Source organism: Luteolibacter arcticus (assembly GCF_025950235.1).
GTDB classification, from domain to species: domain Bacteria; phylum Verrucomicrobiota; class Verrucomicrobiia; order Verrucomicrobiales; family Akkermansiaceae; genus Haloferula; species Haloferula arctica.
The window spans coordinates 573,820-631,490 of record NZ_JAPDDT010000001.1 but is presented as its reverse complement, the minus strand read 5'-3'; the positions used below and the strand labels follow the sequence as shown (position 1 = coordinate 631,490).

48 protein-coding genes and 1 tRNA gene (1 of these 49 running past the window's edge) are annotated in these 57,671 nt (G+C 62.8%); 27 read left to right on the top strand and 22 right to left on the bottom strand.

Annotation, left to right across the window (positions count from 1 at the left end; all coding sequences use genetic code 11):
* Positions 1 to 26: 26 nt before the first annotated feature.
* Positions 27 to 1,028, bottom strand: a complete 1,002-nt coding sequence (gene moaA / locus OKA05_RS02585) for a GTP 3',8-cyclase MoaA (RefSeq protein WP_264485530.1) — start codon at positions 1,026 to 1,028, stop codon at positions 27 to 29.
* A gap of 95 nt (positions 1,029 to 1,123) precedes the next feature.
* Entirely contained in the window at positions 1,124 to 1,579 is a 456-nt protein-coding gene (locus tag OKA05_RS02580; RefSeq protein WP_264485529.1) for a hypothetical protein, read from the bottom strand.
* A 90-nt stretch (positions 1,580 to 1,669) separates the two neighbouring features.
* Here OKA05_RS02580 and OKA05_RS02575 point away from each other — a divergent pair, with 90 nt between their 5' ends.
* From OKA05_RS02575 to uxaC, 7 genes are all read left to right on the top strand, one after another.
* Positions 1,670 to 2,134 (top strand): hypothetical protein, encoded by a 465-nt coding sequence (locus OKA05_RS02575; protein WP_264485528.1) that lies wholly within the window; start codon positions 1,670 to 1,672, stop codon positions 2,132 to 2,134.
* 19 nt (positions 2,135 to 2,153) lie between these two features.
* Positions 2,154 to 2,510 (top strand): VOC family protein, encoded by a 357-nt coding sequence (locus tag OKA05_RS02570; protein ID WP_264485527.1) that lies wholly within the window; start codon positions 2,154 to 2,156, stop codon positions 2,508 to 2,510.
* A 38-nt stretch (positions 2,511 to 2,548) separates the two neighbouring features.
* A complete protein-coding gene (locus tag OKA05_RS02565) occupies positions 2,549 to 3,754 on the top strand; it encodes a molybdopterin molybdotransferase MoeA (protein ID WP_264485526.1) in 1,206 nt (401 codons plus the stop codon).
* A gap of 17 nt (positions 3,755 to 3,771) precedes the next feature.
* Positions 3,772 to 4,245 carry a cyclic pyranopterin monophosphate synthase MoaC gene (gene moaC, locus OKA05_RS02560; protein WP_264485525.1) on the top strand — a complete coding sequence of 158 codons (474 nt, stop codon included), beginning with the start codon at positions 3,772 to 3,774 and terminating at the stop codon, positions 4,243 to 4,245.
* A gap of 87 nt (positions 4,246 to 4,332) precedes the next feature.
* On the top strand, positions 4,333 to 5,151 hold the full coding sequence (locus tag OKA05_RS02555) for an NTP transferase domain-containing protein (RefSeq protein ID WP_264485524.1): 819 nt from the start codon (positions 4,333 to 4,335) through the stop codon (positions 5,149 to 5,151).
* Between the two features lie 3 nt (positions 5,152 to 5,154).
* Entirely contained in the window at positions 5,155 to 5,637 is a 483-nt protein-coding gene (locus OKA05_RS02550; RefSeq protein ID WP_264485523.1) for a molybdenum cofactor biosynthesis protein MoaE, read from the top strand.
* 106 nt (positions 5,638 to 5,743) lie between these two features.
* On the top strand, positions 5,744 to 7,144 hold the full coding sequence (gene uxaC, locus OKA05_RS02545; RefSeq protein WP_264485522.1) for a glucuronate isomerase: 1,401 nt from the start codon (positions 5,744 to 5,746) through the stop codon (positions 7,142 to 7,144).
* A 31-nt stretch (positions 7,145 to 7,175) separates the two neighbouring features.
* Here the strand turns inward: uxaC and OKA05_RS02540 are convergent, their stop codons facing one another.
* Positions 7,176 to 7,592 (bottom strand): hypothetical protein, encoded by a 417-nt coding sequence (locus OKA05_RS02540; protein WP_264485521.1) that lies wholly within the window; start codon positions 7,590 to 7,592, stop codon positions 7,176 to 7,178.
* A gap of 239 nt (positions 7,593 to 7,831) precedes the next feature.
* On the opposite strand from OKA05_RS02540, the gene OKA05_RS02535 reads away from it, so the two are divergent.
* The 3 genes from OKA05_RS02535 to OKA05_RS02525 are packed head-to-tail and all read left to right on the top strand — an operon-like array spanning position 7,832 to position 10,090.
* On the top strand, positions 7,832 to 8,083 hold the full coding sequence (locus OKA05_RS02535; RefSeq protein ID WP_264485520.1) for a FeoA family protein: 252 nt from the start codon (positions 7,832 to 7,834) through the stop codon (positions 8,081 to 8,083).
* Positions 8,084 to 8,094: 11 nt separating this feature from the next.
* Positions 8,095 to 9,960 carry a ferrous iron transporter B gene (gene feoB / locus OKA05_RS02530; protein WP_264485519.1) on the top strand — a complete coding sequence of 622 codons (1,866 nt, stop codon included), beginning with the start codon at positions 8,095 to 8,097 and terminating at the stop codon, positions 9,958 to 9,960.
* Between the two features lies 1 nt (position 9,961).
* Positions 9,962 to 10,090 carry a hypothetical protein gene (locus OKA05_RS02525; RefSeq protein WP_264485518.1) on the top strand — a complete coding sequence of 43 codons (129 nt, stop codon included), beginning with the start codon at positions 9,962 to 9,964 and terminating at the stop codon, positions 10,088 to 10,090.
* Between the two features lie 85 nt (positions 10,091 to 10,175).
* Here the strand turns inward: OKA05_RS02525 and OKA05_RS02520 are convergent, their stop codons facing one another.
* The 4 genes from OKA05_RS02520 to OKA05_RS02505 all read right to left on the bottom strand — a co-directional run bounded on the left by OKA05_RS02520 (position 10,176) and on the right by OKA05_RS02505 (position 14,259).
* Entirely contained in the window at positions 10,176 to 10,973 is a 798-nt protein-coding gene (locus tag OKA05_RS02520) for an SDR family NAD(P)-dependent oxidoreductase (RefSeq protein ID WP_264485517.1), read from the bottom strand.
* 10 nt (positions 10,974 to 10,983) lie between these two features.
* Entirely contained in the window at positions 10,984 to 11,409 is a 426-nt protein-coding gene (locus tag OKA05_RS02515; protein ID WP_264485516.1) for a DUF6941 family protein, read from the bottom strand.
* A gap of 167 nt (positions 11,410 to 11,576) precedes the next feature.
* Positions 11,577 to 13,604 (bottom strand): peptidoglycan D,D-transpeptidase FtsI family protein, encoded by a 2,028-nt coding sequence (locus tag OKA05_RS02510; RefSeq protein WP_264485515.1) that lies wholly within the window; start codon positions 13,602 to 13,604, stop codon positions 11,577 to 11,579.
* 46 nt (positions 13,605 to 13,650) lie between these two features.
* Entirely contained in the window at positions 13,651 to 14,259 is a 609-nt protein-coding gene (locus OKA05_RS02505) for a hypothetical protein (RefSeq protein ID WP_264485514.1), read from the bottom strand.
* 88 nt (positions 14,260 to 14,347) lie between these two features.
* Here OKA05_RS02505 and OKA05_RS02500 point away from each other — a divergent pair, with 88 nt between their 5' ends.
* The 4 genes from OKA05_RS02500 (at position 14,348) to OKA05_RS02485 (ending at position 17,573) form a co-directional block, all read left to right on the top strand.
* Positions 14,348 to 15,595: a M48 family metallopeptidase gene (locus OKA05_RS02500; protein ID WP_264485513.1), complete on the top strand. Its 1,248-nt coding sequence runs from the start codon at positions 14,348 to 14,350 to the stop codon at positions 15,593 to 15,595.
* Positions 15,596 to 15,675: 80 nt separating this feature from the next.
* Entirely contained in the window at positions 15,676 to 16,158 is a 483-nt protein-coding gene (locus OKA05_RS02495; protein ID WP_264485512.1) for a VOC family protein, read from the top strand.
* Positions 16,159 to 16,204: 46 nt separating this feature from the next.
* Positions 16,205 to 17,221 carry an aldo/keto reductase gene (locus OKA05_RS02490; RefSeq protein WP_264485511.1) on the top strand — a complete coding sequence of 339 codons (1,017 nt, stop codon included), beginning with the start codon at positions 16,205 to 16,207 and terminating at the stop codon, positions 17,219 to 17,221.
* Between the two features lie 4 nt (positions 17,222 to 17,225).
* Entirely contained in the window at positions 17,226 to 17,573 is a 348-nt protein-coding gene (locus OKA05_RS02485) for a MotA/TolQ/ExbB proton channel family protein (RefSeq protein ID WP_264485510.1), read from the top strand.
* Between the two features lie 8 nt (positions 17,574 to 17,581).
* Here the strand turns inward: OKA05_RS02485 and OKA05_RS02480 are convergent, their stop codons facing one another.
* Entirely contained in the window at positions 17,582 to 18,202 is a 621-nt protein-coding gene (locus OKA05_RS02480) for a YdcF family protein (protein WP_439331375.1), read from the bottom strand.
* Positions 18,203 to 18,307: 105 nt separating this feature from the next.
* On the opposite strand from OKA05_RS02480, the gene OKA05_RS02475 reads away from it, so the two are divergent.
* Both OKA05_RS02475 and OKA05_RS02470 read left to right on the top strand, forming a co-directional pair.
* On the top strand, positions 18,308 to 21,004 hold the full coding sequence (locus OKA05_RS02475; protein WP_264485508.1) for a PQQ-dependent sugar dehydrogenase: 2,697 nt from the start codon (positions 18,308 to 18,310) through the stop codon (positions 21,002 to 21,004).
* A gap of 57 nt (positions 21,005 to 21,061) precedes the next feature.
* A complete protein-coding gene (locus OKA05_RS02470; protein WP_264485507.1) occupies positions 21,062 to 24,772 on the top strand; it encodes a PQQ-dependent sugar dehydrogenase in 3,711 nt (1,236 codons plus the stop codon).
* Positions 24,773 to 24,995: 223 nt separating this feature from the next.
* Here the strand turns inward: OKA05_RS02470 and OKA05_RS02465 are convergent, their stop codons facing one another.
* The 5 genes from OKA05_RS02465 to OKA05_RS02445 all read right to left on the bottom strand — a co-directional run bounded on the left by OKA05_RS02465 (position 24,996) and on the right by OKA05_RS02445 (position 29,005).
* Complete coding sequence (locus OKA05_RS02465) at positions 24,996 to 25,433, bottom strand: hypothetical protein (protein ID WP_264485506.1); 438 nt, start codon at positions 25,431 to 25,433, stop codon at positions 24,996 to 24,998.
* Positions 25,434 to 25,539: 106 nt separating this feature from the next.
* Positions 25,540 to 25,977 carry a hypothetical protein gene (locus tag OKA05_RS02460; RefSeq protein ID WP_264485505.1) on the bottom strand — a complete coding sequence of 146 codons (438 nt, stop codon included), beginning with the start codon at positions 25,975 to 25,977 and terminating at the stop codon, positions 25,540 to 25,542.
* 148 nt (positions 25,978 to 26,125) lie between these two features.
* A tRNA-Ala gene (locus OKA05_RS02455) sits at positions 26,126 to 26,198 on the bottom strand.
* A gap of 76 nt (positions 26,199 to 26,274) precedes the next feature.
* Complete coding sequence (locus tag OKA05_RS02450; protein ID WP_264485504.1) at positions 26,275 to 27,204, bottom strand: M28 family peptidase; 930 nt, start codon at positions 27,202 to 27,204, stop codon at positions 26,275 to 26,277.
* 49 nt (positions 27,205 to 27,253) lie between these two features.
* Entirely contained in the window at positions 27,254 to 29,005 is a 1,752-nt protein-coding gene (locus OKA05_RS02445; protein ID WP_264485503.1) for an endo-1,4-beta-xylanase, read from the bottom strand.
* Positions 29,006 to 29,158: 153 nt separating this feature from the next.
* Here OKA05_RS02445 and OKA05_RS02440 point away from each other — a divergent pair, with 153 nt between their 5' ends.
* From OKA05_RS02440 to OKA05_RS02415, 6 genes are all read left to right on the top strand, one after another.
* On the top strand, positions 29,159 to 29,947 hold the full coding sequence (locus tag OKA05_RS02440; RefSeq protein ID WP_264485502.1) for a ParA family protein: 789 nt from the start codon (positions 29,159 to 29,161) through the stop codon (positions 29,945 to 29,947).
* Between the two features lie 199 nt (positions 29,948 to 30,146).
* A complete protein-coding gene (locus OKA05_RS02435) occupies positions 30,147 to 31,178 on the top strand; it encodes a rod shape-determining protein (protein ID WP_264485501.1) in 1,032 nt (343 codons plus the stop codon).
* Between the two features lie 28 nt (positions 31,179 to 31,206).
* The gene (gene mreC / locus OKA05_RS02430) at positions 31,207 to 32,016 is read left to right on the top strand and encodes a rod shape-determining protein MreC (protein ID WP_264485500.1); all 810 of its coding nucleotides are present in this window, start codon (positions 31,207 to 31,209) and stop codon (positions 32,014 to 32,016) included.
* A complete protein-coding gene (locus tag OKA05_RS02425) occupies positions 32,013 to 32,609 on the top strand; it encodes a hypothetical protein (protein WP_264485499.1) in 597 nt (198 codons plus the stop codon). The genes mreC and OKA05_RS02425 overlap by 4 nt, the downstream gene beginning before the upstream one ends.
* A gap of 7 nt (positions 32,610 to 32,616) precedes the next feature.
* Positions 32,617 to 34,794 carry a peptidoglycan D,D-transpeptidase FtsI family protein gene (locus tag OKA05_RS02420; RefSeq protein ID WP_264485498.1) on the top strand — a complete coding sequence of 726 codons (2,178 nt, stop codon included), beginning with the start codon at positions 32,617 to 32,619 and terminating at the stop codon, positions 34,792 to 34,794.
* A 33-nt stretch (positions 34,795 to 34,827) separates the two neighbouring features.
* Positions 34,828 to 36,414 carry an Rne/Rng family ribonuclease gene (locus tag OKA05_RS02415; protein WP_264485497.1) on the top strand — a complete coding sequence of 529 codons (1,587 nt, stop codon included), beginning with the start codon at positions 34,828 to 34,830 and terminating at the stop codon, positions 36,412 to 36,414.
* A gap of 74 nt (positions 36,415 to 36,488) precedes the next feature.
* On the opposite strand, the gene OKA05_RS02410 is transcribed toward OKA05_RS02415, so the two are convergent.
* From OKA05_RS02410 to OKA05_RS02390, 5 genes are all read right to left on the bottom strand, one after another.
* Positions 36,489 to 36,815, bottom strand: coding sequence for a DUF6572 domain-containing protein (locus OKA05_RS02410; RefSeq protein ID WP_264485496.1), 327 nt, complete (start codon positions 36,813 to 36,815; stop codon positions 36,489 to 36,491).
* A gap of 51 nt (positions 36,816 to 36,866) precedes the next feature.
* Entirely contained in the window at positions 36,867 to 38,153 is a 1,287-nt protein-coding gene (locus tag OKA05_RS02405; protein WP_264485495.1) for a dihydroorotase, read from the bottom strand.
* A 67-nt stretch (positions 38,154 to 38,220) separates the two neighbouring features.
* Positions 38,221 to 40,842 carry a YHYH protein gene (locus OKA05_RS02400; RefSeq protein WP_264485494.1) on the bottom strand — a complete coding sequence of 874 codons (2,622 nt, stop codon included), beginning with the start codon at positions 40,840 to 40,842 and terminating at the stop codon, positions 38,221 to 38,223.
* Between the two features lie 21 nt (positions 40,843 to 40,863).
* The gene (locus OKA05_RS02395; RefSeq protein ID WP_264485493.1) at positions 40,864 to 42,339 is read right to left on the bottom strand and encodes a sensor histidine kinase; all 1,476 of its coding nucleotides are present in this window, start codon (positions 42,337 to 42,339) and stop codon (positions 40,864 to 40,866) included.
* Positions 42,336 to 42,989, bottom strand: coding sequence for a response regulator transcription factor (locus OKA05_RS02390; RefSeq protein ID WP_264485492.1), 654 nt, complete (start codon positions 42,987 to 42,989; stop codon positions 42,336 to 42,338). Before OKA05_RS02390 ends, OKA05_RS02395 begins: the two co-directional genes overlap by 4 nt.
* Positions 42,990 to 43,092: 103 nt before the next feature.
* On the opposite strand from OKA05_RS02390, the gene OKA05_RS02385 reads away from it, so the two are divergent.
* On the top strand, positions 43,093 to 44,835 hold the full coding sequence (locus tag OKA05_RS02385; RefSeq protein WP_264485491.1) for an MbnP family protein: 1,743 nt from the start codon (positions 43,093 to 43,095) through the stop codon (positions 44,833 to 44,835).
* A 4-nt stretch (positions 44,836 to 44,839) separates the two neighbouring features.
* Here OKA05_RS02385 and OKA05_RS02380 read toward each other — a convergent pair whose 3' ends face one another.
* The gene (locus OKA05_RS02380; protein ID WP_264485490.1) at positions 44,840 to 46,234 is read right to left on the bottom strand and encodes an apolipoprotein N-acyltransferase; all 1,395 of its coding nucleotides are present in this window, start codon (positions 46,232 to 46,234) and stop codon (positions 44,840 to 44,842) included.
* Positions 46,235 to 46,294: 60 nt separating this feature from the next.
* Positions 46,295 to 48,253 (bottom strand): glycosyltransferase, encoded by a 1,959-nt coding sequence (locus tag OKA05_RS02375; protein ID WP_264485489.1) that lies wholly within the window; start codon positions 48,251 to 48,253, stop codon positions 46,295 to 46,297.
* A 150-nt stretch (positions 48,254 to 48,403) separates the two neighbouring features.
* On the opposite strand from OKA05_RS02375, the gene mfd reads away from it, so the two are divergent.
* The 3 genes from mfd (at position 48,404) to OKA05_RS02360 (ending at position 55,600) form a co-directional block, all read left to right on the top strand.
* Positions 48,404 to 51,577, top strand: a complete 3,174-nt coding sequence (gene mfd / locus OKA05_RS02370; protein WP_264485488.1) for a transcription-repair coupling factor — start codon at positions 48,404 to 48,406, stop codon at positions 51,575 to 51,577.
* A 1-nt stretch (position 51,578) separates the two neighbouring features.
* Positions 51,579 to 52,028, top strand: a complete 450-nt coding sequence (gene ybiA / locus OKA05_RS02365) for a riboflavin biosynthesis intermediates N-glycosidase (RefSeq protein WP_264485487.1) — start codon at positions 51,579 to 51,581, stop codon at positions 52,026 to 52,028.
* A 284-nt stretch (positions 52,029 to 52,312) separates the two neighbouring features.
* On the top strand, positions 52,313 to 55,600 hold the full coding sequence (locus OKA05_RS02360; protein WP_264485486.1) for a helix-hairpin-helix domain-containing protein: 3,288 nt from the start codon (positions 52,313 to 52,315) through the stop codon (positions 55,598 to 55,600).
* Between the two features lie 272 nt (positions 55,601 to 55,872).
* On the opposite strand, the gene acpS is transcribed toward OKA05_RS02360, so the two are convergent.
* Both acpS and OKA05_RS02350 read right to left on the bottom strand, forming a co-directional pair.
* Positions 55,873 to 56,250 (bottom strand): holo-ACP synthase, encoded by a 378-nt coding sequence (gene acpS / locus OKA05_RS02355; RefSeq protein WP_343226943.1) that lies wholly within the window; start codon positions 56,248 to 56,250, stop codon positions 55,873 to 55,875.
* Between the two features lie 2 nt (positions 56,251 to 56,252).
* On the bottom strand, positions 56,253 to 56,996 hold the full coding sequence (locus OKA05_RS02350; protein WP_264485484.1) for a pyridoxine 5'-phosphate synthase: 744 nt from the start codon (positions 56,994 to 56,996) through the stop codon (positions 56,253 to 56,255).
* 565 nt (positions 56,997 to 57,561) lie between these two features.
* Between OKA05_RS02350 and OKA05_RS02345 the strand changes: the two genes are divergently transcribed.
* On the top strand, positions 57,562 to 57,671 hold the beginning of the coding sequence (locus tag OKA05_RS02345) for a CHASE domain-containing protein (RefSeq protein ID WP_264485483.1). The gene runs 2,341 nt beyond the window's last position; only the first 110 of its 2,451 coding nucleotides appear in the window; its start codon is at positions 57,562 to 57,564; its stop codon lies beyond the right edge, outside the window.

Genomic DNA, 57,671 nt, shown 5'->3' with positions numbered 1-57,671 from the left:
TGTCGTAAATACATCGGATCTTCAAGTCATCCACCGAGGTAGCTCATCTCCGCCTTCGGGTGCGGGACCAGACCTCGCTCTTCCGAATAGCGGTCCTCCCGAACCGACCAGAGCCCGCGAACGGCAGCTTGAAGCACTTCGTCTTCCGCCCCGCCTCTGAGCAGCGCGCGGATGTCGTGCCCATCCGCGGCAAACAGACACGTGAAAAACTTGCCGTCCGCCGACAATCGCAGCCGCTGGCAATCCCGGCAAAACGGCCGCGTCACCGAGGCGATCACCCCGATTTCCCCCGCCCCGTCGCGATGCCGCCAATGCGCCGCCACCTCACCCCGATACGCCGGATCGCGAGGTGCCAGATCGAACTCCGTGGACAGGATCTCCAGCAACTCCGCTGCCGGCACCACCTCGGCCAGCTTCCAGCCGTTGGTCTCGCCGACGTCCATGTACTCGATGTATCGTAGATCGACGCCCTGCGCCTTCGCCCAGCGGGCCAAGGGTAGGATCTCGCCTTCGTTCACCCCGCGCTGGATGACGGCGTTCACCTTCACTTTCAGCCCATAGGTTTGCGCCGCATTGATGCCGGCCAGCACGCGGTCGACCTTCGCTCCCACGCCGTTCATGCGGGCGAAAATCTCCCCATCCATGGCATCGAGGCTGACCGTCACCCGGCTCAGCCCCGCCAAGGCCAGTGCCTCGGCATGGTGAGCGAGCAGCACGCCATTCGTGGTGATCGCGATGTCCCTCACCCCGTCGATCGAAGAAAGCATTGCCACCAGATCCTCGGCACCGCGTCGGAGCAAGGGCTCGCCGCCGGTCAGGCGGACCTTTTCCACTCCCAGCGGGACCAGCAGCTGGGTCAACCGCACGATTTCCTCGAAGCTCAGCAGGTCCTCACGCGGCAGGAAGCGATACCCCGGTCCGAAGACCTCGACCGGCATGCAGTAGCGGCAGCGGAAATTGCAACGGTCGGTCAGCGAGATCCGCAGATCCCGCACGCCGCGCCCGAGTCGATCCACCGGTTGGCTCACGGCGGCACCATGGCCGCGAATGGCGGATTCGGAAAATGAAAAGGTCTCAGGAGGCTGATGAACCCTGTTGCCCAACGGGTTAGCGGAAGGAAGCGCTAGAGATCGATCAGCTTCCACCCGGCCTTGGGAGTTTGGAACCACGTGATGGTCACCTTCTCGAATTCCTTCTCGAGCGGCTCCCACACCATCAAGGTGACGGAGGCCACCACTCGACCACCCTGATCCTCGATCTTCCCGACCTTGATCTCCTTGACCTCGCCGAAGCGATGACCCTCGGATTTCTCCTGCCCCATTTCCTTCACACGGGCGCTCAGTTCTTCGAACTCTTCCGCCACCCTCTTGGAGATCGCGTCGGAACTCGCGATTTCGGGATCGTCTTCCTTAACGAACAGGCTCTTTTTCGCCTCTGGAATCTTGTCCGACGTCATTGCGGTCCAGAAGACAGAGGAAAGGTCGGAGACCTCCTTGATGCGCTTGTCCTCCTCCGCCGCGGAGAGAGAATGGGCGAGACCGATGACGATCACCGCGACGAACTTCAAGATGGCTTTCATGGTGTGCAGGCTGGACTGCCGCCGTGAAAATGCAACCGGTCAGCAGGTCACTGCGGAAGATCCCCACGCCTCGCCTCCGTATCGGGCGGCGTGAAACGCACCGCTCCAGCGATAGCCGCCGTCGCTCTTGCCGGGGCGACCGCGGCATATGCCGCGATCTTTTACGAAGGGGAGGCAGCGCACTATCGGCTCTGGTATTACACGCCCGCGGCCGCCTTGGCCGGTGCCTTCATTGCCGAGCGGCTGGGGATGCGAACCATCGGCCGTCGAGCGCTCGCGGTCGATCTCGTGGTGGCAATGCTGTGTCTCGCCCGCCCCCTCACGGGTCAACCGCCGGTCTCTGGCCATGCGTGGTTCGCCGTCCACGCGTTGCTGACTTTGGAAGGGACGTTCTCCCGCATGGTCGCCGCGCTGGTTCTTGTCATCACCCTTTACGCGAAGCTGATCCTTTGGAACGGCGATGTGACCTTGTGGCCGGGATTGGCCGCCGGACTTCTGAGCGGGTGGCTGTGGCGGCGCTGGCGTGCCACCGGGGCCTTGAGCTCGCAGTCATAACTCGGTATCGACCTCTCCCATGCCCGCGCATATCGGCCGCATCATCCTCTTCGTCGCAGACGTCCCCAAAGTGGCAGCCTTCTACGAGCAGCACTTCGGGCTCGAACCGCTGGAACCCGCCGAAGACGGCTGGATCGAGCTCCGTGCCGGAGGCTGCAATCTCGCCCTGCATCGCGGAAAGCTCCCCGAGGGTGCCCACGCGCAATCCCGTGCGAAGATCGTCTTCTCGGTCCGCGATGTTCGTGCCGAGGTGGAGCGATTGACCCGCGAGGGCCTGAAATTCGGCAAGGTCCACGATTGGAACGGCTTCTCCTTCGCCGACACCAAGGACCCCGAAGGCAATCCGATCCAGCTCTCCAGCCGGGGCGTCGCCTGAGCTTGACCCGTTTCCCGGGGCTCACACAACGGAACGGCGTGACTGGACATCCCGAGCCGCCGGGTGGCACAACCTCCGGTGTGGACCGCCTGATGACCCTCGCCGAAGCCGACGCCCTGACCTCGTCATTGCGCCCGCTCGGGACGGAATCCGCGACGCTCGCGGATTCCCTCGGCCGCACCTTGGCGACCGCACTGGTGGCCGACCGTGCCTTTCCTCCCTATCGCCGGGCAATGATGGACGGCTTTGCATTCGCCGCGGACTTCTTGCCCTCGACCGGGCCTGTCATCCTTGCCGGCTTGCACGCCGCCGGTGACCCGCCACCGGTTGCGCTGCCATCGGGACATGCATGGGAGATCATGACCGGCGCGATCGTGCCGGATGACTGCGACACCGTAGTGCCTTATGAGGATCTCGAAGCCGGTCGTCCGAGGCCGGGATTCAAGAAGGGGCAATTCATCCATGAAGCTGGCAGCGATGCAGCGTCCGGCACGGTGCTAGTAGATGCGAGCAGCACGATCGGCCCGGTGGAAGTCGCCATCGCGGCCTCGGTGGGTCTGGAGAAGATCGAGGTCTTTCGCCGAGCAAACGTGGCCATTCTTTCCACCGGAGACGAGGCCGTACCTTCAGATGTGGTGCCGCGTGCATGGGAGATCCGGCGTTCGAATGGCCCGATGCTGGAAGCCATGCTCGCCCGCCGCGGCAACGCCATCGTTTTCCACGATCATGCGCCCGACGATCCGGCCGTGTGTGGCCGGCAACTCGATGAGGCATTGGCGAAGTGCGACGTGCTGCTCATCTGCGGCGGGATCTCGAAGGGCAAGAAGGACTTCATCCGCGGCTTGTTAGAGGAACGCCTCGGCAAGCCCGCCTTTCACGGCGTCGAGCAACGTCCGGGCAAGCCGCTGGCTTTCTGGCCGGGGCCGCCCGTCGTGTTCGCGTTGCCGGGCAATCCCGTGTCGGTGCTCGCCACCTTCACCCGTCACGTGCTACCGGCGCTCTCGCGCTTGGAGGGTCGGGAATTCCTGCCCATGAAAGTCCGCATGAATGAGGCTCCCGTTCCACTGCCGAAGTTCTCATGGCTGCTGACCGTCGCGGCGGGCCCCGATGGCACACTGCTCGCTCGTCCTCCGTCGAACTCCGGCGATTTCATTTCGGTGGCAGGTTCGTGCGGCATCGTGGAAGTTCCTCCCGCGGCCGACCCGGCAGAGCTCTCGTTCTTCCCATTCCCCAATTCTCAATAATCAATCGTCAATTCCCCGTGTCTCTTTCCCACGTCAACCAGCAAAACCAAGCCGCGATGGTCGATGTTTCGGCGAAAGAGGTCACCGTTCGCATAGCCACTGCCGAGGCCCGGGTCACGGTGAACGAGGCCGTGGCCGCGCAATTCGATGGTCGCGATTTCATCTCGAAAAAAGGGCCGGTATTCCAGACGGCCATCCTCGCCGGAACGATGGGCGCGAAGCAGACCTCCTCGCTGATCCCGCTCTGTCATCCGCTGTCGCTGGACTCGTGCAAGTTCGAGGTCGCATTCGAAGGCCGCGAGGCACTCATCCGCTGCACCTGCAAGACCACCGGCAAGACTGGCATCGAGATGGAGGCTCTAACCGGCGCGAGCATCGCGGCGCTGGCCTTCTACGACATGTGCAAGGCACTCGATCCCGCGATGGTCATCCACGGCGTCAAGCTGTTGGAAAAAACCGGTGGCAAGAGCGACTATCGAGCCAATGAATAAATTGACCGCCAAGCCGCAAAGTTCGCCAAGTTTTGAGAAAGCCTACACTTGGCGAACTTGGCGTCTTGGCGGTTCCATTTTCTGCAAATGACCACCCTAATCCTCATCGGCGGCAAGAGCCAGCGCATGGGCCGCGACAAGGCCACCATCGAGCGCCCGGATGGCATTCTCCAGATCGATTGGCTGGCGCGGCTCGCCAAGCTGACTGGCGGCGAAGTCTTCCTCTCGATGCGCGATGATTCCGCTCCTCCAGTCGATCTGCCGGTCGTGACCGATGAAGTGGCCGGCGGCGGCCCGCTCGCGGCACTGGCCGCCATCCACGCAAGGAAGCCCGACGGACCGGTGTTGGTGCTCGGCTGCGACCTGTTCCTGCTGGATGAAACAACCGTGACTCACCTGCTTTCGCATCGTGACCCAAATCGTAGCGCGACCTGCTTCGCCAACCGCATCGACGGCAGGCCCGAGCCGCTCTGCGCGATCTACGAGGTTTCTGGTATTTCGCAGGCGGCCGAAGCGCTGGGCCGTGGCGATCATTGCGCGCGGCGCTTCCTCGAATCGCTCGACCCCCTGGTGCTCGAGTTGCCCCACGCCGCGGCGCTCGACAATGCCAACACGCCCCAAGAGCTCGCTGAGTGCTTCGCCAAGCTGCAACACGGTGTGATGCCGAAAATCATGCACGTGCTCTACTTCGCCAAGCTCCGCGAATCCCGCGGGCTCGATGAGGAGCAGGTCGAGACCCTCGCCTGCACCCCCGCCGGACTCTACGAAGAGCTGCGGTTCCGCCATCGCCTGCCCTTGGAAATCGGCAGCCTGCGCGCCGCCCGCAATGGCGACTTCTGCACGTGGGACGACTTGATTTCCGATGGCGACGAGATTGTTTTCATCCCACCCGTCGCCGGAGGCTAAGCCATGTTTGCCATTGTCACCGATCCCATCGATCCGCACGCACTGCGGGAAAGCATCCTCGATCCCGCGGCCGGCGGCTTCTGTTCCTTCGAAGGCTGGGTGCGGAATCACCACCAGGGGCAGGCCGTGCTATCGCTCGAGTACGAGGCTTATCGTAGTTTGGCGGAGAAGGAGGGCACCCGTATCGTCCACGAGGCACGTGAGCGCTTCGAGATCCTCCATGCACGCTGCCAACATCGCGTCGGCAGCCTGGCCATCGGCGAGCTGGCCGTCGGGGTGATCGTCGCCGCCGCGCATCGCGACGCCGCCTTTGATGCCTGCCGCTATATCATCGACGAGGTGAAGTTCCGGGTGCCGATCTGGAAAAAGGAACACTTCGCCGATGGCACCTCCGGCTGGGTCCGCTGCGACCATTGCCACGAGGCCGGGCATCGGCATCACCACGATCACGGCCACGGGCAGGTCCACCATGCCCGCCACGGGTGAGTATAGGTCCCATGGGACCCACGGGACCTATTCCCTGCCTGTATGACAACTCTGGCAAGGATCGCCTTGCCGGGATCGGGCATCCTGCCATGGTTCGCGCATTGCCATGGCCTATCTCGACGACGAATCGTTCCTCCTCCACTCGCCGACCGCCCGCCGTCTGTTCCATGAAGTGGCGAAGGACCAGCCGATCTACGACTACCACTGCCACCTTTCGCCGAAGGAGATCGCCACCAACCACCGCTGGGAGAACCTCGCCGACATCTGGCTGGGCGGCGACCATTACAAGTGGCGTCTCCTACGCGCCAATGGCGTCGACGAGGAATACATTACCGGTGCCGCATCGCCGCGAGAGAAGTTTCAGGCATGGGCGGAGACCGTGCCCTACACCTTGCGCAATCCAATCCACCACTGGACGCACCTTGAGCTGCGCCGCTACTTTGGGATCGATACGTTGCTGAGCCCGGCGACCGCCGACGAGATTTGGGATAAGGCCAACTCGCGCCTCGCTGAGCCGGACTTCTGCGTCCACGGCATCTTGGAAAAGTTCCGGGTGACCATGGTCGGCACCACCGACGATCCGGCGGATCCGCTGGATCATCACGAGACGATCGCCTTCAGCCCGTTGAGGACCAAGGTGCTGCCGACCTTCCGTCCCGACAAGGCGTTCGCGGTCGATCAGCCGAAGGCGTTCAACGCGTGGATCGAGAAGCTCGAGGAAATCACCGACACGAGCATCCATCACGTCTCCGACCTGTTGCAGGCCTTGCAAAAGCGCCACGATGACTTCCACGCGGCCGGCTGCCGGCTATCCGATCATGGACTCGAGCGCTGCCCCGCGCTGCCCTGCGACGACGCGGATGCCTCCATCATCTTCGACAAGGCCCGGCGCGGCCTGCCGGTCACGGCGGAGGAGAAGGAGAAGTTCACCTTCTTCTTGATGGTCTTCTTTGGCCAGCAGGATGCGGCGAAGGGTTGGACCAAGCAGCTTCACCTCGGCCCCTTCCGCAACGTCAATCCGCGGATGTTCGACCTGCTCGGCCCGGATGCCGGCTTCGACACCATCGGCGACGAACGCCAGGGCGCGGCGCTGATCACTTACCTCGGCACGCTCGCCCAACAAGGCAGCCTTCCGCAGGTCATCCTCTACAACATCAATCCGCGCGACAATTACCTCTTCGCCGCGATGACCGGGGCCTTCCAGGACGGCACCGTGGCGGGCAAGATCCAGTTCGGCAGCGGCTGGTGGTTCCTCGATCAGAAGGACGGCATGGAACTCCAGCTCAACGCGCTATCCTCCACCGGCCTGCTCTCGCGCTTCGTCGGCATGCTCACCGACTCGCGGTCGTTCCTGTCCTTCCCTCGCCACGAGTATTTCCGCCGTATCCTCTGCAACCTGATCGGCAGCGAAGCCGACCGCGGCGAACTGCCGGACGACTTCGAAGCCCTGTCGAAATTGGTGGCCGACGTGTGCAGCGGAAACGCGAGCCGCTACTTCCGGTTCTAGGGTCAGTCCGTCCACGTCAGCAGTCAGTTCCCTACCCGGGGAATTTCGCCTTCAAGTAACGCCTCAGGAACGTGGCCGCCACCGCCACGCCAATCCACACGACAGGCCAGATGAAGTTGCGCTCCGGCTCCGCATCCAGATGGTCGGGAATCCACAGCGCCACGGCGGCAGAGCCATAGAGCACCACGATGGTCGTGGGGGGAAGAAACAGTTGCCGGGCCGGGTGCATCGGCCGCGTCTGCCCTCCGGCGGATGCGAAGGGACGTGAAGTGCGGCTCAAGTGGCCGTCCAGCCAGACCGCCCCGTTGGTCATGGTCAGCGTCACCACGAAACTCCCCAAGCCAATCACGCCGAGGATGATCGCCTCGCCAGCGGGCGACTCCGAGACGGCTCCAGAGATCAGAGTCATGAAGGCCGCGAAGCCGGATCCCAGTAGCGGGAATATCATGAGGATGAAGAATCCCCGCAGGAACCAAATCGTCAGCCGAACCCCGAGCGGAATTTTTGCCACTTCGAATTGGGAGTCGGCGGGTGGCTCCATGCCCTTGAGCATGAACGCGATTTCGGAGGTTTGAAATCCCAAGCTCGCCAAAGCGTCGGTGTCGGGAAGGTCGATTCTGACGAGACCGTGACAAATGCGGGAAATGCTGTTGCAAATCCATCTCAATTGCAGGAATCTAGACAGCGATGGCGCTTGCGAAGGCCAATGAATTGGAGACCGACAGCCTGCTCAGTTTGAGCCAGGCCAAGGTGGGGTGTGATTTCCAGATCAAGTTCCTCAACGGGCCGGCCTGTGAGCAGCTCCGCAAGCTGGGCTTCTGCGAAACCCTGCAAGTCCGCAAGCTGGCCGATGGCCGCAATTTGATCTGTTCCGTGTGCGGAACCCGGCTCGCGCTCAGCCGCGAGCTGGCCAGCCAGGTGATGGTCGCCGTCGCCTGATTGATTTTACGATGTCCGGTTCCCTTGAAACCGTCGCCCTCGCCGGCAACCCCAACGCCGGGAAAACCACGCTCTTCAACGCCCTCACCGGTGCCAACCAGCAGGTCGGCAACTACGCCGGCGTCACGGTAGAGCGCAAAAGCGGGGAGTTCTTCACCCCGCACGGCAACAAGCTCCGGCTGGTCGATCTCCCCGGCTGCTACGCGCTCGACGGTGGCAGCCCGGACCAGCAGATCGCCCGCAAGACGCTGCTCGGCGAGATCGAGGGTGAAGCGCGGCCGGATCTGGTCGTCTGCGTGGTCGATGCCTCGAATCTGGAGCGCCATCTGGTGCTGGCGATGCAGGTGATCGAACTCGGCCTGCCCGTCGTCATCGCCCTGAACATGGTGGACGTCGCGGAAAAGGCCGGCCTGCGGCTCGATCCACAGAAGCTCTCCGAGGAACTCGGCGGCGTACCGGTGGTGCCGATCCAGGCGAATGCCGGCAAGGGCATCGTGGAACTGAAACAAGCGCTGCGACACCCCTTCCCCCACCCGGCCTCACCGGGATGGACCGCGGAAGAGCGGCAGACACGCGCGTTGCAAATTTGCGAGATCGCCGCGCGCCGGCCGGACACTCACACCGCGACGCTTTCCGATAAGCTCGATGCCTGGTTGCTGCACCCGTTCTGCGGATGGCTCGCCTTTGCGGCGATCATGATCGGCATTTTCTGGACGATCTTTTCCATTGCCGAAATCCCGATGGGCTGGATCGAGGACGGCACCGGCGTGGTGCGTGACTGGGTCAATGCCTCGATGAGCGAGGGCGACTTCCGCTCGCTGCTGGCAGACGGGATTGTCACCGGCGTGGGCGAAGGCGTGCTCGTCTTCTTGCCGCAGATCGTGCTGCTGTTCTTCTTCATCGGCCTGCTGGAAAGCTCAGGCTACATGGCGCGTGCCGCGTTCCTGATGGATGGCGTGATGGCGAAGGCGGGTATGAGCGGCAAGGCCTTCCTGCCCCTTTTAAGCTCGTATGCCTGCGCCATTCCCGGCGTCATGGCGACCCGCACGATTGACTCAGCAAAGGAGCGACTCGTGACGATTTTCGTCGCGCCATGGATGAGTTGCTCGGCGCGGCTGCCAGTTTATCTGACGCTCGTCCCCCTTTTGCTTTCGGACATGACCGGGCTACAGAAGGCACTGGTCTTTTCGGCCATCTACGTGACGGGTACGATCACCGCGCTGGTGGTCGCGCGCATCCTCCGCGGTCGGCTTGGCGAGGATAAGACGCCCTCCCATTTCCTGCTGGAACTTCCGCCCTACCGCGCACCCCAGTGGCGCTACATTTTCCGCCACGTGGCCGGACGCGCCGGAGCCTTCTTGAAGAGTGCCGGCACCATCTTGCTGGCGATTTTCATCATCCTGTGGGCAATGAAAACTTATCCGAAATCTGAGTCGGAAGACCCCGGTGAAAAGCTCGCCCACAGTGCGATGGGCCGGGTTGGTGCGGTGGTGGAGCCACTGGTGAAGCCGCTCGGCCTCGACGGACGGGCGGGCACGGCGATCCTGACTTCCTTCGCGGCACGCGAGGCCTTCGTCGGCTCGATGACCCAGCTATTCCACGTTGAGGAAAGCGAGGACGAGGATGAAACGCTGAACCGTCTGCAGACCACCCTCGCCGCGGCGACCTGGCCGGACGGCCGGAAGATGTTTACCCTGCCCGCGCTGCTGGGCCTGATCGTTTTCTACATCTATGCCCTGCAATGCCTGCCGACTTCGGCAGTGGTCGCCCGCGAAGCGGGATCGTGGAAGTGGGCGGTCGGGCAGTTGGTTTTCATGAGCGTCTTCGCCTGGGTGGCCGCGTTTGCGGTGTTCCAGATCACCTCTATGTTCCTCTGAGATGAACGATTGGCAAACCTGGGCGACCGTGGCCGTCGTGCTGTTGGCAACCGTGTTCCTGGCCCGCAAGGCAACCGGCGGCGGAAAGAAAAAGAAAGGCTGCGGCCACGACTGCGGCTGCGGGAAGTAGGCGCGCCCGAGGAGGTCAGGATAGGTCCCATACGTCCCATGGGCCCTATTTCGCAGGACCCCACCTAGCCCTTCACCTCACACGCTCACTTCCGAGGTCTCGTGCTCATCACCAGCCGGATAATCGCCAGTGGCAGCAGCGAAATCCCCACCGCGGCGGCAGCAACCTTCCAACCGGGATAAACGCGCGGCCGGTCGCAATCCAGACCGGCCAATCCCTCACGCACCACTTGCTCCTGTGGCACGTAGAACCACTCCCGCGCACCGAAATCGGCGCCGGGTTGACGTCCGGCGATCTCGCCGAATTCCGTGTGCACCGGGCCCGGGCAAAGCGCCATCACTCGGATGCCGTGGTCACGCACCTCGATGCGCAATGCCTCGGAAAAGCTGCTGACATAGGCTTTGGTCGCGGCATAGACCGCGAAGTCCGGAATCGGCAGCAGGCTCGCCAGGGAACTGACATTGAGAATCGCCCCGCTCTTCCGTTCGATCATCGATGGCAGCAAGGCATGGGTGAGATGGGTCAGCGCCTCCACATTCAAGCGGAGCATCGCCTCGACCTTCATCCAGTCGGAGGTGACGAACTCGCCGTAGTCCCCCATGCCGGCATTGTTCACCAGCAGATCGGGAACGAGTCCCTTGGAAAGTAGATGGCCCACGGCCTGCAGCCGCGCATTCGGATCTGTGAGATCCGCCTCCAGCGGCATTACCCGCAGGCCGGGATGCTCCCTTTCGAGCTCGCCGGCCAGCTCGACCAAGCGCTCCGCACGGCGGGCGATGATCACCAGCGTTTCGCAATGCGGCGCGAGCTGGCGGGCGAACTCGGCCCCGATGCCGGCGGAAGCGCCGGACACCAGGGCACAGGAGTAACGGGTCAACGACACGTTTTCGTTTTCAGGCAACGGGTTCAGCCTGCTGAGCCTGGACCTGAACGATGCGGAGCGGCAGGCGCATCAGCAATTCGCCGTCGCAGCCGAGGTCGATCGAGTAGATGCCGCCCTTCGGGAACTGCAGGCCCTGAAGGTTCAGGATCACGTTGCGGGTCAGGAAGGGAACGCCCGCTGGAAGCTGCACTTCGAACTCGGGTTCGATGGGCATGTTCTTCGGGTCGAGCGACTCGCCATCTTCATTGATGATGTTGATGGAGAGCTTGTGACGGCCGGAATCTTCCGGGGTGAAGCAGAAGCGGAGAGCGAGGCTGCAGCTCGGGTGGACGACCGGAAGCTGGCGTGCGGCAAGAGTGTCGAAGGTGCCGGAAATGACGAGCTTGCCGTTATAGTCTGCGGCGAAGTCGCAAAGAGTGGCGATTTGAATGTCCATGATGGTGACTTGGGTCGGTAGGTGAAAATGCCCCGCGCTGCGGGGCATTGGGTATCTGCCGCCAAAGTCACCCCGCGTCCAGTCCCGAAAACAGGGAGTTTCGCCACATCGGCCCGAGCGGGTTCAATTCGCCGATCCGGGAGTCGGCGAGGCGGGTTCCGCTCGCCTCACTCCTCTTCCACCGGCTCTTCAAGCTCCGACGGATCTACCTCCAAGGCCCGTGGGATCGGCTCCACCTCCGCCTCGTTGCCGCTTGGCGCAGGCGTCGTGTCCAAGAGTTGGCCGTCCGGCGACTTGATCACGCCCTCGGCACCTTCCTCCTCGGTGACCGGCTCCGCCTTGGGCGCGTTGGCTTCGTCGATGACTTCCAATGCCTTTGGTGCCGGTGCGATGATCTCTTTGATCTCCTCTTTCAAGGGCTCGAAGAACGCCTTCACGATCGGTGCCGCGTTCTTGCCACCGCTGGGATTCTCGCCCGGCCGGCCTTCATAGACGGCGACGAAGGCGAAGCGTGGCTCGTCGTAGGGCATGAAGCCGGCGAACCATGCGAGGTTGGTCTTGTTCGCGATTTTCCACTGGGCCGTGCCCGTCTTGCCGCAGAGTTCGGCGAAGCTCAGGCCCGCGGAGCGACCAGTGCCACCATCGACCACCTCGCGCATGCCTTCCCGCGTGACCTCGATTGCCTTGGCGTCGATGCCCAGCCAGTTGCGGCGCTCGGGGATGGCCTGCTTGATGACGCGGCCGTAAGCGTCCTGGACCTGATTGACCAGATGGAGCTTCGGCAAGACGCCACCGTTGGCGATGCCGGCCATGGCTTGCGCCACCTGCAACGGGGTCACCAGCACCGGCCCTTGGCCGATCGACATGTTGAAGGCATCGCCGTCCTTGAAGCGGCGTTTCTCGACGGCCAGCATCCACTCGTTGGTCGGGATGTTGCCGGGGTTCTCGCCGATCAGGGGCAGGCCGGTCTTGTCCCCGAAGCCGAACCGGCGGGCGGTATTAAGGAAGGTATTCGAGCCAAGCCGCATGCCCACCTTGCCGAACCAGATGTTGTTCGACGACGCGAGCGCCTGGACCACGTTGATCGCTCCCGCACCCTTCTTGTTGTGGTTGTGGAAGGTGTGGTTGCCGATGGTGATCGCGCCCGGGCAATCGATGAGGGTATCGGGGTCGATTTCGCCCGTATCGAGCGCGGTCATCGCCACGATCGGCTTGAAGCAGGATCCAGGAGGATAGGCGGACTGGAAGGCGCGGCCGTAAAGCGGCGTGGCGGGATCTTCCTCAAGCTCCTTCATCCGCTTCTCGGAGATGCCGGGAATCCACTCGTTCAGGTCGAAGGACGGCCGTGAGGCCATCACCAGCACCTCGCCCGTGTTCACGTCGATGAGCACGAAGGCACCGCGGCGGGCGTGATCCTTGAGCACCTCCTCGGCGTGCATCTGCCACTCAAGATTCAGGGTGGTGACGACGCTGCCACCGGGACGCGGGCGCTTCGGCTGCTCCTCAGGGAATTTGCGACCGTGCTCGTCATAGAGCAGCTTCTTCATGCCCGCCTGGCCACTCAACTCCTTGTTGTAGAGATACTCCAGGCCGGCGCGACCCTCGCTTTCCTCCCACAGGGGCTCGTTGAAATTGATCGGTCCGGTCGGCAATTTGCCCACGCTGCCGGTGTAGCCGACGATGTGTGCGGCCAAGGAGCCATGCGGGTAATAGCGCTGGTAAACGGGATGAAGGATGAGACCCGACCCTAGGCTGGATTCGATCTTTTCCTTCTGCGCCTTGTCGAGGTGGGTGGAAATGAGCAGCGGCAGCCAGCGGCGCTCGCGGTAGTGGTTCCACAGCTCGTCATCGGTGGGCTCGACCACACCGGGGACCAGCAGCTTGGCCTTGCCGATGCGTGCCCTACCCCACTCGACCACGAATGTGCGGTCGGCCTTCTCGAATTGCTGGTACTGAATCCCGAGCTGCCAGGCCACCCGGTTCTGCGCAAAGGGCTGGCCATTGCGATCGACGATCATGCCGCGCGGTGCCGGGATCGCCAGGGTGATCGCCCGTGCGTCGCGGCGCGTGAAGATCGAGGCATCGCTGGCGGAACCGCCGGGCAGACCCGGATCAGCGACCGCGGCAAGTTCCTGCGCCGGGCAAGCGGTCGCCGCGAGGGCACCGAGAAAAAGGTGGGATAGGAAACGACTCACGGCGATCTGCGGCAAATGAAGCACTTGGCGAGGGCGGGGGCAACGCTCAATCCCAGCCGGGGTCTTCCCAATCGGCAGGATCGGTACCAATGCTCTTCACGATCTCGGCGGGCAGGAAAATGAACTCGTCCTGACGCTTGTCCGCGGGATCGAGCCGGAACTTCAAAAGCCGCCGCTGCCACCGGCCGCCTGATTGGACGGAAACATCGGCCAAAATCGTCAGGGCCCCGTCCTCGCGAGGCTTCACTTCCAGCAGACCCGGGATCTCAAAAACGGCGCGGGTGCGGCCAGGTTCGGCCTTCACCGGGCGGAATTCGGCCCGCATGCCCAGGTGTTTCTCAGGATACCACTCGTCGCGTTTGGTTACGGAGGTGGCGGTGTGCAACCGGTGGACAACCAGCAGTTCCTGCTTCCCCTTTTCCCCCAACGCCTCGATCCGCCAGCGGAATGGACCGTCCAGCGTGGCCATGCCGCCGGACACCACCATCGCACTGACCACAAAGCTGCCGCCCGCCGTGCCCTCGGGCTTCACGCTCAGCGAGACCTCCGCACCATTGACCGGGACCGCCGCGCCGCGGGCGTAGGTGTGTTTCTTGGCTGAGATGGCCGCGCAGCTCGGCAGCAGCGCACACAGGAGGCCGACAATAGGTCGCATGAGCCCTATACGACCCATTTCACCGAAGGCCGCAAATCACCAAAAACCACTATCCACCCCGCCAGCCACGGTACATCCTTCGCCGCCCATGGAATGGAACGCCGTCGCCCTGCTCATCCTCGTGGCGCTATTCGCGCTGTGGAAGCTGGATTTTATCGCCACGCTGCTGAACCTGAAGGCGCTATCTCCGGATCTGCCGAGGGAATTCGCCGATGTCTTCGATGCCGAGCGCTACGCCCAGTCGCAGGCTTACACCCGGGAGTCGGCGCGGTTTGAGATCATCCACTCGACCTTCTCGCTGGCCTCGCTGCTGGTCTTCTGGACGCTCGGCGGTTTCGGCTGGCTCGATGGACTTGCCCGCGGATGGATTGCCGGAGAAATCCCGGCAGGCCTTGTTTTCCTCGGGTTGCTCTTCCTCGGGCACACCCTGCTTCATCTCCCCTTCTCGATCTACGACACCTTCGTGATCGAGGAAAAATTCGGCTTCAACAAGACCACGCCGAAGACCTTCGTCATCGACCAACTCAAGGGTCTGCTGCTCGCCGCCTTGCTCGGCCTGCCACTGGCCGCCGGCATCCTGTGGATCTTCGGCAATGTCGCCCACGCCTGGCTGTGGGCCTGGGGCTTTTTCGTCGCCTTCCAGCTCTTCCTCACCTGGCTCGCGCCGACCTTGATCCTGCCCTTGTTCAACAAGTTCACGCCGATGGCCGATGGACCGCTGCGCCAGGCGATCCACGCGATGGCGGAGAAATGCGGCTTCCCCCTCGGAGAGATCTCGGTCATGGACGGCTCGAAGCGCTCGACCAAGGCCAACGCGTTCTTCACCGGCTTCGGCAAGACCAAGAAGATCGCGCTCTACGACACGCTGGTCGAGGAGCAGACCCAGGACGAATTGGTTGCGGTGCTCGCCCATGAGATCGGCCACTTCAAGCTCCGCCACATCATCCAGCGGCTCGCCGTTTCCGTCCTTCAGGCGGCCGCGCTCTTCTACCTGCTCGGCCTAGTCATCGACGGCGGGAAGTTCTCCCGCGAGTTGTTCGATGCCTTCGGAGTGCAGACGATTTCCGCCCATGTCGGGCTGGTGCTGTTTGGCCTTCTCTTCGCACCTGTGAGTCGTCTGTTAGGCATTGCCGCGGCGGCATGGTCGCGGAAGCACGAGTTCGAAGCCGACGCATACGCCGCGAAAGCCACCGGCAAGCCCGAGTCGCTCGTCACGGCGCTAAAAAAGCTCTCCGCCAAAAACCTCTCCAACCTGACGCCCCATCCCTTCCGCGTCTTCCTCGACTACTCGCATCCACCGGTGCTAACGCGGATTGCCGCGCTGCGGCGGATTTGAGATGGGAGATGGCAGATGGGAGACTCCCGTCGCATTCCCTGCCTTCCATCTACGATCCACCATCTTCCATCTACGATCTCATGTCTTCCCGCGGCCTGCTCCATCACATGATCATCAACGTCTCGAACGTGGAGCGCTCATCGCCCTTCTACACGGCGATGTTCCGCTACCTCGGTTACGAGCTGAACGATAGCAGCTACGGCGAGGACTACGGTTACGAGGACTGGAAGCGCTGGGATCTGAACACTCCCCACGAGATCAGCATCTGCCAGGTTCTCGAACCGCTGAAGGCGGTGCCGCATCAGCGCGGTGCCCTCGGCCACCATTGCCACATCGCCTTCTGCGCCGAGGACCGCGAGGACGTGGATCGCTTCCATCGCGAGGTCCTCGTCCCCTTGGCCGAACAAGGACTTTGCGCCATTGAAGACGCACCCTGCGATTGCCCCGAATACAACGACGGCTACTACGCCACCTTCTTCACCGATCCTGATGGCTTGAAATACGAGTTCGTGATCAATCCAAATCACCTCCTCAAAAAGGCGGCGCGAGAGGCAGCCTTCTGATCCCTCAATCGCCCAATTTTCCCAATTCCTTAATTTCCAAATCTCCATGTACTCCGCCGATCCCACCCGCTATGATGGCCGCATGCCCTTCCGTCGCTGCGGCGACTCCGGCCTGCTGCTGCCCGAAATTTCACTCGGCTGCTGGCACAACTTCGGCCACGTCGATGACCAGCACGAGGCCCGTGCCATCCTGCGCCGTGCCTTCGATCGCGGCGTCACCCACTTCGACCTCGCCAACAACTACGGCCCACCTCCCGGCAGCGCCGAGGAGAATGTCGGCCGCATCCTTGCCGAGGACTTCTCGGCCCATCGCGACGAGCTGATCATCTCGTCCAAAGCCGGCCACGAGATGTGGCAGGGCCCTTACGGCGAATGGGGCTCGCGCAAGCACGTCCTCGCTTCGCTCGACCAGTCGCTCAAGCGCTTGCGCCTCGACTATGTGGACATCTTCTACTCGCATCGCCCGGACAAGAACACGCGGCTTGAGGAAACCATGTCCGCCCTCGCCACCGCGGTGTCCTCCGGCCGGGCACTCTACGTGGGCCTCTCGAAATACCCGCCGAAGATGCTCAAGCAGGCGGTGAAGATCCTCAAGGACATGGGCGTCCGCTGCCTGATCTATCAGCCGCCTTATTCGATCCTCAACCGCTGGCCCGAAGCCGAAGGCATCCACGATTGGCTGGAGGAGAAAGGCATCGGCTCAATCGTCTTCAGCCCGCTCGCCCAAGGCATGCTCACCGGCAAGTATGTCGATGGCATCCCTGCGGGCTCGCGCGCCGCGCGTGCCGAGGGCTTCCTGCAAACGGCACAGGTGGAAGCGCAGATCGAGAAGATCCGCGCACTGCATCGCTTCGCGGATGACCTAGGGATGAGCCTCCAGCATCTCGCCCTGCGTTGGGTGCTCAGCCAGAGCGCCGTCACCTCCGCCATCATCGGCGCCCGCACCGTGGCGCAGCTCGATGACTCGCTCGCCGCGTTCCAAGCTCCTTCGTTGGATAAGGAAGCGCTGGAGATCATCGACGCCATCGCCCCGGCGGTGAAGAAGGACGACGCCGAGGGATGAAGCAATGACCGAGCCCTACATGCCGCCCAGCACTGTCGAGGGACCGCTGCCAGATCTCTTTAAGAAAAAGAACTTCTGGAAGCGGGCGATTTGGTGGGCGTCGGCTTCCGTGATCCTTCCGCCCCTGGGTGGAATGCTGGTGACTGTGATCGGCATGATGCGGGCGTTCGGTGAACTCGCCGTTCAAGGCGGCGATACCGGAGAACTTACCCAGCACGTTGGGACGGTTCTCCAAGCCACCGCATTGGGACTGGCGATTTCATTCTTCGGCCTGATCTTCCTCGTCGTGGCGATCGTGCGCTTCTGTTCCTATCGGAAGCAGTGTCTTGCGATCTCCCGCGCCGCGGCTTGAGCAAGCTCTCACTTCCCCGTGAACCAATAGCCGTGGAGGTAGAAGACTTCCCGCACCAGGAAGCCCGCCTTCACTTTCCATGTGCGGTAGCGCGAGGTCGGCGTCGGGGATGTCACGCAATCGATACCGAGATCCCCGGCCATGGAGGCGGCCCGTTTGAGGTGCAGCGGATCGCTGACGATCACCGCACTCTTGAGTCCATTCTCCTGCATCACGCGCTTCGCTTGCTGGAGGTTCTGCGCCGTGGTGCGCGATTCACTCTCGGTAAGAATCGCCTCCGCGGGCACACCGGCGGCTAGGGCATGAGTGCGTGCCACCACGCTCTCCGCCTGGTCCGCTTCGATCACGCTGCCGCCCGTGAAGAGAAGCTGCTTCACCGTCCCAGCCTGATAGAGCGCGACGGCGTGATTGATGCGCTCAGCAAACACCGGCGATGGCTTGCTTCCATAGGCGGCCGCTCCGAGCACGATCGCGCAGTCGGATGGCCGCGCGCGATCGCTGTCACCAAACGCGACGATCCACACCGCGACCGCGCCCAGCCATAGTACGACCGCCAGCGCCAGGATCCCGGCGCCGCGGCAGAACCGGCGGATGCGTGTGCTTTTCACGCCGCCGAAGCACCTTCGCATCGCCCCCATTGTCAAGCCCCGGAGCCTAGAGCCATCTCAAAATGCAACGACAAGTTCCGTTTCAAAAATCTTGTTCTGGCACCCGATCTGCCTACCTTCCGCGCCATGTGCCGGTTCCCCCACCCGACGCTGTTAGTCTGCTTGCTCGCGTCCGCTTTCGCGGATCCGCTGCCGCTGCGTCAGCCGAATCCCTCCCTCAACGTTCCAGCTTCGCCTCCGCCAACGAGCCTGCAGTTGGTGAATGCCTTTCCAGGCGTGGCCTTTACCGAACCGGTCTGCCTCGCCTCCCCGCCGGGAGATGACAAGCGGCTTTTCGTTGTTGAACAGGGTGGGAAGATCTGGGTCATCCCGGATGTCACCGCGGCCAGCCCGACAAAGGTTTTGTTCCTTGATCTGCTGACAGTGCCGGGCCTGGTCCTCCGCACCGGAAACTCGAGTTCCGAGATGGGTCTCCTTGGATTGGCATTCCATCCACAGTATGCGCAGAATCGCCACTTTTACATTTCCTACAGTGCTGGATTCGGGGCCGATAACAAATTGCACGACCGCTTGTCCCGCTTCACTGCTGACGCTGTGAATCCGAATCTCGCGGTCAAGACCAGCGAGGATATTCTTCTTCAGCAATTCGATCAAAAGTCGACCCACAATGGAGGCGATCTTCACTTTGGACCGGACGGCTACCTCTACTACAGCATGGGGGATGAGGGAGAGCAGAACGATTTGCAACTCAACGCCCAGATCATCGACCGGGATTTCTTTTCCGCGATCTTCCGCCTCGACGTGGATATGCGCGAAGGAAACTTGCAGCCTAACCCCAATCCGAACCCCGCCTATCCCGATTCCGACCCGTTGAATGTGGACGCGGTGCAACGCGATGCCGGCGGGCAGGCTCGATACCTCGTCCCGGCCGACAATCCCTTTGTCGGCGCCACCACCTTCAATGGCAACCCGATCTCTCCGGGTTACGTTCGCAGCGAAATGTGGGCTGTCGGCTTTCGCAACCCCTGGCGCTTCTCGTTTGATCCCGTGACAGGCCACCTCTGGTGTGGGGACGTGGGAGGATCGAAGCGCGAGGAGGTCAATCGCGTGGAAGCGGGCGGGAACTATGGATGGGTCTATCGCGAGGGACCATTCGAGGGGCCTTGGGAAGTAAACCCCCACCCCGCCCCGCCCGCCGGCTTCAATCCAATCAACCCGGTTTACAGCTACCATCACAGCACAGGCGGCGCGGACTTCACCGGCGACTGCATCATCGGCGGCATCGTTTATCGCGGAGGAAGGGTGGCCTCGCTCTACGGCAAGTATCTCTTTGCGGACTTCGTGGAGGGCAAGGTGTGGTCGATGAATCTGGACGGCACCGGGGTCACCAAGATCTTCAGCGAGGGAGGCATCTCTGCCTTCGGCGTGGACCCTTCAAATCAGGATGCCCTGCTCGCGGATGAAAGCGGCAACCGCATCCTGCGCATCGTATCGAGCACCACCGGGACCGCGTATCCTGACAAGTTGAGCGAAACCGGGCTCTTCACGAGTGTCGCCAATCTCACGCCCGCGCCCGGCCTCGTCCCCTACTCCGTGAATCTGCCGTTCTGGAGCGACCATGCGATCAAACAACGCTGGTTCACTGTTCCCAGTCCAACAGCGACCTTCACATGGTCAGAGGATGGCCCCTGGAGTCTGCCAACCGGCAGCATCTGGGTGAAACACTTCGACATGGAAATGCAGCGAGGGGTGCCGGCGAGCAAGAAGCGGATCGAGACCCGTGTCCTCGTGAAGAATGCCGCTGGTGCCTACGGGGTAAGCTACCGGTGGAACGAAGCCCAGAATGAAGCCGATCTGGTTGAGGATGGCGGTGTAAGCTTCCCCCTCGCGATCACCGAAGGCGTGAATTCTGTCCCCCAAACGTGGCGCATTCCCGCCCGGGGCGAGTGCATGATCTGCCACACGCCGCAGGCCGGGCACGCGCTGTCCTTCAATACGCGGCAGCTCAATCTCGAGTCGGACATGGCGGGTCACACCGGCAACCAGCTCTCGACACTCTTCGGCCAAGGCTACCTCGCGAGCAATCCGGGCTCTCCCAATTTCTTGCCACGCCATCTGCGGCCGGATGAAAGCGCCTACTCGCTCGAGGCTCGGGTTCGCTCCTACTTGGCCGTCAATTGCTCCTACTGTCACAAAGAGGGTGGGACGGGGAACGGCGAATGGGACGGAAGCCCCGAGCTGACCATGGAAGAAACCGGCCTGATCAACGGGAACGCCACCAACAACGGCGGAAGCCCGGCCAACAAGCTGGTCGTCCCCGGAGACACCACCCATTCGATCGTCCTCAACCGGATCGCGGAAACCAACGGCTTCACCCGCATGCCGCCGCTGGGCACCAACGTCATCGATACCGCCAACGTCTCGCTGCTCACGAACTGGATCAATGGCGAACTGGCAACGCGGCAGAACTACGCCGCATGGCGCGTGTCGCACTTCGAGCCGGACAATGACCCCACCGGCGAAGCCACGGCCGATGCCGATGGCGATGGATTTTCGAATCACGACGAGTTCCTTGCCGGCACGGATCCCAACAGCGGTTCCAGCCTCTTTCAGCCGCAAGTATCCCTGTCGCCGCCGTTGCTGAGCTTCACCCTGCCAGTGAACCGGTCCTTCCGCATCGAGACGTCAGGCGACCTCGGCTCGTGGATTCCGTGGGACATCCCGCAAAACCAAGGGCTGCCGGCTGCGGGAGGTTTGATCGAGGTCGCCTTCCCCAACGCCGATCCAATGAAGTTCTTCCGGGTGGAACTCCTCGAAAACTGACAAGCTGTCACCGGAAGCCTTTTGCCTTTCCGAAGAATCGGCCTATCGTCCCGGCCGATGTCCCGGAAGCTCATTTTCTTGCTCGCCTCGCTGGCCACGGCCGGTGCCCAGACGGTCACCCACCGGTGGTCCTTCAATGGAACCGGCACCTCCGGCAATGGCACGCCCTTGCTGGACTCCATCGCGTCCGCGAGTGGCACCATTGTCGGGAGCGGGGCCGTGCGCACCGGCACGGCGCTGACCTTGCCCGGGTCGTCCTTGGGTAATTCAAGCGCATCATTGATCTCTGCCTATTTCGACCTGCCCAATGGGATTATTTCGTCGAAGACCGATCTGACGGTGGAGGTCTGGGCGACGGTCGTTTCCTCGAAGAAGTGGCAGCGGCTGTTTGATTTCGGCCGCACCAACCTGTCCGGCACCGGCGAGATTTCCAACTCCGCGGCCAATCCTGGCGCCGGAGTCCTGTCGAGCGACAACCTCATGTTTGCGGTTCAACGCGACTTGAACCTCACGCAGCAGCGTATCGCTGCCAAGCTGAACGGCGGGGCGGAGACGGGTAACAACAACTCCCTCCTCATCACTCCGGGAACGCCGCATCATTTCGTGGCGACCTTCAAGGCCAACGCCAATCCTGCCACCGGCGGCCGCTTCACCTGGTATCGCGATGGCGTGGAAATTGGCTTCTTCGACACCACCTTTCCCCTCAGTCAAATCGAGGACGTGAACAACTGGCTCGGCCGCTCCCAGTTCACCGATGACAGCAACTCGAACATTTCCTACAATGAGTTCCGGCTCTATTCCGGAGCACTGTCGCTGACGGACCAGATTGCCAGCCGCAAGGCGGGGCCGGATGCCGCCATGGTGCCCGTCACCGTGGCGGACAATGTGACACTGATGCCCGGCAAGAAGGCCGGCATCGCGGTGCTGGGCAATGACACCGGCCACGCGCTCCCCTCAACCGTAGAGATCACCACACCTCCGGTGAACGGCTCCGCCAGCGTGCAGGCGGATGGTCGAATCCTTTACACCCATACCAATCTCGCCGCGACCACCGACTCCCTCTCCTACCGCGTTCGGGGTGGCGGCGGTGTGTCGAATATCTCGACGGTGACCATCACCATCCAGAACGCTCTCAAGATCGCGAATGGTCCGCTGCTCGATGTGCCCGCCACGCCGCCCTCCACCGCCCTGTCGCTGGTGAATGCCTTCCCGATTCTCAATGATGAAACCGGCGGTCTCGATTTCAATCAGCCCACGTGCTTCGCCACCCCGCGGGGAGACACCAAGCGTCTGTTCATCCTCGAAAAAACCGGCATCGTCAAGCTGGTGCCCGATGTCACCGCAGCCGTTCCGACTTCCACCACATTCCTCGATCTCAAGGGACTCATTGGCGCGAACTTCGCGAACGACATGAACAGTCTGGGAGATGAGCGCGGGTTGCTGGGTCTGGCCTTTCACCCGAACTACGCGAGCAATCGCCAATTCTACGTTTTCTACTCCGTCCTTGTCGGTGGCCAGCTCCACCAGCGGGTTTCCCGGTTCCTTGCCCGGGCCGACAATCCCAATGCCGCAGACACGACGAGCGAGGTCGTTCTGATCCAGCAGTCTGACGACTACCCAAATCACAATGGCGGTGAGCTGCAATTTGGTCCCACCGATGGGTTCCTCTACATTTCGGTCGGCGACGAGGGAAATGCCAACGACGACCCAACCTTTAACAGCCAACGCATCAACAAGGACTTCTTTTCCGGCATTCTTCGCATCGATGTCGATCGCGACATGTCCAAGAGCGTCGAGCCCAATCCTCACGCCTTGTCGATCCCCACCACTTCGGGTCTAGCACGCTTCGCCATTCCGAAGACGAATCCCTTTGTCCTGCCAGCGCAGGGCGGCAACTGGAGCGGGCTCTACAATGGCAGCAGTGTGTCGGGCACGGTCCGCACCGAATTCTGGGCGACCGGCTTGCGTAATCCGTGGCGCATGGCTTTCGATCCGGTCACGGGCGCTTTGTGGTGTGGCGATGTGGGCCAGAACGCACGAGAGGAGATCAATGTGATCACCCGCGGCGGAAACTACGGCTGGGTATTCCGCGAGGCATTGGAGGAAGGCCCGCGGCTAACCAATCCAACGATACATCCCAACTTCGACACGCTCTATCACGAAGAGCCGATCTACAACTATGGTCGCGGCGGTGGAACTTTCCAAGGCAACTGCGTCACCGGCGGTCTGGTCTATCGCGGCTCTAACATCCCCTCGCTCACCGGCAAATACATCTTCGGCGACTACGTCTCGGGCAATATCTGGTCGATGAATCTGAACGGCTCCGGCACGGCCCGGATCGCGGGTGAGGGCGGCGTGTCAGCCTTCGGCTATGATCCATCCAACGGGGATATCCTAGTCGCGGACCTGAATGGGAATCGCGTCTTGCGCCTCACCCAGACCACCGCGCCCCAGGACTATCCGGAGACCCTCAGTGCCACCGGACTCTTTGCGGACCTCACCGATCTGACACCCTCGCCCGGCGTGGTTCCTTACTCGGTGAATCTTCCGTTCTGGAGCGATCACGCCATCAAGAGCCGGTGGGTGACGGTGCCCAACGGCACCTCGCAATTCACTTGGTCGAAGGACGGTCTCTGGACGCTGCCGTCCGGCACGATCTGGGTGAAGCACTTCGACATGGAAATGCAGCGCGGCGAGCCAGCGAGCAAGAAGCGCATCGAGACCCGCGTGCTGGTGAAGAACGACACCGGTGCCTACGGCGTGAGCTACCGCTGGAACGATGCACAAACAGAGGCCAATCTTGTCGAGGACGGAGGCGTGAACTTCACGCTCAACATCACGCAGAACGGCAATCAGGTGCCGCAGACCTACCGCATTCCCAGCCGCGCCGAATGCATGGCCTGCCACACCTCGCAAGCGGGTCACGCGCTGTCGTTCAATACCCGCCAGCTCAATCTGAACAGTAACATGCTCGGGTTCACCGGCAGCCAGCTCACCACGCTCCAGCAGCAGGGTTATTTCACCAACAATCCCGGTTCGCCGAACCTGCTGCCCCGCCACGTGCGGCCGGACGAAACCGGCGTCTCCACCGAGGCGAAGGTCCGCTCCTACCTCGCGGTGAATTGCTCCTACTGCCACAAGCCCGGTGGCGGCGCACCGGGGTCGTGGGATGGCCGGCCGGAGCTGTTGCTCGCGCAGACGCTGCTGGTGAACGGGAACGCCGTCAGCAACGGCGGCAATGCCGCAAACAAGTTGGTGGTGCCCGGCGACACCTTGCACTCGATCGTCCTGAATCGCGTCGCGGTGACCAATGGCTTCACCCGCATGCCGCCCATCGGCAGCAATGTCATCGACTCCGCCAACGTCGGGCTTCTGACAAACTGGATCAACGGCGAGCTGGCCAGCCGTCAGACCTACGATGCATGGCGTACTTCAAACTTTGAGCCCGACAACGCCCCATCCGGTGAGCCCGGGGTAGATGCCGATGGCGATGGCATCTCCAATCGCGACGAGTTCCTTGCCGGCACCAATCCGCACAGTGGCACCAGCGCCTTCCGGCCGGACATTTCACTGACACCACCGAAGCTGAGCTTCACGTTGCCCGCAAACCGCTCGTTCCGCATCAACACGTCCGGCGACCTGAGCCAGTGGACACCCTGGGACGTCCCGCAAAACCAAGGCCTCCCGGTGGCGGGCGGATTGGTCGAAATCGCCTTCCCCGTCGCCGATCCGCTTCGCTTCTTCCGGGTGGAGCTGTTGGAAAACTGAACGGAATGGCGCGGGACCAAGGTCAGTTACGCCGCTTGACTGGGAGCGCGGGATTCATCCCGCCCGAATGGTCCCTTCCAGTGGGATGGATTCCGCGCTCCCAGTAGGCGGAGGCACCCGAAAACAGGCTCAATCCCGAGCCATTCAGAACGGAACGCCTTCCACAAAAAAGCACCGGCAAGGAGATCCCTGCCGGTGCTTCCTCGTAAAAATGTTAGAGGCCTCAAGCTGCCCGAGCGCCCTTGCGGAACAGGAACGCGGTGCCGGCTCCGCCGAGGACGAAGGCACCGATGCCGAACGGAAGCATCGCCCGGTCGTCATCCGAGCCACCAACAATGATCGCCTCGTCCGGTTGATCGGCGAGGTACTTCACGGGCACGGTATCCACGGTGAGAGCGTCCCCGCTCGAGATGGTTTCGAAGTAGCTGCGCGTGACCTTGAATTCCTTGGTGTTCTTTCCTCCCACGGGATAGACCACGTTGATCTTATACGTCTTGGCACCCTTGCGGCCTTTGCGCATCTCGCCGCCTGTCGGGATACCCGCGACTTCGACGCCGTTCTTTTCGATCTTATCGATCCGCAGCTTCTCCTTGAAGCCCATGAATGCGACGATCGGCCCCGCCACGAGGGCGACAATTGCAACAAGTTTGAATCTGGACACGACCCTATCTCAATCGTGTCGCTGTCTTTTCATCAAGGCAAAACAATGATGAGATAAGTCAGCTCATCATTCGAAGGCGGGACCCTTCTGTCCTTGCAGGGAACCGTTAGTAGCCCTTGTTCCGGACCAAGTCCGAGAGCTGCTTCTGGAAGTTGATCACGTCTTCCTGGCTCGGGCGGTAGCCGGCCCTGTCGGGATCGAGCCCGGGACGGCCGTGATGGTCGAGCATCCAGATGGCGGACTCGCCGTCAGAGAAAGTCACCTTGCCAGAAACCAGCGCGCCAGGCAGCGCGAGGCCATCCATGGTGACCTCGACCGTGCCAGTCGGAACGGGCTTGGGGGCTTCTTCGGGCTTCTCATCCTTAGGGGCCTCCAGCAGCTCGATGCCGAGGTCGAGCACCAGGAAGCGGGCATCCATGTAGGTGATGCCGATGTCGAAGTCGTCCTTCAGCCGCTTCTGGAGGTCGGCGATGCTGGCGCCCTCGGCGGCCCATTGGTGCAGGGCGGACTTCTGATCCTCGGAAAGCTTGCTGGCACTGAACATATCGCGATTGAGCCCGCGGGGCCGGTATTTCCAAGCCCAAATCCCGGAATGTGACCCGCTTCGCCTCGAACGCCATGAGCACGCCACTGGCGTCGTGGGAAGTGGTTGCGCCTTCGACCAAAAGGAAAGGCGCTGAGGACCGGAGGAGTGGAGCATAGCGGATTCGAACCGCTGACCCCTTGCATGCCATGCAAGTGCTCTACCAACTGAGCTAATGCCCCTCGTGTCCTGTGACCTCACCGGCGGCGAGGTGGCGCGCTTGGTAGGGGTTCCCCCCGGGCCGTGCAAGAGGTTTTTTCATGAACCCGACAATCTTTCGATCAATGCCACCAATGCCCGGGTCGCGGCAGCATGCGTCGCGGGATCGGGAGCCGTGCCGTCGGCTTCGTCCGCCTTCACCACCGGACGCGTGGAAATCCGGGCGGCCGGTAGCCCGAGCTCGAATAGCGTGGAGGAAAGGTCGAAGTCATCCTCCAGGCAGATGGCGTCCGCGCCGACGACTTCGCCAAGGTCCGGGGCCTGCCGCAGCGCCGCATTGTCAGCATCGCGCGAGCTGATCATCAGCTTCTCCCGAGATCCGGTGGCTTCCACGACGAGCACCGTGCTGCTTGCCTTGCCGATCCGACGCGAGAGCTGATCTTGAGTTTCCATGACCGGTGCCTCGGCATCGTAGGCATGCGGCACGAAGGCGAAGTGGACCGCCCGCTTCGGCGTGGAGTTCGCGAGCGCGTGGGCGGTGGCCATCACGCTGGCGATACCGCTGGCATTGGCTTCTGCTCCGGGCGAGCCGGGACGCGAGTCGTAGGGGGTCACGATCCAGAGTGGGGCGGCCCGTTCATCGCTGCCACGCAGGGTGGCGATCAGGATTGTCCAGCGGTTCTCCGCGATCTCCGGACCCGCGATGCTTTCGATGCGATACCCGGCGTTGGCCGGCCCGAGCGAGCCCTCGATCATCGCCGCAGCGCGATTGAGACCCTGGATGCCGGCAGCGCTGGAAACGTGGCGCTCGCCGACAAAGGTGAGCAGCTTGCCCATGTCATCGCGCAGCAGGTCCGTGCTGATGGCCGTGGTGAAGCGCGCCTGCTCGACCTTGGCGGCCGCCTCCTTGGCCCTGAAGTGCAGCCACAGGCCGATGCCGCTGGAGAGCACCAGCCCGAGCGGCACCAGCCACAGCAGGAATGCGATGCTTCGTTGGGTTTTAGGTGTCGATGGGGATTCCTCGGTCACGCGCCATCCGTCCGCGATGCCGCCGCGACGTGCAAGAGCCGAGATTCCCTCAAGGCATCTGGACAGTCGCTGCAGGGATGGCCTTGGAAACTGAGAACTCCTGCTGCTTGTCCCCCATTTCGAGTTGGTAGTGCCCCGGGAATCCCCGCCAACGGAGGAGCCCTCCCTTCCCGGTGGTAAGCGTGACCTGTGTCGTCCAGCGGCGGCCGAGCCATTCTTCCAGCACTTCGCCGCGTTTGCGGATGGACCAGTCGCGATTCCACGAGGCGGCCTCCGGCTTCCAATGACTGCCTTCCCAGAATCCCCACAGCAGGAACCCCGTGTAGGCGGGATGGCTGAAACAGGCGATCAACGCATCCCGGGTGTAGTCGGCGGCGAGTTCCTCATCGTCCTGGGTGACAATGTCGAACTCGGTGATCGCCTGTCGCGGGGCCAACGCGGCGAACCGGTCGGTCACGGCGAGGAGTTGTTCAGGCGAAGGCAGGAAGCTCTCGTCGAAATGGGCCTGGTTGCCGAGTCCGTCGACACGGAAGCCGTCGCGCTTGAGCGCTTCGAGATAAGCAAAGGTTTCGTCCGCCTGCCGTCCCGGACGGAAGATCTGGTCTTCATTCACGAAGAACGGCAGCGAGGTCGCTCGCTGGGCCAGTCCGTAGATCTCGCGGTCGAGCTTTTCCAAGCCCGGTCGCTTCGATAGCAAGTCGGCACCACTCCATGCCACCGGGTGGTTGATGACATCCCACTCGCAGACCCGGTCGCGGGCGAAGTCGATGCGTTCTTGCGCCGTGTCGAGAAAATGGCGGCGGATCGCCTCGCTGTCCGTCACCTCGGCCAAGTTTGGCGGCACGGCGACCTGCATCAGATAGTGACCTCGCACGCTGATCTTCCGCCGGCCCAGCCAGCCGAATGCCTGGTCGAGTCGTTGCTTGTGCTCTTCCTTTCCCGCAGCACCGGTTTCCCAGCCGAAATCCTTGAGGTCGTTCTCGAACACCACGCGGCTGAACAACCGGTCGACCAGCTCGCGATATTTCCGCGCATCCTCGGTCTCGGCCGTCATCAGTTCGGCGGTGACCGCCGCGCCAAAACCGAATTCATGACGGCGCAGTGTCAGCGTGACCTTGGCGTTGGACAGCGGCTCGCCATCAGCGCCCCGGACACGGACGGAAAAGTCGGCCTTGCGGTGCTTCTCGATGCGATCGAGTGCTGCCTTCCGCCACGGCGCGTCTGCTTCGCGGCCCGCATAAGTTCGCCGGATCCGCGGAAAGCCCGAGGTGTCGGTGCCGGCCGGATAGTGAAAGACGCGGATCGAGGCGATCTCCACGGTTTGCAGTTTTCCCGCGCACAGCAGGGTCAGGGAGCCCCGGCCCTTTTCGATCGCCGCAGTCACGCGAAACACCACCGGCACTTCCTTGAGATCCGTCCCCAGCTCCAAAGCCGTGGTCGGCGCCGCCATCGTGTAAGGCGGGCCTCCTAGCTGGAGCTTCGCCTCGATCGATGCACTGCCTGCCGGGGCGCGGCCCTTGATCAAGGCGAGCACGGTTTCCCCAGGCTCGAGCGCAGCGGCGGGGCAATCGAGCGAGACCTGGGCGAGGAAGGCACGCGCCTCGTCCGGCCGGTTCACGTCGATCTTCCATCCCCCACCCTCCAGTTGGCTCACGGTGGCGTGGCCGGGATCGGCATGGACTTTCAAGGCCGACTCCCCTGCCAGATCACTGCCTCCGGGCGGCACCACAACGTCCGCGAGCAGTGAGGCAACGGCAAGGAGACCGAGCAGAAGCCGGAGGGGGAGCGCCGGAAGTTTCATGGGCGTCGGGATGCTAAAGTCCCCGGCCCCCTCGAAGCACGCTCAAAGCTCGGCACCTGCCGGATGAAAAGGGATTTCCGCCACGGTCGCGGTTTTGTTTGCCACCGCGCCACCAGCCCGGAAGACTGCGCGCCGCTCGCTGTTCGCCGCTTCATGAAAGTCGTCGCTGTCGCCAATCAAAAAGGAGGCGTGGGGAAAACCACCACCGCGCTCAACCTTTCCGCCGCCCTCGCCTTGCGCGGGCAACGCGTGCTATTGATCGACCTCGATCCGCAGGCAAACACCACCAGCGGTCTGGGCATCGAGTGCGATGGCGAGGGCACGGTCTATCCCGCCCTGCTCGGCCAGGCCACCGTCCGCGAGAAGATCATCCCCACCGGTCGCGACAATCTTTCGCTGATCCCGTCCCACATGGACCTGGCGGGCGTGGAAATCGAACTCGCCCGCGGCGATGATCACCTGACCCGCCTGCGCACCCATCTGCAGGGGCTCAAACCGAACGATCTCTTCGACGTCTGCATTCTCGACACCCCCCCCTCCCTCGGCGTCCTGATGACCTCCGCCCTCGCCGCCGCCGACGAGATTCTCATCCCGCTCCAGTGCGAGTGGTTCGGCCTCGAGGGCTTGGCCAAGATCGTCCACGTCATCGACCAGATCCGGGAGTCCGGCGCGAATTCGGAGCTGTCGCTGGAAGGCATCGTCATGACCATGTTCGACGGTCGCACGAACCTGGCGAAGCAGGTCGTCGATGAGGTCCGCAACTATTTCCCGGAGGCTCTCTACCGCACGGTGATCCCGCGGACCATCCGGCTGGGCGAGGCCCCGAGCTACGCGAAGACCATCTTCGAGCACGATCCGACGGGAATCGGCGCGAACGCCTACTCGAACTTGGCAGATGAGTTCCTGACCCGCCATGCCGCGGTCGGGCCGGTGCTGGCGTGAGGAACCCGCCCGGCGGACGCCGGTCTTTGTATCCCAAGGGATTCCCGCTTGACCCCGCGGGGTGCAGATCGCCATAGTCCGTCGCCTTCCCGAATAATCGGGGAGGTCGAATTTTTTTGAACCCTTGCAATCGGCGGACGGTGCCGCGCCGGGGCTCTGATGACCGTCATTTTTCTTTTCCAATCCTTTCACCATTAGAATGTTTGCTCGATTATTCGGCGGCTGGTTTTCCAACGACATCGGCATCGACCTCGGCACCGCCAATACCCTCGTCAACGTCAAGGATCAGGGCATCGTCCTGCGCGAACCTTCCGTCGTCGCCGTCAAGGCCGGCACCAATGAAGTCCTCGCGGTCGGGGACGATGCCAAGCGCATGCTCGGCCGTACGCCCGGCAACATCGTCGCGATCCGCCCCCTGAAAGACGGGGTGATCGCCGACTTCGAGGTCACCGAGGCGATGCTACGCCACTTCATCCGCAAGGCGAACAACCGCCGGCGGAACAACCCGCGGGTCGTCATCGCAGTCCCCTCCGGCATCACCGAGGTGGAGCGCCGTGCGGTCAGCGAGTCGGCTGAACAAGCCGGGGCTCGCGAAGTCCATATCGTGGAAGAGCCGATGGCCGCCGCGATTGGCGTGGGCCTGCCGGTCATGGATGCCTCCGGCAACATGATCGTGGACATCGGCGGCGGCACCACGGAAGTGGCGCTGATTTCGCTAGGCGGCATCGTCTTCGCCCGCTCCGTGCGGACCGCCGGCGACGAATTGGATGAGGCGATCGTTTCCTACATGAAGCGGGCCTACAATCTGATGATCGGCGAGCGCACCGCGGAAGATATCAAGATTCGACTCGGCTCCGCGGCACCCCTGTCCAAGGAGATCACCATGGATGTGAAGGGCCGTGACCTCGTGGCCGGCCTGCCGAAAACCATCACCATCACCTCGCAGGAAATCCGCGAGGCCATGGCCGACCCGCTTTCCACCATCGTCGATGCCGTGCGCACGACGCTGGAACGTTGCCCGCCGGAACTTGCCGCCGACCTCGTCGACCGCGGCATCGTGCTGGCTGGCGGTGGAGCCTTGTTGCGGGGCTTGGACCGACTTCTCCGGGAAGAAACGGGCCTGCCGGTCCATGTCGCCGAGGATCCCCTCAGCGCCGTGGCGGAAGGCACCGGCAAGATGCTCCAGGAGATCGAGGTGCTGAAGCGGGTCACAACGTCGTCCCACTACTGATCGGCTTTAACGCCAAGCGCTCCTCGCCATGAGGCCGCTCAATCTCCTCGCATTCCTTCTCTTTCTGGCCGGGACCGTCTGGGCCCTGACCCGGAGCGAACGCGCCGTTAGGGAAATCCAAGCCACCTACTACCAGTGGCTGACGCCTTTCCTCTCGGCGGGCTCCGCCATGGAAGTGAAGGCACGGTCGTATCTCGACGAAGTGCACAACTCGAAGGAACTCGAAGTCGAGCTCGAGACGATGCGCGGCGAGTTTGACCGTCTGCGCCTGGTCGAGGCGGATGCCCAGGATCTGAAAGAGGAGAACGCCCGCCTGCGCCGCGATCTGGATTTCCAGAAGCGAATGGATTTCAAGGCCACAGCCGCCCGCGTGATCCGCCGTCAGCCTACGACCTGGTGGCAAACGGTCGATATCGACCGCGGCGAGGAAAGCGGTGTCTCCCTGCACCAACCGGTCGTTGCCGATGGTGGCCTGGTCGGGAAGGTCGACCGCGTCGGCAAGACCGGAGTCTCCTCGGTGATCCTGCTGACGGACGAGGCATGCCAGGTCTCCGTAAAGCTCGAGGGAACTCCCGAAGCGGGCATTCTCAGCGGCCAGCGCGGCCAGTATGAAGGCGGGCCTCGTTTGCGCCTGCGATTCCTTTCCACGAAGGCCCGGATCAGTCCGGGCACTCGGGTTTTCACCACCGGGCGGGGGGGGCTATTCCCCGCGAATATCCTGGTGGGCACGGTCGAGTCAGTCGTTCCCGGCTTGCTCGACTCCGAAGCTTTGGTCCGTCCGTCGGTCGATTTCACGGATCTGAGCACGGTATTCCTTCTGCCTGCCGTGACTCCGTGATCCGTTACGCTCTCAGCCTGTTCGTTCTTGTTCTGCTGGCGCTCGCCGCGCAGCAGTTCATCCCGGCGCTGACAGGCCTCTACAATGCGAGGTTGCTGCTGGTGACCTTGGTCTTCCTGTGCGCCTCGGTGACGGTGGGACCGCCGGTGATGTTGGCGCTGGCTTTCGTTTGCGGATTCCTGTGGGACGCGCAGTGCGCACTCGGCCCGGCGGGGGGGGATCCCGAGGTTTACAAGTATCCCGCGGAGGCGCTGCGCTTCGGCCATTCGATCCTTCTCTACGGCGTGATCGGCTACCTGATGCAGGGCATCCAGCCGTTGTTCCGCGAGGGCAAATGGCAGTTCTCCACCGTGTTGGTGGGCATCTCGATCTTCGTCTATCTGGCTGCGGAGTATCTCATCATCAATTTCATCCGCGGTGGGTTCGTCTTCAGCGAGGCCACGCTCTACCAGATCGCCGCCACTTCCACGCTGACGATGCTGTTCTCGCCGCTCGTCTTTTGGGTGCTGTTCTTCGTCGCCGGAAAGTTCGGCCATGAAATCCGCTTCGAGGGATTGAAGAAAAAGCAACGCCGACGCCGCTCCATCGCCTGAAACCACCATGGAACCTCGCTACCGGCTTCGCGTATACCTCCTGACCGCCCTTGTGCTGTTCGGCTTCGGCGTGCTGCTGTCGAGGCTCTACGAATTCCAGATCGACAAGCGCGACTTCTACCGGAACCAGGTCCCCGGCAACCGCCAGATCACCGTCCGCGAACCCGGCATCCGGGGAACCATCAAGGACCGCAACGGCATCGAACTAGCCCGCAACAAGCGACAGTACGAGATCTCCTTCAACCTTGAGGAAATCCACGGGGCCTATCGGCTCCAACGGGCCGAGGATCCCACCATCGAGCGGGAGCAGTCGGAGAAGGGCATGCCGCGTGTGGGTCCGGAGACGGACATCGTGGAGATTGTGAAGGCCCGCGTCATCCAACCGCTGACTGATCTGGGGTTGGAGCGGGATTTCAATGCCGAGAAGCTGCGCACCCACTACAAGACCCACGGCGGTCTGGTGCCTTTCGTTTACACCCGGGATATCACTTACGAGGACTTCGCGAAATTCGCGGAACACTCGCTCGATATTCCCGGCGTTTATCTGAACGTCCGGCCGCTCCGTGAATATCCTTACAAGGCGCTCTCGTGCCACACGCTCGGCTACCTGCGCCAGTGGGCCACCGGCGACATCCCCGAGGACGCGCGACGCCAGTATGGCTACCAGTATGTGGGCGACGACAAGGGCGTGGCCGGTGTGGAGGCAACGCTCGATGACATCTTGCGCGGCTCCGAAGGATGGAAGCAGGTGGTCAAGAGCGAGAAGGGCAAGATCCTCGGCGAGACCCTCGTCGATGCGGTCGATCCCGGCATCGGCGCGGAAGTGACACTGACCATCGATGCCGAGGTTCAGTATCTCCTGTCGAATATCCTCCGCCGTGCCGGCACGGCTTCCGGCGTGGTGATGGACGTCGAGACCGGTGAGATCCTGGCGATGGCTTCCGTGCCGGACTACAACCCGAACGATTTCATTCCAAGCATCTCGAAGGAAAAGAATGCCGAATATGAGACTGCGAAGATCAAGCCGTTGATCGACCGGGCCATCAGCCGGTTCCCTCCGGGCTCCACCTTCAAGGTCCCAACAGCATTGGTCGGAGCAACGAAGGGCTTCGCCACCAAGAGCTACAGTTGTAGCGGCTATCTCTCCTACGGCAGTGCCAAAGTCGGCTGCTGGATCGCTCAGAAAGGCGGCAGCCACGGCGGGCTCACCCTGCCCAAGGCCATCCAACAATCCTGCAATCCGTACTTCATGCAGCTCGCCGGCTCGATCGGCGCGAAGGGCATGGCCGATGGGTTCGCGATGCTCGGCCTCGGCGAGAAGACCGGCATCCCCCTTCCCAACGAAAGCCCGGGCCTCGTCACGGGAAGCCGCACCTGGCAGCGCGAGCGGCCAAACGCCAAGGTCACACCGATCGACATGGGTTTCCTTTCGATCGGGCAGGGCAATGCCCTGGCAACACCGCTGCAACTATGCGCCGTGGTCTCGTGCGTCGCCAACGGCGGCCGCTACTATCACCCGCGCCTGGTGAAGCGGGCGATCGCCCACAAAGGCACCGAGAACGAGGAGGTCATCAAGGACGAGCCGCGGCTCAAAGTGGACCTGCTCAAGGAAGGCATGAAGGCCTCCGACTTGAATCTCATTCGCGAAGGCATGCGGATGGCCGTCAACGTTCCCGGTGGCACCGCCGGCCGTGCCAAGATCCCCGGCTACGAAGTCGCCGCCAAAACCGGCACCGCACAGGTCAGCAAGGTGCTCGACTTGCACAACGCCTGGACCATTGCCTTCGCTCCCTACGACAAGCCGAAGTACGCCGTCTGCATGCTGGTGGAAAACGGCAAGTCCGGCGGCGCGGTCTGCGGCCCGCTGGTGCACCTCCTCTTCCGTGGCCTGATGGCCCGCGACGAGGGCATGAGGCTGCCGCTCCACCCGCTCGAACCTGTCGTCGGCAACCTTGACCCGATCAAGGAGATCGCATTGCCCGAGGACGTGCTCGCTGCCATCGACGTCAGCCAAGACGATGGCGAGACCGGCAACGAAGGCACCGACGCCGCAACCGCCGCCGGCATCCCCACCGAACCTCTTCCCGATTCCCAAACGGTCACCCCGAAACCCACCATCACCCCTGAGGCCGATGATGAAGGAAGGGTGACCAAACCTCGCAAAGCTCCACCCCGCAATCGCTAACCCCTTTTCCACCCTTTCCTCTCCATCAAATCCATGATCCAGAAAATCAAACGCTTCCTCGGCATCGGGCGACCGAATCCGAAGGAAGGCAATACGGTCATCGTCAATGTTGAGCGCCTTGAACGGCGCGTCGCACTCCTCGATAACGGCGTCCTTGAAGAATACACCGTCGAACGCGAAGGCGAACAGAACATCGTCGGTGGCATCTTCAAAGGCCGCGTGAAGAACATCGAGCAGGGCCTCAAGGCCATGTTCGTCGACATCGGCCTCGATAAGAACGCCTTCCTTCACTTTTGGGATGCCATTCCCGCCGCACTTGATGCCGGCCTCGAGGAAATCGAGCGCGCCGGTTCCAAGAAAAAACAACAGCAGAAGATCACCTCCAAGGACATCCCGAGCATCTATCCGATCGGCTCGGAAATCATGATCCAGGTCTCCAAGGGGCCGATCGGCACCAAGGGTCCGCGCGTCACCACCAACATCTCGTTGGCCGGCCGCTACCTCGTGCTGATGCCCTACACCGAGCAGTTCGGTATTTCCCGCAAGATCGAGGACCCGAAGGAGCGCCAGCGCCTTCGCAAGATCATGCAGAAGCTCAGCGTGCCGGATGGCATGGGCATCATCATGCGCACCGTGGCCCACGGCACTCGCGCCCGCCACTTCGTGCGCGACCTCGCGATGCTGCTGGAGCAGTGGCATGGCGTGGAAGACAAGCGCGACTCCGGCCCGGCGCCGCTGTGCGTCTTCCAGGAGCCCGGCCTGATCGAGCGCACCGCTCGCGACTTCCTCACGGATGAGGTGGACCAAGTCCTTTGCGACGACGCCCAGACCACGGAGTTCATCCGCGAGATCGCCGGCAAGGTGTCTCGCCGCGCGAAACGCCGCATCCATCACATGCCGAGCAACCAGCCGATCTTCGAGGCCGTCGGCATCCAGAAGCAGATCGACGAGGCCTTCTCGCGCCAAGTCTGGCTGCCCTGCGGCGGCTACATCGTCATCGACGAAACCGAGGCCCTCATTTCCATCGACGTCAACACCGGTCGCAACCGCGGCTCGAAGGACGTGGACAAGATGATCCTCGAAACCAACGTCGAGTCTGCCCAGGAAGTCGCCCGCCAGCTCCGACTCCGTAACATCGGCGGTCTCGTCGTGGTGGACTTCATCGACATGCGCCATCGCAAGGACCAGCAGACGGTCTACAAGGCGATGAAGGACCGTCTGAAGAAGGACAAGGCCAAGACCCAGGTCCTGCAGATCTCCGCGATCGGCCTGATGGAAATGACCCGCCAGCGCCTCAACGAGTCGTTGCGCGACACGATGTTCGAGCCCTGCCCTTATTGCCAAGGCCGCGGCCGCGTGAAGACACCGATGACCATGAGCGTGGAAATCCAGCGCCGCATCGTCACCGTCATCAACAAGCACCGCGACCAAGCCGGCGACCTCGTCGTGGTGGTCAATCCGGACGTGCTCAATCGCTTCAAGACCGAGGACAGCAAGCACCTCGTGGAACTCGAGCGCCAGCACTCCGGTCGCCTGATCTTCCGCTCGGATCCGTCGCTGCATCGCGAGCGTTTCCTCATCGTCGACGCCTCGACGGAGAAGACGATCGACCAAGCTTGATCAAGCCAGCTCCTTCAACGCCGCCCTCGCAAGGGGCGGCGTTTTTTTTCGGGGGGGGAAGAAAAGACCCGCGGCTAGATAGCCACATGCCGGGTTCTGATCTCGATTTCAAGATCCCGGCATACATCTGCGGCCATCGTCAAAAGTTCAGCCCCTTTCGGATCCATAGGAAACTTCGTGACGATGTCGATGGTCAACGGACAACCCTCTGCCAAAGGATACTCTTCCAACAACTGTCCTCCTTCGACGAAGCTGATGTAGGTATTAAGCTTGGCCTGGAGTGCCATAAGGTGCCCGTAAACGTCATTCCAGTCCCAGCTATCTGCGATGGTCAGCACCACGATGCCAGTCGCATTCTCGATTCCTACCGCATCGACCACTCTGTCGTTTTCCAAACCCATGGGAATTTCATTGCGCCATGATCTAACCCGCGTCCTACCCGGCAATGGCGATTACCTCTCCAGCAGAACGTCTTCCCCTCGCACCACGAGGTCGATGCTGCCCTTCAACATTTGATCGAGGAAAGGCGTGTTGCGGCTCTTCGACTTCATGAACTCGACTGAAAACGTCGTGCTGCCCTCGGGATCGAAGAGGATGAACTCGGCCGGCTTGCCTTCCGCGACTGGCACCGGCTCGAGTCCCATCAGGCGGCGGGGCTCGGCGGAGTAGCGCTTTACCAGTACGTCCCAAGTGAGGGCTCCGGTCGTCACGTAGCGGTCGAACATCGAGACCAGGGCGGTGTCCAAGCCGGTGATCCCGTTCGGAGCGCTGGTGAAATCCTGGGCCTTCTCGAACGGCGTGTGCGGCGCGTGATCGGTCGCCAGCAGGTCGAAGACACCCGACTTCAGCCCTTCTAACAGAGCCACGTTGTCCTCCGCCGTGCGCAGCGGCGGGTTCATCTTGTAGTGGGTGTCGTAGTTGCCGATGTCCTCATCGCGGAACATCAGGTGGTGCGGCGCGACCTCGGCGGTGACCTTCACGTCGCCACGCTCCTTCCACCAGCGGATGGTCTCCATGCCGAGCTTGCTGGAGACGTGCTGGATGTGGATGCGAGCGCCGGTGGCATGGGCGAGCCGGATGTCCCGGTCGATCATGATTTCCTCGGCGCAGGCCGGGCTGCCCTTGATGCCGAGCTTGTAAGACATCGGTCCATCATTGAGCGCGCGAGGGCCGGCTAGTTCGTGAACCTCGCAGTGGCTGGCGAAAAACATGCCGAACTCGCTGGCATACTGCATGGCCCGGTAGAGCACTGCCGGATCGCCCACCCCGTCCCCATCGTCCGTGAGCATCTTCACGCCGAGCGCGCGCATGCCATCGATGGCTGCGAGTTCCTTGCCCTGCCGGCCCTTGGTGATGCAGCCGGAGGTGTAAACCGGGATGCGGGAGACGGCCTTGGCCTTATCGAGGACCATCTTCACCACGCTGGCGGAGTCGATGGCCGGCGAGGTGTTCGGCATCATGACGATGCCGGTGATGCCACCGTTGATCGCCGCCTCGGTGCCGCTCGCAATATCCTCCTTCGCCTCGAATCCAGGCTCGCGGAAATGCACGTGGGCGTCGAACATCGCCGGCATCAGCAAGCGGTTCTTGCCCTCGATGACCCTCGCCCCGTCCGGCACCGGCAAACCGGCAGCCACCGCGGTGACGATCCCCTTCTCCACCCTCACGTCGGCGTCGACAAAGGTGGGGGAATCCTCGGAAACCACGCGGACCTGGCGGATCAAGAGCACATCGGACATGCGCGCTTCATGCCATCCCGCCCCCGGGCCGTCCAGCGCCGGAAACGGGTTCGATGGCATCAGGGCGTCAATCCTCGTCGGCCCGCACCCTGGCAAACCGAATGGGATTCGTGCCTACCGGGATTTTGATCGTGATGGTATCCGCCGCCTCGCCATTCTCCCCGAACGAATAGATCAGGCCGTCCTCTGGACTTTCATGGAGCCAGTAAATGTCCCATTCATCCAGATCCGTGCTGGTCTCCACGGCGATATCCACATCCCATTCGGAGCCGTCGGCCCGGGGGAAGACGAGCGTCAGATAGCCTTCTGCGACGGTGCTGCTGACTGGATTCCCGGAAACGACGGCCGGACTCGAGCCAAAGGAGAACTCTAACGCGTTGGGGATGCCGTCGTGGTCGGGATCGGCACCGGGCAAGGCATCATCTCCCGTGAGATCGAAGTCCTCGGCCCAGTGATCGAAGGTCTGCTTCACGGAGAACTGGACGGTGGCCGTGTTCACCGAGGCATCCGCGCCATCCCATGCCTTGAGCGTGAATCCCACCCGGGAAGTGTCCGGGGCCAGCCCGGCGGGGCTCCAGATGAGTGCTTCGCCGCTGGCTAGCGTGGTGACGCCGGGGGTAACTGGCACCCCATTTTTGGTGAGCGAGCCATTCGGCACCGATTCGATCCGGAACTGGATCGGATCGCCGTCGGAATCGGATGGATTGGTCTGACTCACGAAGAAGGAATGAGCCAATGAATCGGTGCTGCCGATGCCGAGGTCGCGCGAAATGGTCACCGGATTCATGACGGGCGCGTTGTTCGGATCCACGACCGCGGCGACAGAAGCAGTCACCGTGATAGCGCTGCTAGAAGCGAGCGCTCCATCCCATGCCTTAACCGTGAAGGCTGCAAGCGTGCCATTCTCGTTGGCCCCGGGAGTCCATACGACCGACTCGCCCGCGGCGATCAAGGTGCTGCCCGCAATCACGGCGGCACCGTTCTTCGTCAGCGAACCGGAAACCACCGACTCAATGCGGAAGCTGATTGCATCCCCGTTCGCATCCGCTTCGTCGGCCGCAGCGGCGAGGTCGGCATGGCTGATGGTGAATGCGGTGTCTTCCGTTGCGCCGTTCAAGGTGGAGATGGCCGTCAGCGTCGGAGCCGTGGGTGGAGTCCCCAGCAGGAAGTTCGTCGTCGCCGTTTGAGAAACGGTAGGAGTGACCACTCCGGTGGTGTCATACGTGGCCAAGGCGGTGCGTTGCACACGGGCGTGCTCAGTGCCGGTCGTTCCAAGTGCCGTGTGGGTATTCGACTTGGTGTTGGCATTGCTCACCGTTAGACCGGTCGCCTTGTTCGTCCAAGTCGTCCCGGTGGTCGAGGCGTCGACGGAATAGGTTCCGCCTTCCACCGCATTCCAGGTGAGGGTCACGTTACCGCCAGCCACGACTGGCGTCTCCGGGATGGCAAGCGGCCGATTGGGTCCGCCCAGGAAATGATTGGTGACCGTCTCCGTGATGCTGTTGACCTTGCCGCCTGTTGGCGTGCCGTAGAACCAGCGGTTGCACATGTAGGGAAACTGCGGCGTACCGGTGCTGGAGATGTTGACGAAGTAGGCCCACGTCCCGCTGGGGAACTCCGGGGTCACGCAGTAGCGGACATTGTATTCATTGAGGTCGAAATCGACTCCCTGCTGGTAGTTCGCCCCGGCGCTCTTCTGCAGGTCGCCCAGGTAAGCCCAGTCCTGGATATAGCGACCGAGCGGGTAAGTGGTGCTGACAGTCGGGCCGGTGGCGCTGGTATTGCCGTTGTTCCGCAACATCCACGCGGGCAGCGTGCGGCCAGCGGTCGTGATGTTGTCCACTCCCGTAGTGTTGCCATCCCGTTTTACAAAACCACCGACCATGCGTCGCACGCCGCTGTTCGCGTTCATCGCACTGGCGTAGCCGTAGGGTCCATAGACCGGCAGGCCGTCGATCATCCACGCCACGATCGGTGAGTGAGCCGTCGGGCTCATGGTCTCCGCGTATTTCTTCGTGGTGCTATTGAAACTCACCGCGTCGCCAAGCTGGTAGCGCAGCGCCAGCGGGTTGGCGTGGTTATGGTAGAATCCGGTGTTCTGCTGGTGCGCCATCGAGTAGTCAAAGGTGATGCTCTCGTTGACATAGGCGTCGCGATGCCATTGGCCGGTGCCGGGTGAGGTCTCGCTCCCGCCGCTATAGCTGAAGCCATCGGTAGGATCGTAAAGGCTGACGCCATCCACATAGTAGCCTGCGGCAGGCTGCATCACGCCACCGATGTTCAAGCCATTGATCTGCGTCTTCGTTGTGGGGATGGTGGTGGCGGTGCGCGGGATGCGGATGATCAGCCCTTGGTTCTTCGGCACGTTGATGAAGAGCTGGGTCTTCGCGGCATTATTGTACCATGGCCCCATCGTGTAGGTGCCCAGCGAGGGCGTGCGAACATACACCCAATTCGTGCTGTAGTCGATCTGGGTCGGCCCGGCATAGGCCGGCGTCGTCTGGGCGAGTGTGAACATGCCCGTGGTGCGGGTCCACGTGGTCTTCGAGGTTCCAGCGACCGCCTCGGCATCGGTCTCTTGGATCCGGGCGTATTTGCCCGCATTCGCGGTGTACCAACTCGAAAGCTTCGAGTCCGCATTAGCGTTGGCAAGCAGGAGAGCAGTCAGCAGCAGGATCGGGTGCTTCATGCTCCCGTCCTAACAAACCCATCATGAACCCAACGTGAATCGCTGCAACTCGAAGAAAAAAACGCTACCCTTCCCCACCTCGCTTTCAACCGAGAGATTCGCCCCGTGGGCATCGGCGATGCGCTTGCAGATCGCCAGTCCCAGGCCCGTGCCGCCGGTCGCGCTGCTGCGCGAGCGATCGGTCCGGTAAAAGCGCTCGAACAAATGAGGCAGGTGCTCCGCAGCGATGCCGGGCCCATTGTCGTGAACCGAGAAGCAGGCGCGATCCCCCTGAAGTCCCGTCCACACGCGGATCTCGGACCCGGGTGGAGAAAACTTCACTGCGTTGCCCACGAGGTTCGTAACGATCTGTCCGATCTGCTCCGCGTTCATGCGGCAAGCCGCCGGTGAGAGATCCGCCACCAGCGTGCTGCCCTTTTCCTCCGCCAGAACCGCGAGCGACGGCAGCAGCTCCTGGCAGACATTCGCCAAGTCTCCGGCCTGAAGATCCAGCGGGCCGGCCGCCGCATCCAGGACCGCGAGCTGGAGCAGCGACTCGATTAAGCCCTGCATCCGCTTGGCGGCCCGCTGCGAGGTCTCGATGGTCTCACGGTAGTAGGCTGGTTCACGCTCGCGTGACAGGGCGAGCTGCGATTGCGCCAAGATGATCGAAACCGGTGTCCGCAGCTCGTGGGCCGCATCCGATGTGAAGCGCGCCTGCTCATCAAAAGCGGCATCCAGGCGCTGGAACGTGTCGTCTAACAGGGATGCCAGCCGGCCCAACTCGCTATCGGTCTCCGGCGTGTGAATCCGCTCCTTGAGATTGCCTTCGGCGATCCTCGTGGCGACGACACTGATCGCGGTGATTGGACGCAGCGCCCGCGACGAGATCCACCAGCCAACGGCGAGTCCGACGGCTAACAGCCCGCCGCCGATCCCCGCGGTCTTCCACCCGAAGTCCCGCATGGCCCTATCGACCGAAACCAATGACCGCCCCACCAGCAGGCACTCGCCCGGCGGCGTGAAAAGGTAGCACTCGCGGAAGCCCTCCCGTGACCTGGGCTTGGGATCCAGTGTTCCGTTCTCCGGTCGCCCGATTCCCGCGGGTGCCGTGTCTGATTTCGTCAGCGGATCGCCCGTGCGGGTCCACACCTGATAGTAAAATGGATCGGGCTCACCGGGAGAGAATGCCGCCATGATCGCGGGCGTCTGGAACTTCGGCGGTGGCCCCTGACCGGGCCGCGGAGGCCGCGGAGGAGGACGTTCGCCGCGCTCCCCGCCGCCCTCTCCGCCCCGTGGTCCGCCGCGCTCCTCATCACGTTCGCCACCCCGTGGCCCGCCACGATCCAAGGCAGCCGCCAAGGTGCCGAGGTGGCCCTTCAGGTCATCGTCCATCCGGCGGTAGGCATTGGTCCTCTCCAGCCGGTAGGCCGTCACTCCGAAGCCGGCGGTCATCGCCAGCAACAGCAGGCCGTGCCACGCTTGGATGCGCCAGCGGATGGACTTGCGGAAACTCATGCGTCGATGCTGTAGCCGAGGCCCCGGTGCGTGGTGATGAAGGTCGGGCCGAGCTTCTTGCGAAGGTTGGAGATCTGCACGTCGATGATGTTGGAGAGCGGCGTGTCGTTCTCGTCGTAGAGGTGATTGTAGAGATCGGTGCGGGTGACCGTTTTTCCACGGCGGCGGGCAAGAAATTCCAGCAAGGGATACTCGCCGCCGGTAAGCGGCACCGCCCCCCCGCCCTTGGTGGCCCGGCGCGCGGCTGTATCGATTTTCACATCACCGATCGTGATCACCGAGCTCGCATCACCCTGCGCACGACGGACGATCGCGCGGACGCGGGCGGCGAGTTCGACCAAATCGACCGGCTTTGAAATATAGTCGTCCGCCCCGGCATCGAGCCCGTGGACCCGATCATTCACCTTGGTCCGTGCGGTGAGCATCAGCACCGGAGTCCTCTTGATCTCCCGCAGGCGGCGCAGCACCTCGAAGCCATCGAGTCCGGGCATCATCACGTCCAGGATGACGGCGTCGTAGTCCCATTCGGTGACCTTGTAGAGCGCCTCGGTCCCATCGGCTGCCTCGTCCACGGCATAGCCCTCCTCGCGCATCGCTTGGGAAAGGGCGCGAAGAAGGTCGGGCTCGTCGTCGGCAATGAGCAATCGCATCGCGGGCAGGAAACTAACATCCGGATCATGAATGCACGATGAATCGTGACCAAAGCGCACCCATTCACCGGCCATTCATGATCGATCCGGCATGATGCGGGAAATGATCGCACGCCTCTCCGCCTTGCTGCTGGTCCTCGCCCCGCTGCTGAATGCCGGGCAGCGGCTGGATGTTGAGCTGCGCCCGACCTTCGGCACCCTGCCGCTGGCCTTCGATACGCTGGCTTTGGAAACCATGGCTGGCCAACGCATCTCCCTGACCCGCTGCGATCTGTTGCTTTCCAAGGCAGAGCTCCAGACCGCTGCCGGCGACTGGCTGAGCGCGGAGACATGGTCCGCCTTCGTGAACCTCCGCGAAGGCCGGACCCGCTTCGGCTTGGGCGATATCCCCGCCGGAAAATACACGGGGCTGCGCTTTCACATCGGGGTCCCGCCGGAGACCAACAAGGGCGACCCGGCCGTCCATCCCGCCGGGCATCCGCTGAATCCCACCGTCAACGGCATGCACTGGGGCTGGCAGGGCGGCTACATCTTTGCCGCCGTGGAGGGCCTGTGGCGCGGCAAGGAAGGCGAGATCGGCGGCTACTCGTTCCACATCGCCAACGACGGGAACTTAATGACGGTGGAGCTGCCACTGGAGGTCGATCTCCAACGCGACCACACGCTGCACCTCGGCTTTGATGCCTCGGAGATCTTTGCGGGAGTGACCATTGCTGAAGAGGCATCGACCACCCATTCTCGCCCCGGCGACCCCTTGGCGGCGACTCTGAAAGCGAATCTTCCCAAGGCGTTCCGGATCGAAAGCCTGCAACCGACACCCACGCGGGCCGAGGCAGCGGCCAAAAACAACGCGCTCATCGCCCCGGGCGCGACGCCCTACCGATTCCGTTTTTCCTCCACCTTCCCCCACCCGGCCTTACCCGCTGACAATCCGCTCACCGAGGAAGGCGTGATGCTCGGTGAGCGTCTTTTCCACGACACGCGCCTCAGTGGCAATGGCACACAGTCCTGTGCGACTTGCCACGAGCGCCGCGATTTCTTCAGCGACCGGCGGACTTTCAGCATCGGTGCCTTCGGCGACAGCGGCACCCGGCAGTCGATGCCGCTCTTCAACCTCGCGTGGAAGTCGTCCTTCTTCTGGGACGGTCGCTCGCCGAGCCTGCGGGCTCAATCGCTCGAGCCGATCCAGAATCCCATCGAGATGCATGCCACGCTCCCGGACGTCGTGAAGAAGGTCGGGCAGGGCAGACACTATCCGCACATGTTCGATGCGGCGTTCGGGACACCGGAGGTAAATGCCGACCGGTTGGGACGGGCACTGGAGCAGTTCTTGCTCACCTTGGTCTCGGACGACTCGAAGTTCGACCGGGCCATCCGCGGTCAAGCCCAGCTCACCTCCGAGGAAAAGCGTGGCGCCGAGCTCTTCAACACCGAGTTCGACCCCGCCCGCGGCCAACGCGGCGCGGACTGCTTCCACTGCCACGGCGGGCCGATGTTCCAAAGTGCCGCCTTCGCCAACAACGGCCTCTCGTTTACCGACGACCTCGGCCGGCAAGCCGCGACGAAACTCGATGGGGATCTCGGCAAGTTTGCCGTGCCGTCCCTTCGCAATGTCGCCCGCACCGCGCCCTACATGCACGACGGGCGCTTCACGAAGCTGGAGGATGTGATTGATCACTACGACCACGGCCTGCACCGCAGCCCGACGCTCGATCCGAATCTGGCCAAGCACCCGACGGAGGGCCTGAAGCTCAGCGAAGCAGACAAGGCGGCACTGGTCGCCTTTCTCAAGACGCTGACCGATCACGAGTTTGTCCGTCCCGGTCCGCCACCGATTCCGCGGTGAGGATTCACGCAGACTTGGCCTGTGCCGCTCTATCGCGACGCTTCGGCCACAGCAACAGGACCCATGATGCGCCCGCGATTCCGAGGACCATCCACGGTGTGAGCCAGCCAAAGCGGGTGTAAAAGGTAAGTTCCGACTCTCGCCGCAGCGAGCCGACAAGGACTCCTTCCACCATCGCGCCAAGGCGGCCATGCACCATCCCATTCGGATCGATCACCTGGGACACCCCGGAAGTCGCGCAGACAAACATCCACCGGCCATTCTCACAGGCCCGGATCCGCATCAGCTCCGCGTGCTGATCGTGCTGGCGAGCGGTCCACGGCTTCGCATCCATCACCGGGACGATGAACATTTCCGCTCCGGCGGCGGTCATGCGGCGGGTGACACCCTCGTAGTCGCAATCGAAACAGATCGGCGTTCCCACCTTGCCGTGGCGAGTATCGACCGGCAGGGCCGTCGTGCCGGCGACCCCGTCGTTGAAGAAATGCACGGTGTGAACCTTGTTGTGTTCGCCGCGCGTCCCACCGGGATCGACGGTCAGCGCGATGTTGCGCCACACCTCGCCGCCTGTCTCATGACGCTGGGTGCCGAAGGTGAGAGTAACATCGCGGTCACGACAGAGCTGCTGAACGAGCTTCCACTCGTTCACGTCGGCCCGGATGTCGTAGGGCACCGCATATTCCGGCCACACCGCGAACTGAAGATCTTGAGGCAGCCCTTCCGTCGCGGTCACGAAGTCGTGGACCGAGGCATCTTCCAACTGGATGCCGCCGACTTTCACCGCAGCCGGATCGTCGGCGCTTGGATCCGGATGACGAGGAACTAACAGATAAGCACCCAGCACCAGGGCGAACGATGCCGCTGCGCTCTTCCAACGCTGCAACGAGAGCAGCGCGGCCCCGAAAACAACAATGACGCTCACTCCATAGACTCCGATCCACGGCAGCAAGCCATTCGGCCCGACGGCCGAGCCCACGCTCAACCACGGGAACTTGAGCGCAAAGAGCTCCGAACGAATATACTCCCAGCTTCCCCAGTTGAGCGCGGTAAAGGCCGCCAAGTGCCAACCCTTGACGCCGCGAGCCGAGGCAAGCCCCTGAAAATGGGCGAATACCGCGGGAAAGACGGCCAGCACGATCCAGAGGAAGAATGACCACGCTGCGAAAAGTTCGTAAAGCCACGACAATCCCACGGCGAAGACTGCCAATCCGTGGAGAAAGCCCATCGCACGAGCCCTTGACCCACGCTGACCTTGGAGAGCAATCAGCAGGCCCGCCACTCCCGGAACGACCAGCCAGCGCCAACCCAGCGGCGGAAAGGCCAAGGCATAAATGCCGCCCGATGCCACCGCCAATAGAAGGCGGAGAGAGAAAGGCACACGAGCAGGCAGCAACTCCATCGGTGCAGCTTGCGATGCTAGCAGAAAGCGCGGCAAGCACGCAATCGATGGGCGGCACGCTCAGGCGGAAAGCTCCATCTCGATGACGTTTGCCGCCGCCATCCGCGCGGGCCGGACTTCGGATGCAAGCTCAGCCATGAACTCGGAGTGGCGGATCAGTTCGAGGCGGCCGTCGTGGTGCTCCACGATGGCGGTCAGGCTCTCGACCCAGTCGCCGGAGTTCAGGTAGCGGATCTCTCCGACCTGCTTGTCCTCGGGCGTGTGGATGTGACCGCAGATGATGCCGTCGCAATGCTTTTTCCGCGCCAGCTCCTGGAGCTGCTGCTCATACTCGCCGACGAAGTTCACCGCCGATTTGACCTTGGCCTTGATGGCCTTGCTCACCGAGTAGTATTCCTTGCCACGCCAGGCGCGATACTTGTTGTAGACGCGGTTTACCTTGAGCAACAGGTCATAGCCGACCGCTCCCAGCACCGCGATCCACTTGTGGTTGGTAGAGACGCTGTCGAAGCCGTCGCCGTGGACCACCAGGAAACGTTTGCCATCGACCCCGTGGTGGATGTGCTCTTTCACGAATTGAAGCCTGCCGAATCCGAGTGGAAGGAAGCGGTCGAGGATGTCGTCGTGATTGCCGCGCAGGTAGATGACCTCGGTGTCGTCCTTCTCCATCTTCTTGAGGACGGTGCGGATGAAGCGGCTGTGGCGCTTGCGCCATTTCGCGCCGCGCTTGAGGGCCCAGCCGTCGATGATGTCGCCGTTGAGCACGAGTTTCTCGCAGCGGGTGTGCTTGAGGAAGTCGATCACCTCATGGACCTTGGCGTCTTCGGTGCCGAGGTGGACGTCCGAGATGAAGATCGTGCGGAAGGTCCGCTTCGGCCGCTTGCTCTTTTCCTTGAGCGTGAGAGTGACTGGACCGCGGGACTCGCAGGCTTCCTGCAAGTGGTTCTCGAACGACTCGACCACCTGGCCCCAGCCCAGGCTCTCGGTGGTGACGCGGGCTTCGCCCCGAAAAGAATCGTCCCGCCAACGGTGCAAGGCGGCAAAGCATTCGCCGAGGTAGGCGCCCTGGTCGCTCTTCGGAGCCTTCAAGCCGTTCCGGTCATGGGCGACATGGCGCCCCGAGGCCGCGTAGTCCTGGCTGACGGTGACCAGACCGCTGGCCATTCCCTCCAGCAAGACATTGCCAAAGGTCTCGGTCTCGCTCGGGAAAAGCAGGATATCGGCGGAGGCATAGTGGCGGGCGAGGTCCTCACCGGTCTGCACGCCGGCGAAGTGGACGAAGGGGTGCTCCCCCTGGAGCTTTTCCCGCAGCGGTCCATCGCCGACCACCACGCAGGCGAGATCAGGCACGCGCTCGCGCATTTTCCGGAAGCACTCCATGGCGAAGGGCAGGTTCTTCTCCGCCGCGACGCGGCCGACGACAATCGCCACTGGCGAACCATCGCGAGCACCCCACGAGGCGCGCAGGGCGGTGTCGCGCTTTGCCGGATGGAAGAGTTCCGTATCCACCCCACGACCGAGCAGGCGGACGTTCTGGAATCCTTCGCGCACGAGCATGTCCACGACATCGCGGGTGGGCGCCATGGTGAGGTTTGCCCGGCTGTGGACTTTCTTCAGGTAGGCCATGGCGGCCGGTTGAAGACCGCCGAGGCGATACTGCTCCATGTACTGGTGGAAATTCGTGTGGAAACCGGCGGCCACCGGGATCTCAAGCGCGTTGGCGGTCTTGATCGCCGAGCTGCCGAGCGGGCTCTCTGTGGCGACATAGACGGCATCTGGCCGGCGCTTGGTCCAGCGCTTGCGGAGCCTGAAGGGACCGGGCAGACCGACCCGGACTTCCTTGTATCCCGGCAGCGGCAGCGACGCCGCGATGGTTTCGCCACGTCCCCCGCCCTCACCGGTGCGGATGACGTGAACGAGGTGCCCGCGGCTGCGCAGGCCGTCGCAGATCCGGCCGAGCGTCATGGCCACGCCATTTACGTCCGGAGCGAAGGTGTCGGTAACAATGTCAATTCTCATGGATAGTCAGGAGTTTCAAACAATCCGCACCGTGGGTGTAGCACGCGCCCCGAACGATGCGGGCGTGGTTTTACGTGGCGAAATCGACACCTGGGCGGGAGATCGCCGTTTCGGGCTTGGACAATGGCAAATGCCGGTTAGGGAAAACGCGTGCCCCGCAAGGCGGACGACTCCACCGACTGGCTGCAGCGGGCAATCGGGCAGCCGGACTTTGCGCAGCGCCTGACCCTCGCGGTCTCGGGTGCGGGAGGCGTCGTGTTCGATCACGCCGATGAGGCCGCCCACTCTTGGCTCGCAGCGGTGGTTTGCCGGCATCTAACTGGAGCCAAGAAGATGCGCCTGTGGCTGGTCTGCGATGCGCCGCGGCAGCGCGAGCGGCTCGCCGCGGAACTGGACCTGTGGGGCATCGATGCGGCCGACCTGCCGGAAATGCCAGTCGAGCTGGAAGGCGGCCAGCTTGCCGATCCTGAATCGGCGGCCCTGCGCCTTGAAGTGCTCGATACCGCCGCCCAGCGCGATGCCTGTGTGATCCTCTGCGGCGCGGAAGCATTTTCACAAGGAGCCCCCTCACCGGCCGAGTTGGCAGGCAGTCGCCTGGTGGTGAAGCAGGGTGCCGGGGCAGATCCCTTGGACCTCTCTGCCAAGCTTTCGGCCCACGGTTACGACCGCGTGACCACCGTGCAGGGCCGCGGCCAGTTCGCCGTGCGCGGCGGCATCCTCGATGTTTTCCCGTGGCAAGGCGGCCGGCCGCTGCGGCTCGAGTTCTTCGGCGACGAGGTCGATTCGCTGCGTGAGTTTGACGTCGATACCCAGGCGTCGGTCGGCAAGCTGGCGCAGGCCGAGTTGTTGCTCGCCGAGCCGGAGCTGGAGGCCACGGTCGCCGACTATGTTCGAAAGGGCGACGTGCGCATCGCCTTCGAGGACGCGGATATCGAGGCCGACGTCCGCATTCTTTCCGGCGCGTCTAACAGCGTCGGCGAGGAGGACTTCTCCACCGCCTGCTTTGGCAGCCCGCTCGGCAGCTTCGAAGCCGGCGACTTCGTGCTGGAGCAATCCCGCCGCCAGAGCTTCTTCGACCAGCTCGACGAGTGGCGCTCGCAGGGCTGGCAAATGGGGATCGTGTTTTCTAACAAGGGCGAGGAGGAGCGCTTCATCGAGCTCGCGGGCCACGAGTCGGTGGCCGACGTCATCCGCCTGCGCGGTGAATTGGTCCAGGGCTTCACCGTCCCGGCCGCACGCATGGCGGTGCTTTCTTCCAGCGAGCTCTTCGGCCGCTATCGCACGCCCGGTACCCTCAAACGCAGCCGCCAGGAGACGCGCCGCATCCTCACCGCGCGAGCATCGCTCGATGACATCCAGGAGAGTGATCTGGTCGTTCATTACGAATACGGCATCGGCCGGTTCCGCGGGATCGCGCCCGGGGAAAGCGGCGAGGAAATCACCATTGAATACAAGGACGGCGGGATGCTCGCGGTGCCGATCGACCAGGCCCATCTGGTCGCGAAATACGTCGGCCTCGGTGGCAAGACACCCGATCTGAACAAGCTCGGCGGAGCCGCGTGGAAGAACATCCGCAAGAGCGCCGAGAAATCGATCCTCGATTACGCCGCGCAGCTTTTGCGCATACAGGCCGAGCGCCAAGCCGAGCCCGGCATCCCCCACCCGCCGGACTCACGTTGGATGTGGGAGTTCGAGAATTCATTCCACTACACCGAGACGCCCGACCAGCGCCGCGCGATCGAACAATCGAAACGCGACATGGAATCGGCCAAGCCGATGGATCGCCTGATCTGCGGTGACGTCGGCTTTGGCAAGACCGAGGTTGCGATCCGCGCGGCCTTCAAGGCAGCCACCGGCGGAATGCAGGTCGCGGTGCTGGTGCCGACCACGGTGCTCGCCGAGCAACACTGGCGGACCTTCCGCGAGCGAATGAGCGACTACCCGATCCGCGTCGATTTGCTCAATCGCTTCCGCACTCCCAGTGAAATCCGGGAGACCATCCAAGGCCTCGCCGATGGCTCGGTCGACATCGTCATTGGCACCCATCGCCTGATTTCCGGCGACGTGCATTTCAAGAACCTCGGCCTCGCGGTGGTCGATGAGGAGCAGCGCTTCGGCGTGAAGCACAAGGAGAAGTTCAAGGAGCTCTTCCGCAGCATCGACGTGATGACGCTGTCCGCCACGCCGATCCCGCGGACACTCTACATGGCACTGATGGGCGCGCGCGACATGTCCACCATCGACACGCCGCCGCCTAACAGGGTGCCCGTCCACACCAGCGTGGTGCAGTACGACGAACGCATCATCCGCGACGCCATCCTCCGGGAGATGAAGCGTGGCGGGCAAGTCTTCTTCCTGCACAACCGGGTGAAGAGCATCGAGATGATGCGCAAGAAGCTCCAGGAGCTCGTGCCGGAAGCGCGCATTCTCGTCGGCCACGGCCAGATGGAAAAGGATGAGCTGGAGGTGGTGATGCGGAACTTCGTCCACGGCGAAGCGGACATCCTGCTCGCGACCACGATCATCGAGACCGGCATCGACATCCCGAACGCGAACACGATCCTGATCGATCGCGCCGACCGCTTCGGCCTCGCCGATCTCTATCAGCTCCGCGGCCGGGTTGGCCGCGCGGGAGAAAAGGCCTACGCCATCCTGCTGCTGCCGCGCGACTTCATCACCGCCGGTGATGCACGGAAGCGCATCCACGCGATCAAGCAGTACACCGCCCTCGGCTCCGGCTTCAAGATCGCCATGCGCGACCTTGAGATCCGCGGCGCGGGCAATCTGTTAGGGACCAGGCAAAGCGGCCACATCGCGGCGGTCGGCTTCGACCTCTACTGCCAGCTCCTGCGTCAATCGGTGGACCGCTTGCAGGGAAAGACTCCGAAGGCCCGCGTCGATGCGACCTTCCGCAGCGACTTCGTGGCCTTCTCCGAAACGGAATTTGCCCGGGGTTCCGGCGACGGGCCGCTGCTACCCGCCTATCTGCCGAGCGGGTGGCTCGATGAAACGCAACTCCGCGTCAGCGCCTACCGCGAGCTGGCCGAGAGCATGGTGGAGAACGACCTCGACCAAATGGAAGCGCGCTGGCGCGATCGGTTCGGCCGCCTGCCGGAACCGGCGGAGAATCTGATCACCGTCGGCCGCATCCGGCTGGTCGCCGCCGGCAAAGGCGTGGCTTCGGTGGAGATCAAGGGCCAGCGGCTGATGCTTCAGCGGGGCGGCGATTATATCATGCTGGAGGGGACCCGTTTCCCACGGCTGATCTCGACCGGCACGCGGGATAAGCTCCACGAAGCGTTGGAGATGCTACGGGCACTTTGATATGGCCGAACCCATCCATTTCTACAGCGTCGGCGATCGCTACGGCGAGTTCTCCAACTTCTCCGCCTACCCGATCACCCTCGGCAAGAAGAAGTGGCCAACCTCGGAGCATTACTTCCAAGCCCAGAAGTTTGAGAATCCCGCCGACCGCGAAGAAGTCCGCAGGGCCAACTCGCCGATGCTGGCGGCCAGACTCGGCCGCGACCGGAAGAAGAAGCTCCGCAAGGACTGGGAAGCCGTGAAGGTCGGCATCATGCGCCAGGCACTGGAAGCCAAGTTCGCCCAGCATGCGGAGCTGAAGGAACTGCTTCTCTCCACCGGCACTGCCAAACTCGTCGAGCATACTGGCAACGATTCCTACTGGGGCGATGGCGGCGACGGCACCGGCAAGAACATGCTCGGCAGGCTGCTCATGGAACTTCGGGAAAAGCTCTCCGCTAAGTCACGGTGAATTCCAGCGGATTGAATATGAGGCATTGGAAATGTTGAGGGCGCTCTAGTTGTCCTACAACCTATCGGCAGTTTTGCCGACTACCCTGTCGATACACTCGCGGGCAAAGTGACACCGGATGTCGGTTTTCATGCCGATTTTCGAACAACCGATCCCTAACCATGAAGTGTCGCCGCTTTTGCCTTTTTCCGGTTTCCCCATCGAGGTCTGACGGGAGAAAAAGACGCCGTGCGAGTCTATTGGGTTCCTCGCACGGCGTCGCCCGTCGGGGCTTCGCACTGGTGGTGTCACTGTCACTCATGGTGTTGCTCACGGTGCTGGCAATCGGGCTGCTGAGCCTTTCCACGATCGGCATGCGGTCAGCGAGCCACGGAGAAGCCATGGCGGTGGCTCGCTCCAATGCCCGCATGGCGCTCGCATTGGCAATCGGCGAACTCCAGAAACAGACCGGCCCCGACCAGCGGATCACCACCACGGCCGACCAACTTGCCGAGGGCGGCGATGGCGACACCTCTGCCGCTGCGGAAGGCCGCCGGCACTGGACCGGCGTTTATGATGCCTGGGACACTTCTTCCACCACCCGCCCCACGCCGACCTTCCGGCGCTGGCTCGTGTCGGGAGATCCGGCCAACCTTTCCTCCATTGAAGAAGCCAAGGGGACCAGCAGCAATGGGACGACGGAACTCGTCGGCGAGGGCACGCTCGGCGCAGCCATCGACCATCGCGTGGTGGCTCCATTGGTGATCGGCGAGAAGTCCGGCGGAATCCAAGGCCGGCATGCATGGTGGGTCGGCGACCAAGGGGTCAAAGCCGCGCTCGCCCATCCGGAGCTGACCGAGCCTGCCGACTTGGCCGCCACCCGTCAGACGCTGCTTTCCTCACCGCGAAACGCCGTCGAGTGGGCGTCCACCGCCGATAGCAAGCCCTTCGCCGCTCTCACCGGCAACGACGCGCGATCCACCAAGGTCACCGGCTGGCAACAGGCCGCGTTCCTCGCCGACAAGCCTCAATCCCCACGCCCGCTCTTCCACGATCTGGCCGCCTCAAGCTCGGGGCTGCTGACCAATGTGCGCGGCGGTGGCTTCCGCAAGGATTTGTCCTTCCACCTTGAAAAGCCGCAGTCCTCCGCGCCGCAGAACGCACTCTACACCGTCGGCGGCCAGAAAGGCATCAACGAAGCGGAGCTATGGCTCTACTACAACTCCTGGAAAGAGTTTAAGACCGGCACCCGCGCCGCCTACACCACCGGCGGCAGCATCGGCAACAAAACGCCCTACCTGCAGGTCGCGGAGAATCTCTCCTCGCTCAATACCGATCCCGAGAACCTCTTCAAGCAGCCCACCTACATCAATGTCCAGACGGTGCTGTCGTTTCACGCCCGCAGCGTGAAGAACGCCGCCGGCCAGACGGTCAATCGCCTCGCCTTGGTCGTCGATCCGATCGTTGCGCTTTGGAATCCGCTGGACGTCCCGGTCGTAGTCACCCCGGCCTACAACTCGGTGAAGTTCTGGCAGCTCCCCTACGACCTGAAGATCACCCGGCCTAGCGGGGCCATGACGGTGAGCCTGAAAAACATCGTGGGCAGCCACAACTACCTGACCCTGACAGTCGGCAAGGCCAAGCCGTTGGCGATGCGTCCCGGCGAAGTGGTGCTGATTTCCCAAGGCCCGAACACGGCGATCAAGAACTTCAACCCCGGCCTGAACTACATCGACGGAGAGGCAGGCTGGAACAATGGCGGCGGTATCGCCATCGACATCAAGGACAGCACCGGCAAGTTCATTGAGACCGCCGGCAGCGAGACCATCCGCTACGAGGTCACGCCGAACAGTGAGCAGTCCCAAGGCACCGCGACCTGGTTCCTCACGGCAAACGATTGGTTCTACAAGGAGGATCGCACGAGTCTCGGCGAGTCCGCGGGCCTCGGCGGGGTGATGATCGACGGCAAGGACGGCCTTCCCGCCGAGCGCATCACCGCGGCACAGAAGCCGGAGTTCTTCAGCAAGATCCAACCGTCCGACACCCGTCCGCTCACCTTCTCGCAGCTCGCCGGCCGCAAGGAACCGATCATGGTCTTTTCCTACGGCGTGAAGACCGAGTTGGGAGCGGACCGCACCGGGCGCTTCCTGACTCGCTTCAATCCGAAAGCCCCGCGCATCGACTTCCAGACGCTCACTTCCGATGAAATGGAAGTAATGCCCTACGAGGTTCACATCGAGCCGCTGAACTCTTGGAAGAACCGCAACTTCGAGGTGAGCCTCAATGGCGGCGGCTATTTCGGTGGTGGCTGGACGCGCGATATCGGCACCGGCAGCGTGACCACCCACACCATTCCGCGCGAGCCGATCCACTCCCTGGCTGCTTTCCAGCATGCCTTCGCCAATGGCTTCACCGGGTCCACCTCCGGACTCTTCAGCAGCACGCCGCTGCTGCCACAGATCAGCCATGCCATTGGCAACTCCGCTGCTCCATCCGTGATCCCGGCGGAAAAGACCTCGTCGTCGCTGGGCGGCCCGCGCCCGCTGGCAGACCATTCGTATTTGGCCAACCAAGCGTTGTGGGACGATTGGTTCCTGTCCGGCATCGCTCCGCAAACCGCGCCCGCCTTCTCTAACAAGCGACCCCAAAAGCAGGTGGCGACCGAATTCCTCAACGGCGAAAAGCCGCTGCCGAACTCGCGCTACCAACCCGCCCTCGCCGGTCAACAGCCGGACGAGGTGCTCGCCCTGCTTTTCTCCGGCAACAACCCGTCGGCCGCCGCCGCCCAGAAGATCGCCGCGCTGCTTTCCGTCGATGGCATGTTCAACGTCAACTCCACTTCGGTGGAAGCATGGAAGACCCTGCTTGGCGGATTGAAGCAGCGACCGGTGAGTGTCCGCGGCTCCACCGGATCGGAAGAGAGGAAAGACAGCACGGATGTGCCGGTGGTCTCACTCTTCGGCCCCGAGGACAAGCTGGCCGACGGCGAGGACGCGGACGACATTCTGGATGCCGCGCAATGGACCGGCCGCCGGGAATTGACGGAGAAGGAGATCGACTTGCTAGCGCAGGCGATCGTCCGCGAAGTGCGCAAGCGCGGTCCCTTCCTGTCGCTCGCCGATTTCGTCAATCGCCGCCCCGGCAGCGACAAGTCGCTCGCCCGCTCCGGCACCATCCAGAGCGCGTTGGACTCCAAGGACGTCTCAATCAACGAGGCCTACAACACTGGAAGCCGGGCCGCGAATCCCGGTGGTCAAGGTCGTGGCTATGCCTTCCCCGAGGCCGAGAACGGTCCGGCTGCCTACGGCATCCCGGGCGTGGTCAAGCAGGCTGACATCCTCACGCCGATCGCCCCCTATCTGTCCGCACGCTCCGACACTTTCATGATCCGTGCCTATGGCGATTGCCTCGATGGGGAAGGCAAGATCCTCGCCCGCGTCTGGTGCGAGGCCGAGGTTCAACGCGGTGCCGACTTTGTCGATCCGGCGGACGAGCCAACCAAGGTCATCGCCCAGCTTCAACCAGTGAACCAGAGCTTCGGCCGGCGCTATCGCGTCACGTCATTCCGCTGGCTTCACCGGGACGAGGTGTGAGTGAGGACAGCGCCGCCTCCTTATGACCGCGTAGCGGTCAAGGACGGTAGCCATGGGCTTCAGCCCATGGACCAGACGCGGGCACCGACCGTGTCGCAGAGCGACACCGGAACTATCGCCGGAAAAGCCGTCTCGTGAAATGGGTCCGCATCGCTTGGATTCCTTCGTCGCTACGCGACGCCATTCACGGCTTCGCTCAAACCGTGGGTTGAAACTCACGGCTACCATCCTTGGTCGTTACGCGACCGGAAAGGCATCACGCTCCCGCGCTCTCACTCCCCCAGCGCCACCGCGTTTGCCGCGGCGTAGTGGTGGGCATGGGTCAGGCTGATCTTCACTTCGGCGATACCTTTTCCCGCGGCATACGCCTTCCCCACCCCGCTCAATACCAACTCCGGCTCTCCGCTGTCCTTGCGGACGATTTCCATATCGAGCCAGCCAAGGTCCCTGCCAATGCCGGTGCCGAATGCCTTCGCCACCGCTTCCTTCGCGGCAAAGCGAGCCGCGTAGTGGATGGCCGGGCGCTTTTGGGACTCGCAATAGGCGCGCTCGCCCGCGGTGAAGATCTTGGTCGCGAAACGCTCGCCGAATTCCGCCATCGACGACTCGATGCGCTCCACCTCCACCACGTCGATGCCAATGCCGAACAGTTTCATGCTTCCGGGTAGGCGGCCATGAGTTCCTTCATCTCGCGCACGGCCTCGCTGAAGCCGACCCGCATCGCCCGCGAGACGATGGTGTGGCCGATGTTCAACTCAGCGAGGTAAGGCACGGTAAAGAGACGGAAAATGTTAGAGTAGTTGATGCCGTGCCCTGCGTTCACCTGGATGCCCGCGGCGCGACCGGACTTCGCACCTACGATCAGGCGGCCGATTTCACGCTCCAACTCGCCATCGACGGCGTTGGCGAAGCAGCCGGTGTGGAGTTCGATCATCTCCGCGCCACACTGCGAGGCGGCTTCGATCTGATGGAGATCGGGGTCGATGAACAGCGAGACCCGAATGCCTTGGTCCTGTAGGATCTTCACGCAGGCCTTCACCTCGGAAAGCCGGCCGGCGACATCGAGGCCACCCTCGGTGGTGACCTCCTCGCGGGTCTCGGGGACGAGGCAGGCGAACTCGGGCTTCAGGGACAAGGCGAGCTTGGTCATCTCGGCAGTGACGCCCATTTCCAGATTCACGGGCAGCGGGCAGTGCTTGCGGATCTCGTAGGCATCGCGGTCCTGCATGTGCCGGCGATCGGCGCGGACGTGGATGGTGATCGAGTCGGCCCCGCCGTCCTGCGCATCGAGCGCCGCCTGCAGGGGCGACGGCTCGGCATTCGGCGAATCCGGCAGCAGGGCATAGCGCGCCTGCCGCAGGGTGGCTACGTGGTCGATATTAACGCCGAGAAGCATGGGCACGGGATAGTCGGGTGGAGGGGCACCCGCACTTGAAAAATCGCAGGAAATTACTCCCCCTCCTCCATCCTCCGGCGACGCCTCTCAAAATAGCTGAGAATCCAGTAAAGAGGTGCCGCAAGAATCGCTACGATCAGAAGACTCTCGTGCGGAGGCGATTTGCCAGAAAGAGCTTCAACATCCTTGTTGGAGCCGAAGAGTCCGGCCGCCAATAGGCATAGCCCGATCACCACGAAGCCTATCATGAGCGGTTGAATCCAGCCGGGACCCGGCTCGGGCGACCCCGTTCGCTCCCATAGTCCAGCTCCGCCCAGTGCGGCAAGACCTGTCCCCAAAGTCAGCAGGAAGCACCTCCAGTAAGTCACCCACGTGCGATGTCCGCGACGACGGCGCTTTCGCTTCGAAGACGCTGACATCCCTTTCATGACAACTGCCTCTTTCAAATGCCTGTGGCAGTCAACTCCGCAGGTGCCACCCCGTTTTGGCGACCGGCATCCTTGATCAATCAAAAATCGCCGTATCGGCAATTCGGGCATGTCCGGTGCTCTGTCGGAGCGGCGCAATGGCCCCGAAAACCCCTGTCATTTCCCCGGCGAAGCTGCCCGCGCTGCTGGTGCTGGTCGCGGGGTTATGCCTGGCGGTCCTCATCGCCGTGGAGACGAAACGTGGCCA

Coding starts and splice junctions, on each gene's coding strand:
- OKA05_RS02485 (WP_264485510.1), top strand. CDS start 17,226: ATGACCGAGCCCTACATGCCGCCCAGCACTGTCGAGGGACCGCTGCCA.
- OKA05_RS02405 (WP_264485495.1), bottom strand. CDS start 38,153: ATGTCCGATGTGCTCTTGATCCGCCAGGTCCGCGTGGTTTCCGAGGAT.
- OKA05_RS02570 (WP_264485527.1), top strand. CDS start 2,154: ATGCCCGCGCATATCGGCCGCATCATCCTCTTCGTCGCAGACGTCCCC.
- OKA05_RS02410 (WP_264485496.1), bottom strand. CDS start 36,815: ATGGGTTTGGAAAACGACAGAGTGGTCGATGCGGTAGGAATCGAGAAT.
- OKA05_RS02440 (WP_264485502.1), top strand. CDS start 29,159: ATGAAAGTCGTCGCTGTCGCCAATCAAAAAGGAGGCGTGGGGAAAACC.
- OKA05_RS02475 (WP_264485508.1), top strand. CDS start 18,308: ATGTGCCGGTTCCCCCACCCGACGCTGTTAGTCTGCTTGCTCGCGTCC.
- OKA05_RS02385 (WP_264485491.1), top strand. CDS start 43,093: ATGATCGCACGCCTCTCCGCCTTGCTGCTGGTCCTCGCCCCGCTGCTG.
- OKA05_RS02505 (WP_264485514.1), bottom strand. CDS start 14,259: ATGCGACCTATTGTCGGCCTCCTGTGTGCGCTGCTGCCGAGCTGCGCG.
- OKA05_RS02435 (WP_264485501.1), top strand. CDS start 30,147: ATGTTTGCTCGATTATTCGGCGGCTGGTTTTCCAACGACATCGGCATC.
- OKA05_RS02415 (WP_264485497.1), top strand. CDS start 34,828: ATGATCCAGAAAATCAAACGCTTCCTCGGCATCGGGCGACCGAATCCG.
- ybiA (WP_264485487.1), top strand. CDS start 51,579: ATGGCCGAACCCATCCATTTCTACAGCGTCGGCGATCGCTACGGCGAG.
- OKA05_RS02540 (WP_264485521.1), bottom strand. CDS start 7,592: ATGATATTCCCGCTACTGGGATCCGGCTTCGCGGCCTTCATGACTCTG.
- OKA05_RS02535 (WP_264485520.1), top strand. CDS start 7,832: ATGGCGCTTGCGAAGGCCAATGAATTGGAGACCGACAGCCTGCTCAGT.
- feoB (WP_264485519.1), top strand. CDS start 8,095: ATGTCCGGTTCCCTTGAAACCGTCGCCCTCGCCGGCAACCCCAACGCC.
- OKA05_RS02480 (WP_439331375.1), bottom strand. CDS start 18,202: ATGCGAAGGTGCTTCGGCGGCGTGAAAAGCACACGCATCCGCCGGTTC.
- OKA05_RS02580 (WP_264485529.1), bottom strand. CDS start 1,579: ATGAAAGCCATCTTGAAGTTCGTCGCGGTGATCGTCATCGGTCTCGCC.
- OKA05_RS02460 (WP_264485505.1), bottom strand. CDS start 25,977: ATGTTCAGTGCCAGCAAGCTTTCCGAGGATCAGAAGTCCGCCCTGCAC.
- OKA05_RS02525 (WP_264485518.1), top strand. CDS start 9,962: ATGAACGATTGGCAAACCTGGGCGACCGTGGCCGTCGTGCTGTTGGCA.
- OKA05_RS02390 (WP_264485492.1), bottom strand. CDS start 42,989: ATGCGATTGCTCATTGCCGACGACGAGCCCGACCTTCTTCGCGCCCTT.
- OKA05_RS02400 (WP_264485494.1), bottom strand. CDS start 40,842: ATGAAGCACCCGATCCTGCTGCTGACTGCTCTCCTGCTTGCCAACGCT.
- OKA05_RS02375 (WP_264485489.1), bottom strand. CDS start 48,253: ATGAGAATTGACATTGTTACCGACACCTTCGCTCCGGACGTAAATGGC.
- OKA05_RS02350 (WP_264485484.1), bottom strand. CDS start 56,996: ATGCTTCTCGGCGTTAATATCGACCACGTAGCCACCCTGCGGCAGGCG.
- mreC (WP_264485500.1), top strand. CDS start 31,207: ATGAGGCCGCTCAATCTCCTCGCATTCCTTCTCTTTCTGGCCGGGACC.
- OKA05_RS02380 (WP_264485490.1), bottom strand. CDS start 46,234: ATGGAGTTGCTGCCTGCTCGTGTGCCTTTCTCTCTCCGCCTTCTATTG.
- OKA05_RS02550 (WP_264485523.1), top strand. CDS start 5,155: ATGTTTGCCATTGTCACCGATCCCATCGATCCGCACGCACTGCGGGAA.
- OKA05_RS02395 (WP_264485493.1), bottom strand. CDS start 42,339: ATGAGTTTCCGCAAGTCCATCCGCTGGCGCATCCAAGCGTGGCACGGC.
- OKA05_RS02495 (WP_264485512.1), top strand. CDS start 15,676: ATGTCTTCCCGCGGCCTGCTCCATCACATGATCATCAACGTCTCGAAC.
- OKA05_RS02515 (WP_264485516.1), bottom strand. CDS start 11,409: ATGGACATTCAAATCGCCACTCTTTGCGACTTCGCCGCAGACTATAAC.
- OKA05_RS02555 (WP_264485524.1), top strand. CDS start 4,333: ATGACCACCCTAATCCTCATCGGCGGCAAGAGCCAGCGCATGGGCCGC.
- OKA05_RS02470 (WP_264485507.1), top strand. CDS start 21,062: ATGTCCCGGAAGCTCATTTTCTTGCTCGCCTCGCTGGCCACGGCCGGT.
- OKA05_RS02490 (WP_264485511.1), top strand. CDS start 16,205: ATGTACTCCGCCGATCCCACCCGCTATGATGGCCGCATGCCCTTCCGT.
- OKA05_RS02500 (WP_264485513.1), top strand. CDS start 14,348: ATGGAATGGAACGCCGTCGCCCTGCTCATCCTCGTGGCGCTATTCGCG.
- OKA05_RS02420 (WP_264485498.1), top strand. CDS start 32,617: ATGGAACCTCGCTACCGGCTTCGCGTATACCTCCTGACCGCCCTTGTG.
- OKA05_RS02445 (WP_264485503.1), bottom strand. CDS start 29,005: ATGAAACTTCCGGCGCTCCCCCTCCGGCTTCTGCTCGGTCTCCTTGCC.
- uxaC (WP_264485522.1), top strand. CDS start 5,744: ATGGCCTATCTCGACGACGAATCGTTCCTCCTCCACTCGCCGACCGCC.